Here is a 40484-nt window from a genome sequence, read left to right as displayed (position 1 = left end):
GCAACCAGACGCGCGGGACGACTACCATCGACAAGAATCCCTACCGCTACTGACGGCGACCCGAATCGGCGGCGCGCCGGGTACGCGCCGCCGAGCGCATCTGCGGACGACAAGCGTGTTACGCAGATGCATAAAAACCACGCTACAGCGTGATTTTTCGCCTCCCGTCGTCAAAACGCACGAGCCTCAATTAATACGCTTGACGAGAAACGTAATATCCATAGCTTGTATCACATCGCCGGTCAGAGCGAAGAAACGGGGAGAGAGAATCTTGTAACAGCAGGCCGGTCCACCGGTCTGGATGGGGGGTTTTCGATGGAACAACTGCCAGTCCGCAACACGGTTCTCTCGAACGATGCGGCTGCCTTCGCGCCTGATGCCTTCGTGACTGACGGGGGCGTGAAGCAGAAGATCTTCAACCTCGTGCCCCCGGCGTTTGTCGCCGTGATCGTCGCGTTCTGGGCCTTCGCGCCCAAGGCGCTGACCGACAATGGCTGGACGATCATGGTCACCTCCGCGCTGACCACTGTCGTCGTGCTGGGCCTCGAGTTCGTGCACGAGCGGCACGCCGGATGGCGCATGAACTGGCGCGAGTTCTTCACCGACCTGTTCTACGTCGTGCTGAGCGCCACCGTCATCTCCTGGACCGCGACCGCGCTGGCCGAGGAGCCGCTGCAGGCAGTCAAGACATCGCTCGGCATCACCACGCAGTGGGCGATGCACATGCCCTGGCTGCTGCAAGTGGCGCTGGTGGTCTTCGTCATGGAGTTCGGCCAGTACTGGATGCATCGCCTGATGCACAATTCGACGCCGTTCTGGCTGACCCACGCGCCGCACCACCACATCACCCAGCTCAACGCCGCCAAAGGCGCGGTCGGCAACCCGATCGAGCTGTTCCTGATCAGCCTGAGCGTGCTGGCGCTGTTCGACCTCTCGCCGACCGCGCTGTTCTGCGGCTTCAACATCCTGAACGTCGTGTCGACGTTCGCGCATGCCAACGTGCGCTCCGATCCGCCGCTGTTCTATTCTTTCTTCTTCACCACGATCCGCCATCACAGCCTGCATCACTCGACCGATTACGAGAGCACGCGCTGCAACTACGGCAATTCGCTGATCCTGCTCGATCGCATCTTCGGCACCTACAAGGAAGGTGAAGCCAGCGTCGTCGGGCAGGACGATCTGAGGCGCCTGTCCATCCGGGAGCAGTTCCTGTTCCCGTTCCAGCCCCTGATCGAACGGATCAGGGCAGGCCGCGGCGAAACCGCACAGCCTGCCAACTGAAAACGGCCAACCGAGCCGCAGTAATAATTCAACGCATCACGGGAGCGAACACCTCGGCGGCATTCACGGCCGAGGGCAGTGCAAGCGCGTCGGCACGACATCCGCAAAGCGATGGCCGGCGTACGAATGAGGGTCCTCACATACACACCCACCGGGCGCGACCAAGGAGCGGGCCGGGACCGGGGCACGTCAACCGAAACTGGGGAAGCACATGACTTATCGCGCGAAATTGAGAGCAGGGCTTCTGTCCGCAACCATGATTACGAGCACCGTGCTCGCGATGCCCGCCGTGGCGCAGGAAGCGCCTGCCGCTTCCGATGAAGGCGACGCCATCATCGTCACCGGCACCCGCCGCGCCACCACGATCATGGACACGCCGATCAACATTTCGGCCATCGGCGCGGACCAGATCGCCCGCCAGCGCATCAACGACGTGCGCGGCCTGGCGGACTTCACCCCCGGCCTGACCATCTCCGACACCGGCCCGCGCGGCACCGGCACGATCGTCATGCGCGGCCTCAACGCTTCGGACACTCAGACCGACGGCGCCAGCTACGACAACGCCATGGGCATCTACCTCGGCGAAGTTCCGCTCTACTATGACTTCAAGCTGCTCGACATCCAGCGCGTCGAGAACCTGCTCGGTCCGCAAGGCACGCTCTATGGCCTCGGCACGATGGCGGGCGCGATCCGCTACATCCCCAACCGTCCGAACACGGAGGAATGGGAAGGTGAGGCGCACGGCCGCACTTACGTCAAGTCGCACGCCTCCAAGCTCGGCTACCAGGTCGACGGGATGATCAATATCCCGATCGTGAAGGACCACATCGCCTTCCGTTCGTCGACCGGATACTATTACGACCCCGGCTTCATCGACTATCCGTTCCTGCTGAACGAGCCGGGCGTATCCGATCCGCAGCCGAACGGCACCGCTCGCCCGACCGGCGCGGCTTATGACGCGAACCTGCACAAGGGCAAGGATCTCAACTTCGAGAAGACCTTCACCACCCGCAACCAGCTGCTCTTCCAGACCGACGACGACTTCAAGGTCATCTTCACTTACGCCTTCCAGCGCACGAAGACCGAGGGCTCGCAGGCCAACAACGCAGGCGTCCTGGGTTCGGGCAAGTACGAGAGCGCCGCGCGCTACGCTGAGCCGATGAACCGCCGCGCGCACCTCCTGAGCATGGAGATCAACGCCAACGTCTTCGACATCGCCGACCTCGTCTGGACGAGCGCCTACACCAACGTGAAGTCGAAATCGCGCGCCGACAACACCGACCTGCTGCTCGACCTCGACTACGACTACGAACTGTTCCCTGCGTTCTCCAGCTGGAACGAGAGCTACAGCCGCCGCCAGCAGGTCAACCAGGAAGTGCGCCTCGTCTCCACGCACGGCGGCCCGTTCAACTGGGTTCTCGGCGGGTTCTACAACGAGCAGAAATTGCAGCGCGATTACGCCGAGCACGTCCCCGGCCACCCCTGGGTAAATCTGGCGAAGAATCCGGACGAACTGGAATACGTCTCCTACACCCGGTCGACGGTCAAAGAGCAGGCGATCTTCGGCGAAGGCACCTTCCACGTCACGCCGGAATGGCAGGTTACCGGCGGCGCACGCTACTTCAAATACAGCTCGGAGATTTCGGGCGCGCAGACCCTCCCTCTGCTGCGAAATCAACCGCTCAGCCCTTACGACAAGACTCCCTCGGGCGGAAAGGCCGGTCAGGACGGCTGGGTGTGGAAGTTCAACTCTTCCTACAACTTTACGCGCGATCTGATGGTCTATGCCACCTACAGCAAGGGCTATCGCATCGGCGGACCGAACACGGTCGCGCCTTGCGACAACCCGCTGCCGCCGGGCCAGAACATCTGCGCCCTGCCTGACGAACTGCAGTACGGGCCGGACTCGACCAAGACCATCGAGGTCGGTTTCCGCGCCCAGTTGTTCGACCGCAAGGTGACGTTCAACATCGACGCCTACAGCACCAAGTGGACCGGCCTGCAGGTTGCCTCGGCAACCGTTAACGGCGCCACCGGCATCATCGTCAACGGCGGCCGCGCCTTGTCGAAGGGCATCGAAACCTCGTTCCAGATCAAGCCCGTCCCGGCACTGACGATCCAGGGCAATTATGCCTACAACGATGCCCATCTGACCGAAGACATCCCCGGTGTCCTCACCATCCGCGAGGTGCCGAACGACTACAGCTTCCGCTTCGTCCAGCTCGATGCGCTGTCCGGCGACCGTCTGCCGAACTCGGCCAAGAACTCGGGCAGCCTGGGCGCCACTTACACGGTGCCGATGGGCAACGGCGAACTGTCGGCCAACTGGACGGCGACCTATCGCGGCAGCATCGTCAGCCGTCTCGGCTGGGACCGTGCCTATGGCGACAAGCTCAGCGGCTACGTCCTGCACCGCGCCTCGTTGTCCTATGACACCGACAAGTTCGGGGTCAGCGTGTTCGCAAACAACATCTTCGACAAGTACGCCGTGGTCTCGGTCGGCAACGACCGTTCGCGCATCGGCGTCAACGACGGGGTGGCGGTTCGCTACTATAGCCAGACCGTACTGACGCCGCGCGTCGTCGGCGTGGAAGCCCACATCAAGTACTGAGCATTCGGAGAGGCGCTTTCCCACAAAAGGAGAGCGCCTCTCCGACCAGATTCCCCCGGTTTCTTTGTTGCGCCGCAGCGCAATTTTTCTGTAGGCGGACGGGCGATCCGGCGCTAGTCCACCGGGCATGACAGAACCGGCGCGGGGCTCTCCGACGCCGCGAAAGGACAGCCTGATGAAGACTCGCATTCTTGCCGCGCTGCTGCTGTGCGCCGCGCCCTTCGCCATCGCCGCCACCGATCCGGCCCCCGCAGGCATCGACGAAGCCGCGATGGATACATCGGTGAAGCCGGGCGACGAGTTCTACCTCTTCTCGAACGGCGCCTGGCTGGCCAAGGCCGAAATCCCCGCCGACCGCAGCCGCATCGGCTCCCACACCGTCGCCGCCGACGAGACCGAGCGCCAGCAGACCGCACTCATCCAGAAGATCCTCGGCGCCAGGCAGAAGCCCGGCACCGACGAGGCGAAGATCGGCGACTACTGGCGCGCCTACCTCGACACCGCCGCGATCGACAAGCTGGGTATCGCCCCGCTCAAGGCCGACCTGACGCGCTACGCGGCGATCAAGGACAAGGCCGCGCTGGTCAAGGTGCTGGGCGACCAGACCGAGGCCGACCTCGACCTGTTCAACAACAACAACGACATGTCGACCGAGAACCTGTTCGGCCTGTTCATCACCAAGGCGCTCAAGAGCGACGAGGTCGTGCCCTACCTGTTCCAGGGCGGCATCGCCCTGCCCGACCGCGAATACTACGTCTCGGCCGAACCGCGCATGGTCAAGATCAGGGCCGACTACCTCAAGTATATCGCCGACCTTCTGCGCCTGTCCGGCCTCGACCAGCCCGAGGCGCGCGCCGCGCGCATCCTCGCGCTCGAAACCAAGATCGCGCAGGCCCACCCGAGCAAGGCGGAAACCGCCGACTTCACGCAAGGCGGCACCCTGTGGACCCGCGCCGAGTTCGCCGCGAAGGCCCCCGGTATGGACTGGGACGCCTACTTCACCGCCGCGCACATGCCCTCGCAGCAGACCTTCGACGTCTACAGCCCCGGCGCGATCACCGGCCTCGCCGCCCTCGTCGCTTCCGAGCCGCTGGCCGCGTGGAAGGACTGGCTGGCCTTCCACCGCATCAATGCGCAGACAGACGTGCTGCCCAAGAAGTTCGACGCGCTGCACTTTGCGTTCTTCGACACCAACCTTTTGGGCACCCCGGAGCAGAAGACGCGCGAAAAGCGGGCGCTGGCTTCGATCAACAGCGACCTCGGCATGCCCTTTGGCAAGCTCTACGTGCGCGAATACTTCCCGCCGGCCGCCAAGGCGCAGGTGGAGGACATGTCCGCCCGCATCAAGCACGCCTTCGCCCGCCGCATCGACGCGCTCGACTGGATGAGCCCGGCGACGCGTACCGAGGCCAAGGCCAAGCTGGAAGGCATGGTCGTCGCGGTCGGCTATCCCGACGTGTGGCCCGACACCTCCATGATCATCATCAAGCCGGGGCAGGCCTACGCCAACCGCATGTCGGCGATCCACGGCTACACGCTCCAGCAGATTTCCAAGCTGGGCAAGCCGCAGGACCGGGGCGAGTGGTGGATGACGCCGCAGCTCGTCAACGCGGTGAACCTGCCCGTGCAGAACGCGCTGAACTTCCCCGCCGCGATCCTGCAGAAGCCGTTCTTCGATCCGGCCGCCGACCTTGCTTCCAACTACGGCGCAATCGGCGCGGTGATCGGCCACGAGATCAGCCACAGCTTCGACGCCAGCGGCGCGGCGGTGGACGGCAACGGTATCCTGCGCGACTGGTGGACCAAGGAAGACCTCGCCCACTTCGAGGCGCAGACGCAGGCTCTGGTTGTTCAGTACGACGCCTACCAGCCGTTCCCCGACCTGCACCTCAACGGCAAGCTGGAACTGGGTGAGAACGGCGCCGACGTCGCCGGCCTCGCCGCCGCTTACGATGCCTACCGCGAGGCGCTGGGCGGCAAGGAACTGCCGGTGATAGACGGCTACACCGGCGACCAGCGCTTCTTCATCGCCTTCGCCCAGAGCTGGGGCGACAAGACCCGCGAAGGCGCGCTGCGCCGTCAGGTCATCGGCAACCCTCACGCCCCGGGCCAGTACCGCGCGCTGACCGTGCGCAACATCGATGCCTGGTACAAGGCGTTCGACATCAAGCCGGGCGACAAGCTGTACCTGCCGCCCGAAAAGCGCGTGAAGCTGTGGTGATGTGAAAAGGGCGGGAGTGGAAACAAACACCCCGCCCGCTTTATCCGTCATCCCCGCGAAGGCGGGGACCCATCTGATGCTGGTGCAACTTGCGATGTCGTCAGATGGGCTCCCGCCTTCGCGGGGATGACAAGGAAAAGGTTCAGAGCCAGCGGTTCCTACACCCCGCGCGGCGCGTGCTGGCGGTGGATGTTGCGGAACGAGCGGCTCTTGAACAGCCACTTGCCGTCGATCTTGACGCAGGTGTCCTCGTAGACGCCGCGATCGCGCATGGTGATCCCGTCCTGGTCGTAGACCTCGGAGGTGTAGCTGCGCATCACCGCGCTATCGCCGCTGACCTCGACCGAGCCGGGCCATGCCTCGAACATGATGCCGGGATAAGCCTTCATCGCCTCTATCCACATCGCGACGATCGCCGGACGGCCCTTGGTGGTGCCGAGTTCCGGATAGTCCGGCAGCGACCATTCCGCATCCTCGGCCCAGGTCGCGCCCCAGGCTTCGGAGTTGCAGCGCGTCACCGCGTCGGCATAAGTCTCAAGCAGTTCACGGATGGCGAGGCGGTCCTCGAACGGGCCGGTAAAGGGCATTTCAGCATTCTCCCAAATCGTTTCAGGCAGATGCTAGCCCCTGCTCCGGCGCGCGAAACTATGCCTTGTGCGAGTAATTACGCCCCCACCGGTCGTTCGTTCGGCCCCGGCGCCTCGTCCGGCACGGCCACCTCGATCATGCCGCCCTCGATCCGCAGCGGGAACACGCGAAGGTCCGCGTAGGCGCCGCCGATGCAACGCCCGGTCGCGGCCTCGAAGCGCGCGCCGTGCAGCGGGCACATGATCGCCCCACGCCGCACGCGGCCGGGCGAGAGCAGCGCCGCCTGATGGGTGCAGCGGTCGTTCACGGCGCGAAAGCCGTCCTCGACCTTGACGATCAGCACGCTCCAGCCGCCCAGCATGATCGCGGCCTTGCCTTCCTCGGGAAAGTCGGCCTCGGCGATGACGGAGTGGAAGGTTTCGCTCATGGTAGCCATCGTATCCAGAACTCAGATGCAAACCAGCGTCTTGCCGATGGTACGGCCTGACATGAGGTCGATGAAGGCGGCGGGCAGGTTCTCGAACCCGTTGCGCAGATTGGCGAGCGGACGCAGCTTTCCTTCGGCCACCCACTGGTCCAGCTCCGCCTGCGCCTCGGCCAGCACCTGCGGATAATCGTACGTGATGAAGCCCTGCATCTTGATGCGGTTCACCACCAGCTGCCAGAGCGTCTTGACGCCGTAAGGGTGATCGGCGTCGTTGTACTGGCCGATCATGCCGCACACCGCGACGCGCCCGTGGAGGCGCATCAGCGGCAGGATTGCTTCAAGCATCTCGCCGCCGACGTTGTCGAAATAGACGTCGATCCCCTCGGGCGCGACTTTCGCGATTTCGGCGGCGATGTCGGGCGTGGCGCGATAGTCGATCGCGGCATCGAAGCCGAGTTCGCGGATGACTTCGGCCTTCTCCGGAGAACCGACGATGCCTATCACCCGGCATCCCTTGGCCTTGGCGATCTGACCCACCGTCGAACCCGTCGCCCCGGCGGCGGCGCTGACCAGCACGGTCTCGCCCGCCTTGGCCTCACCCACCGCGAAAAGGCCCACCCACGCGGTCAGGCCGACCGGGCCGAGCGCGCCCATGTAGTGGTGGAGATCCGTGCCCGCCTGCTGGTGCACCGTCTCCAGCCCCCAGCTCTCGCCCGAGAGGATATAGTGATCCTGCCACGTGGCGAAGGCGCGCACGAACGTGCCCACCGGGTAATCCGCATTGTTGGATTGCACGACTTCGCCAAGCGACATGCCGTTGATCGGCGCGCCGAGCGCGACGGGCTCGATGTAGCTGGGCCGGTCATCCAGGAAGCCGCGGATCGCCGGGTCCACCGACCCGACCCGCATGGCCACCAGGAACTCACCGTCACCCGGCTCGGGCATCTCCACCTCTGCGAGCGTGAAGTCCTCGGGCACCGGCATCCCGTCGGGGCGCCGCGCCAGCAATATCTGTCTTACCTTTCCCATCCCCCTTGCTTACCCGCGCCGGGCCTAAGCGAAAGGCTGGTCTAAACGCTAGGTTCGTGTCTCGCGACCGAGAGGCAAACTCGCGCGCAAACAGATATGGAGCAGGATTCATGAGCATGTCCCCCGAAGCAATCGCCGAACTTGTCGATGCCCTCTACGCTGCGGCAGGCGCCGGCGACTGGGAGACGGCCAACGCAATGCTCACCGACGATTTCGTGGCCTATGAAGCTGACGCGCTGCCGATGGCCGGCGCCTATCGCGGGAAGAACGGTCTCAAGGACCTGTTCGCGAAGGCGATGGGCATGGCGGATGTCGTCGGGCTCGACCGCAGCGACCTGCTGACCGGCAAGGACAGCGCGATCGCGGTGCTGACGATGCGCTTTGCCGATCCCTCGCTCAAGCCCGCCGAACTGTGCGAGATGTTCCGCTTCCGCGACGGCAAGTGCTGCGAGATCAAGCCCTATTACTATGACCCCGCCGCTTTCCACGCCGCAGCGGCAGCCAAGGCGGAAACCGCCTGACGTCTGGTCAAGAGCGGTCAGCATGAGCCTGCCCCCGTATGAAGTGGTCGCCGATGGCTACGACTTCATCGAGGCGCCGCGCGTCTCGGCGGATGGAACGGTCTGGTTTGCGGATCTCACCGCTACGGGCGTGTACCGCAAGCGGCCGGGACACGCGGCTGAACTGATGCTGCCCGGCCGTCTGTGGGTAGGCGGGATCGTGTTCGACGACGGCGGAGACGTGCTGTGCAGCGGGCGCGGCGGCATCGTCGCGCTCGACCCGGCGACCGGCACCACGCGCGATGTCCTCACGCGGATCGAGGGCGCGCCCCTCGTCGCGGTCAACGACATGGAGGGCGATGGACGCGGCGGCCTTTTCGCGGGCACCATCGATTTCGAGGCGATCTTCGAGACCGGAAAGCCGCCTTCCCCCGGCCTGTTCTTCCACTTGTCCGGCGACGGCGAAGTCACAGTGCTGCGCCGCGACGGCGTCGCATCCAACGGCATCGCGGCAAGCCCTTGTGGGACGTGGCTCTATCACATGGAAACCACGGGCGGCATCTGGCGCTACCCGCTGCTACCGAGCGGACTGCCCGGACCTGGCGCGTTGCTCGTCGAACTGGAGGATGGCGACGGGCTGACGGTGGATGCCGCCGGAAACCTCTGGGCGGCCTGCTGGAGCACCGGACGCCTGCTGCGGTTCACCCCCGAGGGGACACTAACCGCAGAAATGCGGCTGCCTTATCCGCACGTCGTCAGCGTCGCTTTCGGGAGCACGGAGCCGGATTGGCTCTACGTCAGCACCGGCGGCAATGCCGACGCGCCACGCTCCGGCGCGGTTTTGCGCATCAAGGTGGAAGGCCCCGGCCTGCCCGGACCGACGACGCGGCTGCGCATGCTTTGCAGGGAACCCTGACCGGCCAGGTGCGCCATCACGCATTTTCCCGCCAGTCCGGCAACCGTGTCGCCCGCGCCGCATAAGCAAGCACGGGGGCATGCATGCGCGCCAGCCAATAGGCCGCACGGCGAAAGGCAGGGGACTCCAGCCCGTTCTGGAGCACTGTGGCACGGATGATCTGGCGGCCGGTCTGGCCCGCCAGCAACCTGTGATAGGTCCCCGCGTCATGGCCCGCTAGCACGCAGCGCGCCGCAAGGAAGCCGCTGCGCAAGGCGATCGCCATGCCGTCGCCGGTCAGCGAAGGGGTCATCGCCCAGCGGTCGCCCAGCAGCATGGCCGTGCTCGTGGCATGCCCTCGGGGCGGCGGGCCATAGCTTAGGTTGGCGATGGCAAGCGGCCGCTCGAACAGCGGCTGCGCGTCGGCGAGAACCCGTTGGAGGAACCCGGTGCCCCCCAGCCATGCTCGCACGCCCTGCCAGTCGCCGCCAAGCCGCGCGAAGGCATCGGCGCGCAGGACCAGGCACAAATTGGCCCGGCCGTCCTCGATCAGTTGAAGGCCCGCATAGCCGCCCTCCAGCAGCACCAGCACGATCGCTCCCGCCAGATGCCGCATCGCGGCCGGAGAGAGGCGATAGTGCATCTTGAAACCCACATGCCCGTTCGCGATGCGCGCGGCAGGTCTTTCGCCCCGGATCGGCAGCTTGCCGGTGGCGACCAGAACATGGCGCCCATGATGCTCACCGACGCTGGTGCGGGCCGTGTGTCCATCCAGCCCCGTCACGCGCACCCCGCGTTCGATGCGCGCCCCGCTCGCCGCGGCCCGGCCGATCAGCGCTTCGTCGAGGGCATGGCGACTGAGGCCCAGCGCAGCGAACGGCAGCGCGGTCTCTACCGCGCGGTCGCCCCACACAAGGCGCATGCGCTGGATCGGCACCGCGCCCAGGTCCAGCGGCTCGACTCCAAGCTGCCGCAGATGGGCCACGGCCTCGACCGACAGGAATTCGCCGCAGACCTTGTGGTGCGGCCCGGTCTCGCGCTCGAGCAAGAGCACTTCGCCTCCCCCGCGCGCGATCAGGCAGGCGGCGGCGCTGCCCGCCAGCCCGCCGCCGAGGATCAGGGCATCGGTCACCTTAGTCCTCGATCGTGAAGCGGAAGCTCTCCGCCGCCATTCCCGGACCGAAGGCCAGCGCCAGACCCGGCCCCTGCGCGCCGCTGGACAGCATCTGCGCCAGAATGAACATCAGCGTCGCGGACGACATGTTGCCCCGATCACGCAGCACCGATCGCGAAGGCGCGAGCGCTTCGGCGCCGAGGCCGAACCCCTGCTCCACCGCGTCGAGAACGGTGCGCCCGCCCGCATGGACCGCCCACAGCGCGAAGTCGTCCGGCGATCCGCCGCGCAAAAGGCCGTGCTCGTCCCCGCGCTTCGCCTCGGAAGCGAGCGCGGCCGCGATGCGGGCGGGCACTTCCCCGCCCAGATGCATATCGAACCCCTGATCGCGAATGTTCCAGGTGATGGCTGCGGCCGTGTCCGGGATGGTGACTGCCCGGAAGTCCCGTAAAGCGATGCCGCCTCCTTCCGCCGTCACCAGCGCCGCAGCGGCGCCATCGCCGAACAACAGCATCGCGAGCAGGCTCGGCAGGTCGTCGCTGCGCTGGAAATGAATGCTGCACAGTTCCAGCGTCACCACCAGGACGCGCGCGGCAGGCTCGGACCGGACGATGTGATGCGCCAGCCGCAGCGAATTCACCGCCGCGTAGCAGCCCATGAAGCCGACCACGGTGCGCTCCACGCCCGGATCGAGCCCCGCCCCCGCGACGATGGCCTGGTCGAGGCCGGGCGCCATGAACCCGGTGCACGAAGCGACGATCAGATGGGTGATCCCCTCCCGCGCGATATCGAGGCCGAGCGCCGCGATAGCATCGAGCGCAAGGCGCGGCGCATCGCGCTCGTAACGCTCCATGCGACTGCCGGTCGATGGCCATGGGCCGCTGCCATAGAAGCCTTCCGTGTCCGTGACGGTGCCGTCCTCCAGCGTCACCGGCTCGAGGAAGGAAAAGCGGCGCTCGATGCCCGAGCGTGCGGCCATGCGTTCGAACACGTGGCGCGTGCGCTCGTCAGCGATGCCGGAGATGACGAAGCGCAGGAAGGCGTCGTGCACCTCGAACGGCGGATTGGCGGTGCCGATGCGATTGATGCGGGCGATCGTTGTGGTCATGCGCGGCGGCCCACCAACACGGCGTTGAGCCCGCCAAAGGCGAAGCTGCTCGATACCAGAACCTCCGGCGCGAACGCCTGCGCTGCAAGGACGAGCGGTAGGTCGCAGTCGGGATCGGGACCGAGGTGATTGAGCACGGGAGGGGCGATTCCTTCGTTAAGCGCGACAAGGCCGAGCAGGAACTCGATGGCTCCGGTGGCGCCGATCATGTGGCCGTGGGCAGATTTCGTCGCGATGACCCGGTGATGCGCCAGCGCCGGGCCGTAGACCCGGTGCATCGCGGCCGCTTCGGCGGGGTCGTTCAGCGCGGTGCCGGTGCCGTGCGCGGAAACGAGCGCCGCAGTGTCGAATCCGATACCGGCGTCTTCATGCGCGGCGCGGATGGCGGCGGCGATGCCCTCCACGTCCGGCGCGGTCATGTGGGAGGCGTCGCTCGATGCGCCGTAGCCCGCAAGGTCGCCATAGATCCGGGCGCCGCGCTCCAGCGCGTGGCGTTCGCTCTCCAGCACCAGCACCGCGGCGCCCTCGCCCAGCACCATGCCGCGCCGATCGCGCGAGAAGGGGCGGCACGTATCGGGCGCCAGCACGCCGAGGGACTGCCAGCCCGTAAGGGAACCGCGCGTCAGACACGCCTCTGCGCCGCCGGCGATGACGACGTCCGCGCGCCCGGCACTGATCATGTGCATCGCCTCGCCAAGCGCCTGCGCCGAGGAGGCGCAGGCGCCGGAGAACGTCAGCACCGGCCCATGCACGCCGAGCAGCATGGACAGTTGCGCGGCGGGCGCCGCTACCATGGAACTGGGTATCGTCTGTGGATGGACCTTGCGCTGCCCCGCCCCGAACAGCCGCTCGTAGGCGGTCTCGATCGTGGCGTTCCCGCCGCTGCCGCAGCCGAGCAGGATGGCGCTTCGCCGCGCCAGCGACGGGTGTTCGAGCAGGCCCGCATCGGCCACCGCCTCAAGTCCCGCCTCGAGCGCGAAGGCGGAAAGCCGGTCGAGCTTCCCCAGCCGCCGCAACCGTTCCGGATCGACGGTGCCGAGCAGGGAGGGTGCGCCGGTCTCGTCATCCGCCCATGCCGCGATGCCGTCGGGCGCGGGCGGCTGGAGTGGGCGGATCGCACCGTCGCCTTTCCGCACGCGCTCCCAGTTTGCAGCAACGCCGCGCCCGAGCCCGCTCACGCAGCCCAGCCCGGTTACCAGCACGCGGGTTCTCATTGCGCGGCCGTCATTGAGGCAGGGGAACACCGATGCGGTCGAACAACTGCCGCAAGGTCATCTCCCGTGTGAGTTCCTCTGGCTGAAGTTCGATCCCGTAACGGTCCTCGAGTTCGAAGAGCATGGAAACCAGATCGATGGAGGAAATGTCGAGCGTGCCCAGCGTCTCGTCAGGCTGAAGCCGTTCGATCGGAAGTCCTGTTTCCTGCGCGATCAGGGCCAGAATATCGTCGCAGGTCATCCACGTTTCTCCTTGATGCAGGTTCAGTCGCGGCGTGAAGGTTTGGCTGGCTCTGGAATGCCGGCCCCACGCGATATCTTCGTGAGACTGCGCGCTTTTTCCAGCCCCGGCAAGTCTCGAAAGACAACAGCGATATCGCTTCAATCCGGCCTCGAAAGGTGAGATACTCGACCGGCTTTCCGGAGATGGGAACATGATCGCCTTTCGCATGACCGATGTTCGTCTGGTCGCCGTCGCCATCCTGATGCTGGCGCCGCTGGAAGCGGCATCGCAAGGTGGTCCGCCCGCAGCAGACTGGAGCCATGCCGAAACGCTGGCCGTCGAGCTTTCCAGCTTCAAGTTCGCGCCTTCCACCATCACGATGAAGCAGGGCCGGACCTACGACCTGCACCTGACGAACGTGTCGTCGGGCGGCCATGATTTCGCGGCCCGGGGATTCTTCGCGGCCGCGCAGGTCATGGACGGCGACCGGGCCAGGATCACCGGCGGCAAGGTATCGCTCGATGCCGGCCAGAGCATCGACGTCCATCTCGTCGCGCCCGCCGCCGGCAGCTACAAGGTGCGCTGCACCCACCTCATGCACAGCACGTTCGGCATGACCGGCGAGATCGTGGTTCAGTGAACGACCTGTCCACCCGGTCACGCCGGGAAGAGCAAATGGATGCATCGGACCTCGACCCGCTCATATATGCCGAGGTGCTGCGCGATCTGGCGCGGGTCAACCGCTGGACCTTCACCGCCCGCTCGACGACCGCGTTCCTGAACCGCGCCCTCGGCGAGGCCCGCTCGTTCAGCCTGCTCGACGTCGGTTTCGGCCATGGCGACCTCCTGCGCACGGTGGCGAAATGGGCGGCCGGGCGGGGGATTACCGCGACGCTCGTGGGCGTGGACCTCAATCCCGCCAGCGAAGGTCTCGCCCGCGCAGCGACACCGGCGGGGCTGAGCGTGGAGTACCGCACCGGCGACTATGCCGACCAGCCCGAGAGCTTCGATTTCATCGTCAGCAGCCAGGTCGCCCATCACATGAGCGACGATCAGCTTGGCCGCTTCCTGCGCCACATGGAAATCAGGGCGCGCAGGGGATGGCTGATCTGCGATCTCCATCGCCACCGCTTCGCTTATCACGGCTTCCCGCTGCTGGCCCGCATCATGGGCGTTCACCGCATCGTGCGCGAGGACGGGCAGCTTTCCATCGCCCGCTCGATGCGGCCCGGCGAATGGCCCGCCAGGCTTGCCGACGCGGGTCTGGACCCGCAGCAGGTGCGCATCGTCCGGCGTGCGCCCTTCCGCATCGCGATCGAGCGCACCTTTCAGCCCGGTGTCGGACGGCTGCCGGAAGGCGAGACACAATGATCACGCGCGCTCGCACGGCGCCCTGTGCATTCCGATAAATCGGGAGAGAAAACTATGCTCTCGATACCAATACAATCAATCCCAAGTCCTGCAAATCGGCCATTGTTTACAATAACGCAGTAATACTAATGCCGCGCCCATCTGGACGCCGGTTGCCGCATATGATGTATTTTCCTGCACAGGAGGCCCAACCTCACATTCCCGGCCTCACATTCTGGAAATCGTATGCCGACGCTTTCGATTTGCATTCCCACTTACAATCGCTCTGCCTGCCTGGCGGAACTGCTCGACAGCATCCTCGCAGAGAACAGCGCGGACGTGGAAGTGGTGGTCGGCGACGATGCCTCTCCCGACGATACCGAGGCGGTGGCTGCGACATATGCCGACCGCCTCGCCCGCTTCACGTACTTCCGCCACCCCGTCAACGTCGGGGTGGACGGCAACATCGCCGCCGTGGCCGCCCGCGCGACGGGAGACTACGTCTGGCTGATGGGTGACGACGACCGGATCGAGCGAGGCGGCATCCGCCGCGTGCTCTCCGCGCTGTCGGCATGGCCGGATGCCATCGCCCTCACCGTCGGCGTGGTCGACTACGACGTGACGATGCGCCGTATGACGGGCATCAGGAAGATGCCGCGGACCCAGTGCTTCACTGGGGTCGGACCGGCATTCAGCCATCTGGCGGAACTGCTCGGCTTCATCTCGGCGACGCTGATCAGGCGCACCCATTGGGCGGCGGCCGCCGCCGATCTGCGTGCCCGGGCGATGACGAACCTCTATTCGCAAGTCTACATCGCGGGCCTTGCGGTCGGCGCGAGAGGCCGCTGGGGCGTGGTCGAGGAGCCCTGCGTGGGCTTCCGGTCGGGCAACGACCAGCTCAAGCGCCGGGTCGGATGGCTGGAACGGCTGAAAGTCGATGTGCGCGCCTATGACGAGATCGCGCAGCTCCTGTTCCCTGACGATGCCCGCGTCCGCCGCGCCATGGCCCGGCGAATCTTCGACACACATGTCATTGCTCGCATCGTCAATGCCAAGACCGAAGGCACGACAGCGCGCGACGCTCTGCTGGCGGGGCTCTACCTGCTGCGCCGATACTTCGCGCTGCCGCGCTTCTGGGCTTTCGCGGTGCCGCTGCTGGTCACCCCGGGCGCAGCGGTCAGGGCGATCCGCCGCGCATACCAGGGCACGATCCGCGAATCCGGCAGCGGCCGTGCCCGCCAGTTCGCGCTCAACCCGGCAGTACGGCCGTAACGGACAAAACAGGGAGATACCGTCATCGGCCTTTTCAAGCCCATCGCGCTCAGTGCGCCCGTGGTCGACGATCCCGATGTGCCGGGGGATTTCGGTCCCTTGCGCATGATCGACGCCGCCGCGCCGGACGCGCTTTCCCATCGGCTGACGGCGTTCGCGCCCAAAGGGCGCCGGCGCCTGCTGGCCTATGAACCGCGCCTGCCCACGACCGATGCGGTGGCGCCCTATCTGCGCCAGATCGACCAGGCCCGCATGTATTCCAACCAGGGACCGCTGGTCAGGTCGTTGCAGACGCGCCTGCAATCGTCCTTCGGGCTGGTCGACGGCAGCGTCGTCACCGCCAGTTCCGGCACTGCGGCGCTCGTCGCCGCGATCATGGCGCATGCAGGGACCGCGACCGCGGAGCGCCCTTACGCCGTATGCCCGGCCTATACGTTCGTGGCGACGGCGGCGGGGGCGAGCCAGTGCGGCTACCAGCCCTATCTTGCCGACGTCTGCGAAGAGAGCTGGACGCTCGACCCGGACCGGCTGGCCGATCACCCTCTGCTCGAACGGTTCGGCGTGGTGATCCCGGTCAGCGCCTATGGCCGCGCGATCGACGTGGCGCGCTGGGCGCAGTTCCAGCGCGATACCGGCGTGAAGGTGGTCATCGACGCCGCCGCCGCTATCGAGGCCGTCGCCGACGGCGCGATGACATGCGACGCAAGAGTACCGCTCGCGCTCAGTTTCCATGCCACCAAGGCTTTCGGCTGCGGCGAAGGAGGCTGCGTCCTGTGGCCCGATCCGGCTTTGGCCGCCAAGGCATCGCAGGCGACCAACTTCGGCTTCATGGGATCGCGCAACAGTCAGAGCGCCAGCCTGAACGGCAAGATGAGCGAGTATCACGCTGCCGTAGCCCTCGCCGAACTCGACGGCTGGTCGGCCAAGCGCGCCGATTTCGGGCGCGCCGCAAGGGCCTATCAGGCAGCGTTCGCACAGGCCGGGCTGCCCGCCGAAGACCTGCTGACGACGCCGCATGTCGCATCGAACTACGTGATCCACCGCTGCACCGATGCGGCAACGGCCGAAGCCCTGCAATCGGCAACGGACCTAGCGGGCGTCGAGACGCGGTTCTGGTACGGTCGCGGCCTGCACCTGCACGACCACCTCGCCGATGCCCCCCGCGACGCATTGCCGGTCACCGAAAGCCTTTCCGGCTCACTGCTCGGACTGCCCATGGGTTCCGGGCTGGCATCGGCGGAAATCGCCCGCGTGGTGGCGGTGATCAAGACGGAACGGCTCCGCACGGCAGCCGTGGAGGATGTCCCGTTCCCGGACTGCGCTTCGGTGCCCGCTACGGCCTGAACCCGGTCAGACTGAGACGGCGACGGAGCCTTGAAACTCCGCCGCCGCCACCGTGGCCCCACCCCCCAAGGCCCGGTCCGCAAGACAATTCGCGCCCAGTGCCGCGACGCAGATCAAGGCCGCCTGATCCTGCCAGCATCGACGCTGCGCCATCATATGTCCGGCTGCGATCGCGCGGTCTCGCCACGCGGAATCCGGCAGCACGCTGCGCACCGCACGCAGCATGGAATCGACCGACAGCGGGTCGCAATAGGTCATCCCCCGCCCGCAGCGCTCCCACATCGAGGGGATGTTGGAGACCACCACCGGACAGCCGAAATGCGCGGCCTCGACTGGCGGCAGCGGGCACGCTTCGTAAAGCGAAGGGAACAGCAGGAAACGCGCGTCACGGTAGATCCGCGCAAGACTGGCGGCATCGTTCACCTGGCCCACGAAGTGGATCTGGCCCGCGACATCGGCAGGCACTTCGCATCGCGGCCGGCGCAGCACCCTGCCCGACGAGCCGACGAAGACGAAATGCAGCCCGTCCTCACGCGCAAGGCGAATGGCGGCCTCCAGCGTGCGCGCGAAATTCTTCCGGTGCGACAGCGAGCCGACGTAGAGCCCGTAGCCAGGCGGCGGCATTACTTTCCCCTGACCGGAGGATGGCACGACATCGGCGCTCCAGCCACCATTGGGCGCGACGCTTATCCTCGGCGCCGCAGCCGGAGCCAGCCGTGCCAGCCGCTCGCGCTCGGTTTCCGAAACCGTGACGATGGCGCGCGCGCCGCGCATCAGCAGCGGCAGCATCAACCGGTGACCCACACGGTACGTGAGTTTGTAGGCATGCGGATGGTCGAGAAACGAGACGTCATGGATCATCACCACGACGTCGGCCTCGCGCCCGATCAGCGCCAGCGCTGGCGCGCTGTTGCCCAGGCACAGCAGAGTACCGCTACGGGCATGGCGAGGCAGGTCGAGTTGTTCCCACAGCACCCCGGTGTGGCGACCGACCGTCTCGACCCTGATGTGATCCAGGGAAAGGGGCTGGACCCATGGTCCCGGCGGCACCAGCAGCGTTACGTCGGCGACGATACCCCCGCTGCCCAGCATCCGGTCCAGCGCGACCGTGATCTCGCGGGCCGCGCGCTGTACCCCGGTCGCCTGCTGGACGAGGAAGCGGCCATTGATGAACAGGCGGCGCGACGGTGCCGCGCCGCGCGATCGCGGAGCATGGGAAACGCCGATGCCTGGATTTGCGTCGATCAATGCCTGGCTCGCCACTACATGCCCCCATGTTGCCGCCTTGTGTCTGGCCAGACAAAATCGCGCATCCGGGCGACTGCTCCAATTGCACCATTGGGATTACCCCCAATTTGCGCAGCCGAAGCTGCTCGCAATTTCTCGAGTGAGAATGCCGAGATTAATTTGTGATTTGTCCAAATGCCAAACCCGCTATCCGATCGGATTAATCAATCATGTCCATTTGCGAGGCCGACAGAACTATGGAAACTTTCCTAAGCAATTCATTTCATCGACTTGCGGTACTTCGACAAGGATGCACACATCGTGGACAGGTCCGGACCGAAGATCGTCCCTCACTTCGTAAATAGCGTAGCCGCGCCGGACACGGGCACGCCTGCATGACCAGGCTGCAAACGCAGGTCCGCGCGGAAGATATCGCCGGTCATCACTTCGATACGGTCGTCATCGGTTCCGGCTTCGGCTCCGGCTTCTTTCTCCACGAAGCGCTGCGCCACGCGCGCACGGGTAGGGTTCTGGTGCTGGAATGGGGCGAAATCCGCAGCCATGCGGACCAGTGGGAAGACGGCAGGCAAAGCCGTATCGCGCCCGGGTCGACCTTCGCCAATACCGGCGATCATCCGTGGAACTTCACGATCGGCTTCGGCGGCGGCACCAACTGCTGGTTCGCGCAAACGCCCCGCTTCCACCCGAGCGACTTTCGGCTGCACTCGCTGTACGGGACGGCACGCGACTGGCCGTTCGACTACGCGCAGCTCGAACCGTTCTACTGCGAGGCGGAGGAGATCATGGCCATCTCCGGCGACGAGGCGATGGGCCGGGTCCTGCCCCGCTCGCGGCCCTTCCCCCAGCCGCCGCATCATCCCTCGACGCCGGACGCCCGGCTGAAACGTGCCCGGCCCGATCTCCACTTCGTCATGCCGACCGCCCGCGCCCGCGTGGCGACGGCGACCCGGCCGTCCTGCTGCGCCAACCATCGCTGCTCGCTGTGTCCGGTCGATGCGAAGTTCACCGCCAACAACGGGCTGATGGACACCTTCGAGCACGCCTCCGTCACAGTCTGCCCGGGCGCCGAGGTCACCCATCTAGACGCTTCCGGCGGGGTGGTGCGCTCGGCGCAGTTCCGCTCCGGGGGACGGGAGTTCACGGTGCACGGCGACCTTTTCGTGCTGGGCGCCAACGCCATCCACTCGCCCGCCATCCTGCTGCGATCCGGAATCGAGCAGGGGCCGGTCGGCAAGGGCCTGCATGAAGCCTACGGCATCGAGGTAGAAGCCATGCTCGACGGGATCGACAACTTCGATGGCAGCACGATCACCACAGGCCTGGACTATGGCGCCTACGACGGCCCGTTCCGCAAGACGTCCGGCGCAGCGCTGCTCTATTTCGAGAATCGCTGGAAATTCGGCTTCAGGACGGAGCCGGGCCGCTGGCGTCAGAGCTTGCCGATCGTCATCGTCGCCGAGGAACTGCCGGACGAAAGATGCGCGGTCGAGATCGATACTGACGGACGGGCCAAGGTCGTCGGCGGCGAACCTGGAGCCTATGCAGTGGCGGGCGCCGAGCGGGCCTTCGAACAACTCCCCGATATCCTGTCCGGCATTCCGGTGGAGCGCATAGAGCGCCGCTCCGTCCGGCCGACTGAAAGCCATCTGCAAGGCAGCTTGCGCATGGGCACCGACCCGGGCGATTCCGTGGTCGATGGCGGACAGGTCCATCACACGCTGCGCAATCTCGTCGTCGTGGGATCGAGCGTATTTCCGACCTGTTCGGCCAGCAACCCCAGCCTGACGGTCGCCGCCATGTCGATCCGCGCCGCGCGGCAGGTGCTGGCATGACCGAAATCACGCGCCGCACCGCGCTGGCAGGCATAGGCATTGCGGGCGTCGGCATCACCGGCGGGGTCGCGGGGCTCGTCGCCCGCGGCGGTAGCGGCGCTGCGCTGCGCGCCGTCCTCCACCGCCTGGCCGGCCCCTTCACCATGAGCGACGCCGACTTCGCCCTTTTCGCGAAGGATTTCGGCGCCCGCCACGGGTATCTGGGCTACATGGAAGCCGGGGCGCTGCACCTGCTGGAAGTCTTCGGCGGCGCCAGGTGGTTCGCGCTGCGGCAACCCGGGATCGCGGAGCGCTTCGATGCTTTCGACCGCAAGCTGCTGACGGAGTTCGTCCTCGCCACCAGGCACGACGGGTCCGACGATCCCGGCCATCTGGAGTACCACGGGCTCTTCGCGGACAACCCCTGCAGCAACCCTTTCGCGCAGTTGGGGTAAACCGTCTCCCTCCAAAGGGTTAGTGCGATGCCTCGGGCGGCGCGAAATGATGACGACTTCATAGAATTGGCTTCGGACAATTGATGACCCGATACAACGCAGTGGGCGCAGCTACGCGGCGCGTCCCTTGGTTTTCCGATTCACAAGACGGATTTTCGAAGGGGTCGATATGCACGATACTTCAAAAACCGAGCGCGACACCGTCAGGGACTGCCTTGATCGCCTCGCGCGTACCAGCGCCGACATCGACTACCGCGACTTCGCGCCCGTGTCGCACCAACTCGCCGCCACTTACGCGCGACTGGCGGAGCGTGGGCTGCCTGCCAGCACCGTCGCGGTCGCCATGCTGGGCGCTACGGTGAACTTCTACGAGTGCTTCGGACTGTCCGCCGAACTGCCCGAGCAGCTACGCGCGCTGGCCGATCTGGTAGAATACGGCAGGCCGTTGTCCTGACCATCCGCACACCGTGCCCCGCCCTACCCCTTCGGTAGCCCCCCATTCGCACCTCTTCGCCAGAGCGCTGCGATTTCATACTCTTGGCCTTGTTGCAGTGCAGTCGCGGTCGTCCGATCCGCGCCGCGGGATGCAGTCTGTCCGCAACCGGAAACAGGATCGTCCATGGAAGCCGCCGAACGATTGATGCTCGACGATCCGCGCGACGCTCAACACCTCTCGAATCCGCCAGACACCCCCGATCAGCCGGAGGAAACCATCGACCATTCCGCCGATGAAACCCCTGCGGCCGCCCGCGTCGCCATACTGAACGTCAAGTACAGCCCGAACCTGGGCGACGGGATCATCGCGGAATGCCTGGAAGGCGAATTGCGCCGCGCCCGGCCGCGCATGGAGCCGGTTTCGATCGACCTCGCCGGGCGCACCCGCTTCAGCGCCGCTCATGGGCGCCGCCGTACGACTGCACTATCGATCATCGAGCGCCTCCCGGCCGGTCTGCGTGCCCTGCTCGTTCCCGCTCTGCTGCTGGTGCTGGTACGCTATCGCCTTGCGCCGCGCTGGAAGACGGCGCTGGCCGCCTGCGACGGCGTGATCATCGGCGGCGGTGCGCTGTTCCAGGATGTCGACCAGAACTTTCCGGTAAAGATCGCCGAAGCCCTCAAGCTGACCAATGCCCGCCGACTGCCGGTGGCGATCGCAAGCGTCGGCGTCTCTGCGGAATGGTCCACCGCCGGACGCACACGGCTGGCCGAGCAACTGCGGGCGGCGCGCCTGCTGCACATATCGGTTCGCGACGACCTCTCCGCCGAAACCTGGCGCGCAACCATGGGCACGCAAGGCATCGGACCGGCCACGATCGCACCGGACCCCGGCCTTCTCAGCGCCCGGCATTACGGTACACCGAGAATATCCGGTCCGCCGCGCGTCGGGCTCTGCGTGACAGCCCCTATCGCCCTGCGCCTTCATCACGAGGGTGCCCACGACGACGGGCAGTTGGAAGCATGGATGCGCGCCGTGGCGCGCCAGTTGACGGCGCTTCGGCGCGACGTCGTCCTGTTCACCAACGGCAGTCCGGAGGACCGCCTGTTCCGCGACCGCCTGAAGGCCCGGATCGGCCGCGAGCCGGGCATCGACTTCGCCCCCGACTTCGCCGAGCCGCGTGAACTTGCCCATGCCCTGTCCGGTTTCGACTGCGTGCTCGCCCATCGCCTCCATGCCTGCATCGTCGCCTATTCCTACCGGGTACCGACGATAGGTTTTGCCTGGGACAGCAAGCTGCGCAGCTTCTTCGAACTGACCGAACGCGGCGCCTTCGTCATCGACCCGCGTGAGACGAGCCCGATGCACGTCGCCGACCTTGCGGTGACGGCCATCGAGCAGGGCGTCGACGAGAAAGTCCATACCGACCTGCTGCAAGGCGCGACCGATGCCATTCATGCGCTGACCGGCCAGCTTGCGGTGGCCGGATGATCGACCGCATCGTCATCATCAACGACCTTGCCCACGCCAAGGGCGGCGCTTCGCAGCTTGCGCTGGAGGCAGCGGTGCAGTTCGCGCGGCGCGGACAGAACGTGACACTGCTGTGCGGGTCCGCAGGCAATCCCGAACTGGAGGCCGATGGCATCGAGGTCGTTGCCCTTGGCCACGGGCGGCTGCTGGAGGGCAGCCGCGCCAAGGCGATGGTGCACGGCCTCTACAATCGCCCGGCAGCGGCGATGGTGGCGCAATGGATCGCCAGCCACGACACCCCGCGAACGGTCTATCATATCCACGGCTGGTCGCAGATCCTCTCGCCCGCGCTGTTCGCAGCGATGCGGCCAGTCCGCGAGCGCATGCTGGTCCACGCGCACGACTTCTTTCTCACCTGCCCCAATGGCGCGATGTTCCATTTCGGCCGGGACGCGCCCTGCCCCGCCACGCCGATGAGCGCGGCCTGCCTTACCTCCGCCTGCGACCGGCGCGGCAAGGTATCGAAGCTGTGGCGCAGCGCCCGGCAGGGCATCCAGAACGGCGTCATCGGTGACCAGCCGCCTCCCGTGCTGCTGATCCACGGCGGCATGGCCGGATTTTTCGCGCGCTCCGGTCTGACGGAGCGCGACATGGCGGTACTGCCCAATCCGGTCGTCCCGTGGACTCCCGAGCGCATACCCGCCGAGGAGAACCGGGGCGTCCTGTTCGTCGGCCGCATGGAAGCGACCAAGGGTATAGACCTGGCGGCCGAAGCCTGCCGCCGCGCCGGAGTGCGGCTGACCGCCATCGGCGACGGCGACATGCTTGCCGACTTGCGCCGCCGTTACCCGGAGATGGCCTGGCTCGGCCGCCGCAAGCCTTCGGAAATCGGCCAGTTCGCCCGCGATGCCCGAGTAGTCGTCATGCCCAGCCGCCATATCGAGCCGTTCGGCCTCGCCGCCGTGGAAGCTCTGTGGAGCGGCCTGCCCGTCATCGCCTCACGCGATGCGCTGATCGCGCCGGACATCGTAGCGGCGGGCGCCGGCCTTGCCGTCGATCCGCGGGACATGGGCGCCTTCGCCGCCGGTCTCGGTGCGATCTTCGCCGACGACGCGCGGGCACGCGAAATGAGCGAGAACGCGCACCGCGCCACCCGCGCCCTCGCGCTGTCCCCCAATCGCTGGATCGATGCCCTGCTCGATGGCTACGCCGGGCTCCTCGACGACGGCCGCTCCGGCCTTTTTGCGGCAGTGCGGCGCAGCGTGAGCGACGCCCCCGAAAGCCCCCCGACCGCCATCATCCTGCCATTCCGCGACCGCCGCGCGGCCGGGGGAGTATAGTCTCATGCGCATCCACGTCGTATTCGCCACCGTCGGCCGTGCCGCACTGCTCGCCCGCACGGTGGACCGCATTGCCGAGCAAAGCCGCCTGCCCGACGGCATCCTCGTCTCGGCCACCGGACCGGACGACGTGGCGGGCATCGATCGGGCACGCATGCCCGCCCGCGTGATCTTAGGAGACAAGGGCCTGTGCCGCCAGCGCAACGCGGCCCTGCGTTACCTGAGCGACAGGACCGACGTGATAGTGTTCCTCGACGACGATTTCGTCGTCCATAACGACTACCTCGCGGTGATCGAGGAGACGTTCGCCGACCAGGGCATCGTCGGGGCGACCGGGGACCTGCTGGCCGACGGCATCCACGGCGAGGAAATCCCCTTCGACGCCGCAGCGCTGAGGCTGGACGGCCACACCCTGCCCGCCTTCACTCCGCTCCGGCCGCGACAGGCGCTCTACGGCTGCAATATGGCCGTGCGCGCTTCGGCTATCGACAGGCTGTGGTTCGACGAGGCGCTGCCGCTTTACGGCTGGCAGGAGGACATCGACTTTACCCACCAGCTCGGCAAGCGCGGCAGGCTGGTGTCGGGCGATCGGCTGACCGGCATCCACCTCGGCACCCGCAGCGCCCGGTCGCCGGGCAAGCGGCTGGGCTATTCGCAAGTCGCCAACCTCGTCCACTTGTGGCGCAAGGGTACGATGCAGCCCAACCTCGGCCAGCGGCTGCTGGTACAGAACCTTGCCTCGAACGCGCTGCGCAGCTTCTATCCCGAACCGCACATCGACCGGCGCGGGCGCCTGCTGGGCAACCTCATCGCGCTTCGAGACCTCATGACCGGCCGCATCGATCCGCGCCGGGTCGAGACGATGTGACCATGCCGCGCCCCATCTACTTCAACGGCAAATTCTATTCCGGCGGGCTGAACGGCGTCCACCGCGTCGCCGACCGGCTGATCCGCGAGTGTGACCGCATGCTGGCGCTGATCCCCCTTGAACACCGGCCCCGCGCCTATCTGATGACGGCGACAAAAGCCGACTGGGTGCCGCCACTACAAGCCATAGAGCGACGCGACTACGCGCGAACCGACCAGTTCTGGGAACAGGTCATCCTGCCGCTGGCGAGCCGCGACGGGGTGCTGGTGAACCTCGCCAACCTCGCGCCGATCGCCCACCGCAACAAGATCACGATGATCCATGACGTGCAGTTCCTGTTCTCCGACTGCGGCTATCCGGCCCGCCAGCGGATCGGCTATCGCTGGCTGACGCCGCTGCTGGGGAGATCGAGCAAGGCGACGCTGACCGTCTCGGAATTCTCCCGCCGCCTGCTGCACCAGCATGCCATCGCCGATAAGGGGCGCACGCGCGTCATCGCCAACGGGGCCGACCACATCCTCGACGCGGCCGAGGACAACGGCCTGCGCGAACGCCTTGGCCTGATACCGGGGAGCTACGCCGTCCTGTTCGGCAGCCCCAAGGCTTACAAGAACAACGCGGTCGTCTTCGACGCCTTCTCCTCCGGCGCGGCCGCCCCGACCCGGCTGGTGGTCGTCGGCCCGCAGCGCGAGGCGCTCGCCGCGTCGGGGCTCCGTCCGCCCGAGGGCACGATCTTTGCCGGACGCCCTGATGACGGCGAACTCAAGAGTCTTCTCGGCGGCGCGGTGGCGATCCTGTTTCCCTCGCGCACCGAAGGCTTCGGACTCCCCCCGCTCGAAGCGATGCTGTGCGACTGCCCCGTGGTCGCCAGCCCGGCCGGCGCGATCCCCGAGGCTTGCGGAGACGCCGCGATCTACGCCGGCACCGACCGCCCGGACGAGTGGGCCGAGGCCATCGTGCGCCTGCGCAGCGATCCCGCCCTGCGCGCCTTCAAGATCGCGCAGGGTCGCCGCCGCGCCGCGCGCTTCACCTGGAAGGCGGCGGGCTCGGGCCTGATGGACGTCATCAAACAGGTTTCAGGAGGACAGCCGCGATGAAGCACGCAGGCCCGACCATCGACGTGGTGATCCCGACCTACAACCGCCGGGACCTGCTCCCCGAGGCCATCGCCAGCATAAAGGCGCAGACCCTGCCAGTCGCGCGGATCTTCATCGTCGACGACGGCTCAACCGACGGCACGATCGAATGGGTCCGCACGCTGGCGCAGGACGATCCGGCCATCGAACTGGTCGAGATGCAGCACGGCGGCGCCAATGTCGCGCGCAATGCCGGGATCGCACGGGCGCGCTCGGAATGGGTCGCCTTCCTCGATTCCGACGATGCGTGGGAGCCGGATAAGCTGGAGCGCCAGTTCGCACTGCTGGAAGAACGGCCCGATCTGGTCGGCCTGTTCTGCGGATTTCGCCTCGTCGGCATCAAGGTGGAGAAGATCCACCGGCCGCGCGACAACCCCTCGTTGCTCGACTTGCGCTGCGCCAATGGCCTCGGCAGCACGTCGGGCGCGGTGATCCGGCGATCGGCGCTGCAGGAGGCAACCGGGTTCAATCCGGAGCTGCCAAGCTGCCAGGACTGGGACTTGTGGTTCCGTTTGCGCCGTATCGGACCCATGGGGGTTGCGCGCCTGCCGCTGGTGCGGTTCAACTGTGGCCCGCACGAGCGGATCACGACCAACATGAACAAGGTGCTCTCCGGCCACCGCGCCATCTTCGCCAACCTCCTCGCCGACGTCGAGCGTGCGGGCGAACGGGCGCGCATCCACTCACAGCACAAGCTGGTGGAAGCCGACATCAAGCGCCGCTTCGGCAGCAACGGCGCGGCGCTGTGGCTGATCCTGCGCTCGTTTTTTCAGGCCCCCAGCAAGCGCGCTCTGGCGGTCGGCTGGCGCACCACGCGCGGCATCTGGGACGACCTGCGCCAGCCACGCCCGGCCAGCGCCGCATGAGCAAGGTCGGTGTAGCGCGCGGCGCCGCAGCCCTCGGGGCAACGCGAATAGCCACCAACCTCGCCAATCTCGGCGCGCTGGTCGTGCTGGCGCGGTTGCTCACGCCGCAGGACTTCGGCCTCGTCGCCATCTGCACGACGGTGCTGGGCGTACTGGTCGCGCTGACCGAGCTTTCGGTCGGATCGGCCCTCATCCAGCGCGACGAGGTGACGCCCGCGCACATCGACAGCGCCTGGACCATGTCGTTGCTGCGCGCGGCCCTCATTGCCGGCGGCTTCGCGCTGGCGTCCGAACCGCTGGCCCGGCTCTACGGCGACGACAGGCTGGCGCCGCTCTTCGTGCTGTCGGGCATCACCGGCGCACTGGCGGGGCTCACCAATCCGCTCGTTTCGCTGCGGATGCGGGCGATGAATTTCCGGCCGATGATCATGCTGCAGATCGTGCAGAAGCTGTCGGCGCTGGCGATCTCCGTTGGGCTGGCGCTGTGGCTGCGCAACTACTGGGCTATCGTGGTGGGATCGGCGATCGGCGGCGCGCTGGGTACGGTGCTGAGCTACCTCGTCGTGCCTTACCGGCCGCGCTTCACCCTCTCGCGTTCACGTGACCTGCTGGGCTTCTCCAGCTGGCTGTTCCTCGGCCAGGTGATGAACGTGGTGAACTGGCGCTTCGATCAGCTGGTGATCGGCCTGTTCCTGCCGACCGCGCAGCTGGGCGCCTATTCGATGGCCGACAACGTCTCCGCCATCCCGAGCCGCGAGGCGACGACGCCGCTGGTCCAGACCCTGTTTCCCAGCTTCGCCCGCATGCAGGGCGACCGGGCCCGGCTGCGCACCGCCTACCAGACCGCGCAAGGCGCGATCGGCATCGTCGCCTTGCCGATCGCGGTCGGCTTCATGTTGCTCGCCGACCCGATGGTGCGCGTGGCGCTCGGGCAGAAATGGCTGATAACGGTGCCGCTGATCCAGGTGATCGGCTTCAGCTACGCGCTGCAGACGCTGGTGACCGGATCGCGCCCCCTGGCCATGGCCGAAGGGGCCACCCGCACGCTCTTCGTGCGCGACGTCTGGGGACTGGCGCTGCGCGTCCCTTGCGTGACGGTCGGGCTTATGGGCTGGGGCCTGATGGGGCTGGTCTGGGGACGGCTGCTGAGTTCGGTGCTGGGCCTGTTCATCACGTCCGCGCTCGTCACGAAGCTGACCGGACTCCCCATTCTCGATCAGATGAAGGCGCATCGGCGTACCATCCTGGCCGTGGTCGTGATGGCGGCGGCGGTACTGGCGGCCGATCACGAACTGCTGCAAGTCGGTGCGATGCCCATCGCACGCATCGCCGTGCTCGCACCCCTGGGCGCGCTGACCTACCTCGGCATGCTCCACCTGCTGTGGATCGGCAGCGGGCGAAGCGCGGGCGCGGAGGCCGAACTGCTCGGCCTCGCACGCACCGCGATCGCCCGCTTCAGGAAAGGGCGAAGGGCCCCGGCGATAACCGGGGCCTGATCCTCACGCGCCTACCGCGGAACGGATCGCCGCCACCGCCGGGCGCGGTGTCAGGTCGGTGTTGAACAGGCCGAAATTGGTGATCTCGCTCGTGCCCTTCCAGCAGAACAGCTCGTAGATGCTGATCGTGTGGACGTAGGACTGCGCCATCGCGGTCTTGACGTCGGACGCCAGCAACGTCGCCTGCTGGGCGATCGTGACCGGCGGCGAGGTATTGTTGCTGGCGCTTCCCCCCGTCGTGCGGCCCCACTCGGTGATGATGCCCTGGGTGGTCTTGCTCTCGACCACCTTCTGCTTGAACCCCGCCACGCGCCCGGCGACGTCGGACGGCGGCGTCGGGTAGATGTGGGAATTGGCCAAGTCGGTGTACGGCGCCTGCTGTGCCTGCATGAAGTCGTTGCTGGCGACCAGCGGGATCGAGCGCAGCACCGGGTCCACCTTGATGGCGGCATGGAAGTCCTTGATGAACGCCATCAGGGCCGGTGCATTACCGGTGCGGAAGCCCATGCGCTTGTCGGTCACGCCATTGTAGGTGACCGGATTGAGATCCGGCTCGTTGGGAAACTCGATGGCGAAGATCGAATTGGGAACGGTCGCCACGAACGCTTTCATGTCGGCGATGCTCTTGCGGATGTCCCGCACCGAAAGCGTGAAGCAGAACCGCACGCCCGCCCTTGCGAGGCCCACGTAAGTCGCCCAGCCTGCGGTTCCGCTGTAAGGCTCGCGGCAGCGCATCTTGCGCACGCCGCCCAGCTTGTCGAGCGCAGGCAATATGTTAGCCAGTTTGTAGGGCGATTGGGTGTCCTGCGGACGCCCCTGCACCATCAGCCGGCTGATGGAAGGGGTAGCGCCCCGTGCGATGGAAGGAAGGAGGGGAGCGGTCGCAAGCGCGCCGATCAGGTGACGTCGAGAGAGAGGGAAACCGTATTCGGACATTATTGTCGTTGCTCCAGAGGGCGAATCCGGATCGGCCGCATATCGGGCGATCATACCCTCCGGAAGGCGCAACGGGACGCGCGGCCCCGGGCTTGCGCCGGTCCGCACGGGAGCAGGAAATCTGACGGTTTCTTAACCTTAAAGCGGAGTATGGAGCAGTCTCTGGACGGCGACGCGGTCGGGCGGCAGGCATTGCCGCATATCCGGACGGGTCACGGCGGAGCAATCCCACAGCGCCAGGTCGCGGTGGCTCGCCGGGTCGCGGATGAAGACGAAGACCGGAAGGTCGCGCTGGAACGGCGACCGCAGGCGGTTGGCCTCCAGCATTGCGGGAGAGGGCCAGGCAACGACACGGCAATTGGCCTTGCCCGCGCAGCGGGAGAGCGCATCCATTGCCCACCGTCCCGGAGGTGTCGCCGGATCGATGGCGAGGAGTATCGCATCACCCTGAACACCGCCGGGGTTCCCTGCCATGACGGACGGATGTGCGGCGGTAAATGCGGGCTCCGTGACGGTAGGCAAGGACGCTGCGGTGGTTTCGACTTCTGCCTGTTCCGATCCCATGAGTGCCCCGAGCCGCTCGATCACGGGCTCCGGCGCATTCGGGCGGACAAGATGCCCTCCGGCGAACCGGTAGAACACATGCGCGCCGACCTGCGCGACTTTCGTGAGGCTCGGCGCCCAGTAGGGATAGACGTAGTCCGCATGGTAATGCGTAGCATCGCCCACCGCCGGGTCCACCGCTCCGGACAGCGCCGCCGCTGCGAGAACCCGCGCACGCCGCCAGGCTTCGGGCGCTGGCCGCCGCGTCATCGCGCCGTCGCAGGTGAAGGTGAACTGGCAGCCGGTCGATAGTTCGGACCCCTGAAACACCACGCCGCACACGCTCGCCGGGTAGACCCCGTGGCGCACGCGGTTGAGCACCACCTGCATCACCGCACGCTCCCCGGCGGCATCGTCGCCCGCCTCGTACCAGCCCGCCGCAGCGAGGCAGGTCAGCGCCCGCAGATGGTCTTGCTCGCCGCCCGCGAAGGCGAAGGGCTTCGCGAGGCCCGGACGCGCATCGAAACGCCGCGCATCATTGAGCAGGTGCGCTGCCTCGGGTGAACCGGCGGTATCGGCGGCCGGCGCGGCGGAACCGAACGGCGGCTTTACGACCGGATTGCGGAGCATCACCGGCCCGGATCGGGCCGCCACGGAGACCGGCGTGCGCACGGCGGCAGGCAGTGCATAGGAGCACAGGCCGACAGCTGCGACGATCGCCGTCATCGCGCGCATCACCCGGACCACCGGGAATCGTGCAGGGCCTGACGGCCGCGCCGATGTCGAGGCAGCGGGATACTGCACGGTGCCGTGATGCCGTCTCCCCGCCTGGACGGAAAGTGCCACGGCGGGCGAGCGGCGGCGCAGCGGGATTAGCCCTTTCGGGCATCAATCGAGGTTGAGCGCCGCCCGGCGCCCGAGTTCCTGCCGGACTTGCGCCCGGGCCGCGCCATCGAACGCCAACGCCGCCGCGACTTTGGCTCCGGCCTTGCCCGCCTCCTCACGGCCGATCAGGGGAATCGCGAAGTCGTCGGCCACGACACGGACCTTGGCCGTGCCGTCCTCGATCGCCAGCGCGGGCGCATCGGCAAGGATCGCGAAGATCAGCGAATGCAGCCGGTTCGTCACCACCAGAGCGGCGTCGCGATAGAGCTGCGTCAGGGTTTCCAGTTCGAAACTGTCGAAGACATGGGGCTCACGCCCCTGCCAACGGCTTGCGAGACGGGCAGCGGACGCCTTGTCCATCGATTCGCGCGGGTCGTGGCAGGCAATGGCGACCCGCGCGTCGGGCAATGCCGCCTGAGCTGCATCCAGCACCGCATCGAGCGCCGCGCCGTCAAGCGAGCGGCGCTCGCTGCCGTCGTCGCAAGGCGCCACCACGATCCAGCGCGCGACCGGCTCGCGTTTGGCTTCGACATAGGCGCCGGTCGGCAGGAACACCATGTCGGCAAGGATCGCCACCGCCTTGCCCGGCAGCAGATCGGCCAGATTACGCGCGGAAGCCGCATCGCGCACGTTCACCACGGCGCAGCGGCGCAACACCATGCGCCAGAGAAAACGCCGGGAGCGTGAACGGATCACACTCACCCCGAGCCCCCGCGTCACCACGCGCCCGCCGCCCGCGCGTGCGCTTACGGCGGCCAGTGCAAGGCCGAACATCGACGCGATCGACACGTTGTCCCGCACGATCTGGCCGCCGCCAATCACGAGATCGGTCCCGAAGGCCCGGCCCGCGAAGTGAAGCAGGCGCTTGCCCGGCGTGAGTTCGCCGCCTGCCTCCTCGACCTGCCTGACGATCGCTGCGGGGAGCCGCGCCCAGTACCGCACCGCCCCGCCCTCCCCTCGCGAAACCGCAAGGTTCTGCAGCACCAGCTTGAGGTCGCCGAGATTGTGCAGGTCACCCGGTACGAAGACCTGCCGCCGGTGCGAATGGCGGGGCGTCGCAGCCCCGTCGCTCCCTGCATCGATCACCGGCTGGTGCTTCACCGCTACCCTGCTCGCAGCACGCGCGAGACCATCCGGCCAACACGCGCGCGGAACCGGTGCGGAGCCAGCGTATGGCGGATCGCCTGCGGGTTCATCATCCCCGGCATCAGCATCTGCGGGTCCTGAAGGCTGAGCACGGGTTTGCCGGACAGCCGCGCAATGTCGCGGGCCTGCGGCAGTTCGCTCTCCACGAACAGGTCACAGGCGGCTTCGCGGTAAACCTCCGCCTTGAAGCTGCCGTGTGCCCGCAGGCGCCGCCGCGCGGCGGCGTCGGGGAGGTCGAGCATCCGGAGCTGGCCGTAACGTACGCCGTGACGGTCCAGCCAGTCCTCGGTCGGCGCACGGTACTTCTCCAGCCGGCTGGTCACCAGCATCGCGATCTCTCGGCGGGGTCGATGGAGCGGCACGGCGCTGGCAAGGAAGTTCAGGTAGCGGGCGCCGTCGTCGTTCTCGCGCTCGGTCGGGTCGACGCAGAGCACGCCGTCAATGTCGAAGCAGGAGCGCGAGACGATCGGATGATGCAGCACGTTCCACTCGAAAACGCGTGGTTCCGGGACAGTCTCGAACACGAAGTCGGCGCCGCCGGACTTGCCAGGCACGCCGTAGACCGCCGCAAACGTGATGCGGCAATCCAGGTGTGCCAGCTTCGCACGCGCCTCCTGTATGGAGGCGCCAGTGCGGCAGCTGTCGTCTATAACGAGGACGTGGGCGAACCAGGAAGCGGTCCCTTCCTCACGCCGGGTATGTCCGGAGGAGAGCAGCCTACCTTCCGCGAAACCATCGATGTCCGCCAACGGCAGGTTGCGTGCGAGGGCCACCATAGAAGCGGGCAGCATCCCGCTGCGGGGCACGCCAACCACCAGGTCGATGTCCTGCGGCAGCCGGGAAAGGCCACGCCAGACATCGCGGTAGAGGTCGTTGATCGAGCGGAAATGCATCAGGCGGAACCTCTGGAAGATCGTGCAGTTGCAACGGCTTGCGGCGGATACCCTGAGATTTTTCGACTGACCAGTATCGCCAGGTCGGGCTTCCTCACCACGTGCGGGATCATCCGCCTGAGGCCGAGCGCGGCGCCTGCGAAGATCGCGAAGCTGGTGCCTGGGTGGCTGTTGGGGGAGGACACCGCTGCCGGGATCAGGATGATCGGCGCCGTCACCGCGCAGGCCCGCATCACCGCGATCATCGCCTCGTGCCCGCTTGCGGCCACGGTGGCGCCGATCGGCCGCACCACGCTGATGAGATACCACACGAAAGTGCCGATCCCGATCACGCCCATCGTACCAAGGATCGCCATGAACAGGCTGGACGAGCGGAAACTGCCCGGCCCGATGCCGAGACCGCCCGAGGCGATGAAGGCGGTTACTCCCTGCATGGCCCAGAACAGGCGCTGCTGGCCGGACACGCTGGTCCCCTTGTCCACCGTCATATGCACGACCATCTGCCCGATTTTCGCTGCCATTCCAGGCACAACCGCGATTGCCACCGCCACCAGGAACACCAGCGCGACGAGCGCGGCAGCGGCCTGCCGGAGCCGCTGCGGCTGCGCTGCGGCCGGGAACAATGCGGCGCGCCCGGCGAAGAACGCGGCGTAGCAGGCGAGGCCGACGTAGGCGGTGCTGGAGGTGCTGAGGAACAGGACGCCGCCCAGCAGGAGCGCGGCCGTGCCGGTGTGGCGTGCCCAGACCGAGCGATACCAGCACTCGGCGTTGAACACGAACCAGCCGAGCGCGAAGGCGGCCCAGCCGGAGGCTTCGGGGAAAAGCCCGTCCACCCGGTTAAATCCTTGATAAGACTGATCAAGCTGGGCGTAGGCGCCGTTGCGGAACAGCGCGAAGACGTCCTGCACCCAGGTGCCCTTGGTCTGCGAGGCGATCAGGCCGGTCAGCGCGTGGACCCAGCCGATGACGACGCCGCCCTTGACCAGAGCCTCGATTCCGCCCGCCGTACGCACCGCCACATAGGCACTCAACGTGACCATAAGGGCACCCAAGAGGTACACACAGGCTGTGATGTTCTGCGAAGTCGGCTTCAACGGCACCGTATCGAACAGGCTACGCGCATCATCGAAGCGCATCGGCGCGACATCGATCTGCCCGGCGAAGATGCGCGGCGCGACCAGCGCGGCAACCATGCCGTAGAGCGTGAAGAGCACGAGCGGGAAGTTGTCCTTCACCCCGTCGCGCCACAGTTCGAAATAGCCGCCGCTCGGCATCAGCACGCGCAGATAGACGAAGACCAGCGCGAACTGGATCGGCGGTATCGAGCTGTTGCCCAGCGCCGGAACCGTCAGCGCCGCCGCCCCGCCGAACAGGCCCGAGGCCATCAGGAACAGCAGCATCGCGGGCATCGAGCGGAACAGCAGCACGAAGCCGATCACCAGCTGCACGAGGCCGACGAAAGTGAAGCTCATGACAGTTGCCCCACCGCCGTAAGGATCTTGCGATCGAAATGCTCGGGCGCGAAGCGGTTGGACTGCGCCACCGCGACGCTCGGGTCGAATTCGGGAAGCCAGCGCTCGAACCGCTCGATCCCGTCGACCAGCGAGTCCGCCGTCTGTCGTTCGAAGAACAGGCCGGTCTCGCCCGGCACCACGCTGTCGAGCACGCCGCCGCGCCCATAGGCCAGCACCGGGCGGCCCGAGGCCATGGCCTCCACCGGGACGATGCCGAAGTCCTCCTCCGCCGTGAACACCAGGCCTCGCGCCCGCGCATAAGCCTGCCGCAACTCGTTGAAACCCAGCCGCGAGACGAAGCGGATGTTCGGCCCGGCGACGCGCTTGAGCCTGGCGAGCATCCCGCCGTCACCCACCATGAGCAGCGGCAGTCCGGTGCGGTTGAACGCCTCCACCGCAAGGTCGGGGCGCTTGTAGGGCACCATCTGGCCGACCCACAGGTAGTGATCATCGACGTCGAGGCTGGGGGTGAAGATGCGCGTATCGACCGGCGGGTGGATGACCTCGGACTCGCGCCGCCAGAACTTGCGCACGCGCTCGCGGATGAAGCTGCTGTTGGCGACGATCGTGTCGACCCTTGCGCTGGACGACATGTCCCATTGCCGCATCCGGTGGTAGATAAGCGGCATCGCCGCGCGGGCGATCGGATTGGCGTCCTTGCGGTAGAGGTGGTAGTGATCCCACAGATACCGCATCGGCGAATGGCAGTAGCACAAGTGCTGCGCATGGGGGCTGGTGATCACCCCCTTGGCCGGCCCGCTCTCGCTGCTGATGACAAGGTCGTAGCCGGTCAGGTCGAGATGCTCCAATGCCATCGGCATCAGCGGCAGGTAATACTGGTACAACCGGCGCGAGAACGGCAAGCCGTTGATCCAGGTCGTCGTCACGTTGGCCTTGCGGATGCTCTCCGACATCCGGCTTTCATCGTAGACGTGGGTGAAGACGTCCGCGCCCGGGAACAGGCCGAGCAGCCGCTCCAGCACCCGCTCCCCGCCGCGCATCGACACCAGCCAGTAATGGACGATGGCGACGCGCGGTTCGCTGAACCGGGTGTGCCGTCCCGCCACCGGGGGTTCGGCCAGGTTCAGTGTCATGCGTAATAGGCCTTGTATTCGCGGTAGAAGTAGGCCGGATCGGAGTAGCCGAAGAGGCGCTTGCGGCGCATGTCCATCCGGTTGATCGTCACGCCCACGACGTTGACGCTCTCACGCGGCAGCATGCCCAGGGCCGAGCGCGCCGCCCCCTTCATCGTCTTGCGCCAGCGCACCACAAGCACTGTCGCGTCGGCCATTCCGGCCAGGGTGCGGCCCGCCGCGATCGGCAGCACCGGCGGCAGGTCGAGCACGACATAATCGAAGCAGGCGCGCAATTCCTGCAGCAACCGGGTGAAAGTCTCGCCCGTCAGCAGCGTGTCATGGGCAAGGTCGGAAGGCTTTACCGGCAGGACACAAAGCCCCGATTCCCCGGTCACCAGCGCATCGGCGAGCGAAACCTTGCCCTCCAGCACTTCGATCAGGCCGGGATGCTCGGGCGAGAGGCGCAGCAGCTTGCTGACGCCGCGCCCGCGCAAGTCGCAGTCGACAAGGATCGCGCCGCGTCCGCTCACCGCCAGCGTCTGCGCGAGGCAGGAGGCCACCGTCGTCTTGCCCTCCTTGGGCAGCGCCGAGGTCACCGCTATGATCTGCGCCGGGCCATAGACCGCCTGCTCGATCGAGGTGCGCAGCGAGCGGAACGATTCGGCGAAGGCGGAGCGCGGTTCCTGCGTGATCGCTGGCACCTCGCGCCGCGACTTGCGGCTGACCGAAGCGAGCAGCGGGATCGCGCCGAGGTAGCGACTGCCCAGTCCCTGCTCGACTTCGTCCGACGTCGTCACGCCGCGGAACAGCGCCTCGGCGACGTAAGCGGCGGCAAGCCCGGCGCCGAGGCCGATCACCAGCGCCAGCAGCATGTTCATGGGAATGTTGGGCGAGCTTGGCAGCAGCGGCACTTCGGCCAGCGACAGCACGCGGGCGTTCGGCCGCTGGGTGCCGTCCTGCGCGATCAGCTGGCGGTAGCTGTTGAGGTACGTCTCGTACATCGCCTGCGAGGACTGCGCGGTGCGCTCCAGTTCATCGAGGCCCACCATTGCCGCGTTGTTGCGCGCAAGGTTCCCGCGCGCCGCACCGAGGCTGGAGCTGAGCGAGGCGAGGCGCTGGTCCGCCACATCGCGCTGCGCCTGCAGGTTGGACATGATGCGGGTAATCTCGTTCCTGATGTCGCTGCGCACTTCGGCGAGTTCGCTCCGGCTGCGCACGAGCTGGGGATGATTGGGGCCGTAGCGCGCCTGCATGTTGGCGACCTCGCCGCCGATCTGCGATTCCCGCGCACGCAGCGAGCCGATCACGCCCGAGCCGAGCGCCTCGCCCACGTCGTCACCCGCCGATCCCGAGCGCAGCTGCGCCTGCGCCGTCGCGAGCCGCGCCTGGCTCTCGGCCGCCTCGGCGCGGGCCTTGGTGACTTCCTGGTTGTAGCTGGAAATCTCCTGCTCGGTCAGCGAGGCACCCGAGGTGCTCAAGAGGCCGTTGGCGATGCGGTAGCGCTGCAGCCGCTCGGTATCGGCGTGGGCCTGCTGGCGCAGTTGCTCGAGCCGGGGCGCGACCAGCTTGGCGGTTTCGGTGTTGCTCTCGTGCGCGGCCTTGACCTCGATCTGGGTGAACTGCTGCGCGTACATGTTGGCGACTTTCGCCGCGTCCTGCCCGTTCGGCGCCTTGAACGCGACCTTGAGCGCATAGCTCTCGCCGCTGCGCACGGCCGAGACGTTGTTCTGGTAAGTGGTGACGATCTCGGCCTGCTGGGCCGCGCTCTTGCCGTCGAGGACGCCGAGTGCGGAAGCGACACGCTGCGCAAGGTCGCGCGATTTCAGCGTCTCCACTTGCGTATCGACGTAAGAGCTGTTCGGCGAAGGCCCGGCCTGTCGCCCGGCGCTTGCCGCGGCCTCAGGTGTGTCGGTCGGTGCCAGCAGGCTGACGACCGCCTCGGCCGTGTACGTGATCGGCATCGAGAAAGTCACCGCCGCGCCGATCGCCAGCGCCGCTCCGGTGACCAGCGCGATCAGCCCCGATCGGCGCCGGAAGAACGCCATCGACCCGCCAAGGTCGACGCGCGCCGACGGCAGCATGAGCGATTGCCCGGGCGCCAGCGCAAGATCGCGCGGATCGGGACCGGCACTGATAATCTGGTGTGCACTGTTCATTGTCTGCTCCTGCCCTTCCGGCCGCTGGAGATGGTGGCGCCTCAGATCGCGATCCGGGCTCCCACTCGAACGGCTGCCCCGTCGTATTCCCTTGGATTGATGCCTGACCCGCGCTGCCGCCGCGCACTCACGCCGACGAAGGCGGCGATGCGGGTGGAGATCGTGCGGGTCACGGTAGCCTCGCCGAAGACGCGCGATTCGCGGCGGTCGAAGCCTTCGTATTCGTTGCGCAGGAACCCGGCCTCGATCCCCACCAGCGTCCGGCTGCCGAGCGCGATGGAGGCGTTGCCGACCAGCGTGGACTGCAGGACGGCGGAGCCCAGCATCAGCGGGCTGCGCTCCACCGTGCGCTCGCCCTTCAGTTCGAAGCGGGTGCGCGGGGTGGGGGTCCACTTGACGCTGACGTGGTAGTCCATCGCGCCGATGTCCGGGCGGGCCGGATCGCGGGTGTCCTGCTTGACGTAGCCCAGCGCCGCTTCCGCCGTCACCAGGTCCGTGATCCGGTAGCTGACGCCGCCGACCACGGAGAAGCCATTGGAATTGCGGCCGGTGCCGATGTCGTAGGCCAGCCGGTTGCCGGTCGCCCTGACGAACAGACCGAAGGTGTCGGAGCGGCGATAATCGACCCGGAAGGTCACGGCATCGCGCCGGACGTCGCGGAAGGACTGGTCGACCGGGAGCCCGTTCTGGCGCGCGTCGTTATAGTCCAGCTTGCGCGAACTGACGCCGATCTGCCACTCGATGATGCCGCCGCCGCGCGACAGGCGCAGGCCGCCGCCGTACTCGTTGTAGGATACCGGGCGGTCGGTGAAGAACTGGTCGCCGAAGGTGCCGCGCCGCTCGATCCTGCGCGCCGCGCCGAAGTCGCCATCCAGCACGAAGCGGTCCGCGAAGTCCAGTCGCCCGCCTGCGGAGAGCGACCACTGGTTGCTGTTCTCGGCGCTGGTGTCGAGGTAGCGGCGGCCCTCGGCGGCAGCGTCGAAGTGGACGGCGTGGCGGGAAAAGTCGCTCTGCAGGCTGACGCTGGGGCGCACCACGGCGACACCGTCGTCTATCTTGCTGCGCTGGTTATAGATGTTGGTGTCGTAGCGCAGGTCGAAGTTGACCCGGGGCAGCACCTTCATCGTGCCGATGCGGATGCCCTCGGCATCGGTCTGCTCGACCACCGATTCGGGCACTTCCACCGGATAGTCCTGTGCCCGCGCGGTGCCCGACAGGAACGCGGGCACGAACGATCCGGTGAGCCAGAGCGCGGCGGCGCGCTGGAAGCGTTTTCGCCCCAGACCGGTTGGCGCAAATGCCAACCGCATCAGCAGGACCCTCGCCCGGAAGCGACGGCGGGAATGGTGGCCGCCAGTATCCGCGCATCGTAGGCAAGCGTTCGCGCGCGGGTGTAGCGAATGTCGGCGGCGATGCGGCGGCGATAGGTCACGCTGCTGCGCCCCGAGACCTGCCACAACCCGGTCAGACCCGGCCGCACGGCAAGGTAGTGATGGATGTAGCGCCCGTAACGCGGCATCTCGTCCACCACGATCGGGCGGGGTCCGACGATGCTCATCTCCCCGCGCAGAACGTTGAACAGCTGCGGCAGCTCGTCGAGGCTGGTGACGCGGATGATCCGGCCGACGCGGGTGACGCGCGGGTCGTTCGGCAGCTTGCGATCGCGCTCCCACTGCGCGCGCAGATGCGGGTTCTCGCGCAGGATACCGTCGAGACTGCGCTCGGCGTCGAGCTGCATGGAGCGGAACTTGAAGCACGGGAAGCCGCGCCCGTTGCGGCCCACCCGGCGCTGGGCGAAGATCACCGGCCCCGGCTGGTCGACCCAGATCGCAATGGCGACGATGATGAACAGCGGCAGGAAGGCGATGATCGCCAGCGAGGCGATGGCGATGTCGAACGGCCGCGCCAGCACGTGATCGGGCTGCGCCAGCAAGTCCCAGCAGTCCCAACGCGAGCGGGCGCCCGGCACTATGGGCGCCAGCTGTGTCGCTTCCTCCCGTTCGGTGCTACTCGGCGAATACGCATCCGAGAAGGATTCGTGTATCCGAGCCTGAGTCCCGGCCGAATTCCCATCCATGGAAGATACCTCTCTGCGTCGCGATAACCGAAGGACCGGATCTCTTTTCGTTTCCGTACAAAGAGAACTGATCACGATTGTCAGAGTGACGGCATCGATGCCCGGCAGGCAAACGGTCATAAGACGTAAACCCACCTACCCCTTTCGGACTATCGGCCCGGAACTTACTGATTTTTCTTCACAACCTAAGAGGTATGGAACCGCGACGGTACTTGGATAGGATTGCCTCTCACCCCGACTTTGAGCCGGGGATCTCGCAAGGAGGGTGAAATGATCCAGGAACTTTTCAGGCCTCGCACACGCCGCTGCACGCGTATTTCCGCGGCTTTGCTGGCGACGGTGCTGACCGCCGGATGCGCGACTCAGAACTATCCGCTTGTCGACGTGTCCGAGGCGAACGCACGGGCCAGCCAGGGCATGCGCCTGGACGCCGGCGACAAAGTGCGCGTGACCGTGTTCGACGAGCCGACACTGACCGGCGAGTACGAGATCGGCACCGCAGGCGCGGTGACGATGCCGCTCATCGCCGACGTCGCGGCCGCCGGCAGCACGCCTGACCAGATGGCAGGGGCCATCACCGCCAAGCTGACCCAGGGCGGCTACGTGCTGAACCCGCATGTCGCGGTGGACGTCATGTCGTACCGGCCGTTCTACATCCTCGGCGAAGTCGGCAAGCCGGGCGAGTATACCTACGCCGGGCAGATGTCCTTGCTGCAAGCGATCGCCAAGGCGGGCGGTTTCACGCCCCGCGCAAACAAGGCCACCGTCGTCGTCCTGCGCAAGAGCTGGGGCGGAGGCCGCAAGGTCGTCGTCGGCGATCCGGCCCTGATCATCATGCCCGGCGACACCATCACCGTGAATGAATCGATGCTCTAAGAGGCTCTTTGCGAAAATGCCCGGAAGGGCATTTCGTAAGCGGCACCGGCCCGCTCCCCCTCCCGACCGCCCATCGGCAGTA

At 66.8% G+C, this 40484-nt stretch carries 36 protein-coding genes; 19 read left to right on the top strand and 17 right to left on the bottom strand.

The window, feature by feature from the left end:
* Window positions 1–315: 315 nt before the first annotated feature.
* From ACYPYD_RS09945 to ACYPYD_RS09935, 3 genes are all read left to right on the top strand, one after another.
* On the top strand, window positions 316–1281 hold the full coding sequence (locus ACYPYD_RS09945; RefSeq protein WP_459662959.1) for a sterol desaturase family protein: 966 nt from the start codon (window positions 316–318) through the stop codon (window positions 1279–1281).
* Window positions 1282–1537: 256 nt separating this feature from the next.
* Window positions 1538–3892, top strand: coding sequence for a TonB-dependent receptor (locus ACYPYD_RS09940; RefSeq protein ID WP_459662957.1), 2355 nt, complete (start codon window positions 1538–1540; stop codon window positions 3890–3892).
* Between the two features lie 175 nt (window positions 3893–4067).
* The gene (locus tag ACYPYD_RS09935) at window positions 4068–6113 is read left to right on the top strand and encodes a M13 family metallopeptidase (protein WP_459662956.1); all 2046 of its coding nucleotides are present in this window, start codon (window positions 4068–4070) and stop codon (window positions 6111–6113) included.
* A gap of 158 nt (window positions 6114–6271) precedes the next feature.
* Here the strand turns inward: ACYPYD_RS09935 and ACYPYD_RS09930 are convergent, their stop codons facing one another.
* From ACYPYD_RS09930 to ACYPYD_RS09920, 3 genes are all read right to left on the bottom strand, one after another.
* The gene (locus ACYPYD_RS09930; protein WP_459662954.1) at window positions 6272–6700 is read right to left on the bottom strand and encodes a nuclear transport factor 2 family protein; all 429 of its coding nucleotides are present in this window, start codon (window positions 6698–6700) and stop codon (window positions 6272–6274) included.
* 77 nt (window positions 6701–6777) lie between these two features.
* A complete protein-coding gene (locus tag ACYPYD_RS09925) occupies window positions 6778–7128 on the bottom strand; it encodes a Rieske (2Fe-2S) protein (RefSeq protein ID WP_008830733.1) in 351 nt (116 codons plus the stop codon).
* A gap of 21 nt (window positions 7129–7149) precedes the next feature.
* The gene (locus ACYPYD_RS09920) at window positions 7150–8157 is read right to left on the bottom strand and encodes an NADP-dependent oxidoreductase (RefSeq protein ID WP_459662953.1); all 1008 of its coding nucleotides are present in this window, start codon (window positions 8155–8157) and stop codon (window positions 7150–7152) included.
* A 110-nt stretch (window positions 8158–8267) separates the two neighbouring features.
* Between ACYPYD_RS09920 and ACYPYD_RS09915 the strand changes: the two genes are divergently transcribed.
* Window positions 8268–8678, top strand: a complete 411-nt coding sequence (locus ACYPYD_RS09915) for a nuclear transport factor 2 family protein (protein ID WP_231958278.1) — start codon at window positions 8268–8270, stop codon at window positions 8676–8678.
* A 22-nt stretch (window positions 8679–8700) separates the two neighbouring features.
* Complete coding sequence (locus tag ACYPYD_RS09910; RefSeq protein WP_459662951.1) at window positions 8701–9573, top strand: SMP-30/gluconolactonase/LRE family protein; 873 nt, start codon at window positions 8701–8703, stop codon at window positions 9571–9573.
* Window positions 9574–9589: 16 nt separating this feature from the next.
* Here ACYPYD_RS09910 and ACYPYD_RS09905 read toward each other — a convergent pair whose 3' ends face one another.
* Genes ACYPYD_RS09905 through ACYPYD_RS09890 form a run of 4 tightly spaced genes read right to left on the bottom strand, consistent with a single transcriptional unit; the run spans window position 9590 to window position 13229 of the window.
* Window positions 9590–10684 (bottom strand): NAD(P)/FAD-dependent oxidoreductase, encoded by a 1095-nt coding sequence (locus ACYPYD_RS09905; protein ID WP_459662949.1) that lies wholly within the window; start codon window positions 10682–10684, stop codon window positions 9590–9592.
* 1 nt (window position 10685) lies between these two features.
* Window positions 10686–11774, bottom strand: a complete 1089-nt coding sequence (locus ACYPYD_RS09900; protein ID WP_459662948.1) for a type III polyketide synthase — start codon at window positions 11772–11774, stop codon at window positions 10686–10688.
* The gene (locus ACYPYD_RS09895) at window positions 11771–12988 is read right to left on the bottom strand and encodes a beta-ketoacyl-[acyl-carrier-protein] synthase family protein (RefSeq protein WP_459662947.1); all 1218 of its coding nucleotides are present in this window, start codon (window positions 12986–12988) and stop codon (window positions 11771–11773) included. The genes ACYPYD_RS09900 and ACYPYD_RS09895 overlap by 4 nt, the downstream gene beginning before the upstream one ends.
* A gap of 10 nt (window positions 12989–12998) precedes the next feature.
* Entirely contained in the window at window positions 12999–13229 is a 231-nt protein-coding gene (locus ACYPYD_RS09890; protein WP_008831589.1) for an acyl carrier protein, read from the bottom strand.
* 208 nt (window positions 13230–13437) lie between these two features.
* On the opposite strand from ACYPYD_RS09890, the gene ACYPYD_RS09885 reads away from it, so the two are divergent.
* From ACYPYD_RS09885 to ACYPYD_RS09870, 4 genes are all read left to right on the top strand, one after another.
* Window positions 13438–13851 carry a cupredoxin domain-containing protein gene (locus ACYPYD_RS09885; protein WP_459662946.1) on the top strand — a complete coding sequence of 138 codons (414 nt, stop codon included), beginning with the start codon at window positions 13438–13440 and terminating at the stop codon, window positions 13849–13851.
* 35 nt (window positions 13852–13886) lie between these two features.
* Window positions 13887–14582: a methyltransferase domain-containing protein gene (locus tag ACYPYD_RS09880; RefSeq protein ID WP_459662945.1), complete on the top strand. Its 696-nt coding sequence runs from the start codon at window positions 13887–13889 to the stop codon at window positions 14580–14582.
* 225 nt (window positions 14583–14807) lie between these two features.
* Window positions 14808–15833, top strand: coding sequence for a glycosyltransferase family 2 protein (locus ACYPYD_RS09875; protein WP_459662944.1), 1026 nt, complete (start codon window positions 14808–14810; stop codon window positions 15831–15833).
* Window positions 15834–15893: 60 nt separating this feature from the next.
* Window positions 15894–17177, top strand: a complete 1284-nt coding sequence (locus tag ACYPYD_RS09870) for a DegT/DnrJ/EryC1/StrS family aminotransferase (RefSeq protein ID WP_051586774.1) — start codon at window positions 15894–15896, stop codon at window positions 17175–17177.
* 6 nt (window positions 17178–17183) lie between these two features.
* Here ACYPYD_RS09870 and ACYPYD_RS09865 read toward each other — a convergent pair whose 3' ends face one another.
* Window positions 17184–18425, bottom strand: coding sequence for a glycosyltransferase family 4 protein (locus tag ACYPYD_RS09865; protein ID WP_459662943.1), 1242 nt, complete (start codon window positions 18423–18425; stop codon window positions 17184–17186).
* A gap of 374 nt (window positions 18426–18799) precedes the next feature.
* Between ACYPYD_RS09865 and ACYPYD_RS09860 the strand changes: the two genes are divergently transcribed.
* The 9 genes from ACYPYD_RS09860 to ACYPYD_RS09820 all read left to right on the top strand — a co-directional run bounded on the left by ACYPYD_RS09860 (window position 18800) and on the right by ACYPYD_RS09820 (window position 28300).
* Window positions 18800–20257: a GMC oxidoreductase gene (locus ACYPYD_RS09860; protein WP_459662942.1), complete on the top strand. Its 1458-nt coding sequence runs from the start codon at window positions 18800–18802 to the stop codon at window positions 20255–20257.
* Window positions 20254–20691 carry a hypothetical protein gene (locus ACYPYD_RS09855; RefSeq protein WP_008828445.1) on the top strand — a complete coding sequence of 146 codons (438 nt, stop codon included), beginning with the start codon at window positions 20254–20256 and terminating at the stop codon, window positions 20689–20691. The genes ACYPYD_RS09860 and ACYPYD_RS09855 overlap by 4 nt, the downstream gene beginning before the upstream one ends.
* 169 nt (window positions 20692–20860) lie before the next feature.
* Window positions 20861–21145 (top strand): hypothetical protein, encoded by a 285-nt coding sequence (locus ACYPYD_RS09850; RefSeq protein ID WP_008828446.1) that lies wholly within the window; start codon window positions 20861–20863, stop codon window positions 21143–21145.
* 165 nt (window positions 21146–21310) lie between these two features.
* Window positions 21311–22615 carry a polysaccharide pyruvyl transferase family protein gene (locus ACYPYD_RS09845; RefSeq protein WP_008828447.1) on the top strand — a complete coding sequence of 435 codons (1305 nt, stop codon included), beginning with the start codon at window positions 21311–21313 and terminating at the stop codon, window positions 22613–22615.
* A complete protein-coding gene (locus ACYPYD_RS09840; protein ID WP_459662941.1) occupies window positions 22612–23934 on the top strand; it encodes a glycosyltransferase family 4 protein in 1323 nt (440 codons plus the stop codon). The genes ACYPYD_RS09845 and ACYPYD_RS09840 overlap by 4 nt, the downstream gene beginning before the upstream one ends.
* Window positions 23935–23938: 4 nt before the next feature.
* A complete protein-coding gene (locus tag ACYPYD_RS09835) occupies window positions 23939–24802 on the top strand; it encodes a glycosyltransferase family 2 protein (RefSeq protein ID WP_008828449.1) in 864 nt (287 codons plus the stop codon).
* Window positions 24803–24804: 2 nt separating this feature from the next.
* Entirely contained in the window at window positions 24805–25899 is a 1095-nt protein-coding gene (locus ACYPYD_RS09830) for a glycosyltransferase family 4 protein (protein WP_008828450.1), read from the top strand.
* A complete protein-coding gene (locus tag ACYPYD_RS09825; RefSeq protein WP_008828451.1) occupies window positions 25896–26804 on the top strand; it encodes a glycosyltransferase family 2 protein in 909 nt (302 codons plus the stop codon). Before ACYPYD_RS09830 ends, ACYPYD_RS09825 begins: the two co-directional genes overlap by 4 nt.
* Complete coding sequence (locus tag ACYPYD_RS09820) at window positions 26801–28300, top strand: lipopolysaccharide biosynthesis protein (RefSeq protein ID WP_036525119.1); 1500 nt, start codon at window positions 26801–26803, stop codon at window positions 28298–28300. The genes ACYPYD_RS09825 and ACYPYD_RS09820 overlap by 4 nt, the downstream gene beginning before the upstream one ends.
* A 3-nt stretch (window positions 28301–28303) precedes the next feature.
* Here the strand turns inward: ACYPYD_RS09820 and ACYPYD_RS09815 are convergent, their stop codons facing one another.
* The 9 genes from ACYPYD_RS09815 to ACYPYD_RS09775 all read right to left on the bottom strand — a co-directional run bounded on the left by ACYPYD_RS09815 (window position 28304) and on the right by ACYPYD_RS09775 (window position 39382).
* Window positions 28304–29125: a calcium-binding protein gene (locus ACYPYD_RS09815; protein WP_327195059.1), complete on the bottom strand. Its 822-nt coding sequence runs from the start codon at window positions 29123–29125 to the stop codon at window positions 28304–28306.
* 249 nt (window positions 29126–29374) lie between these two features.
* Window positions 29375–30625, bottom strand: coding sequence for a cell wall hydrolase (locus tag ACYPYD_RS09810; RefSeq protein ID WP_459662940.1), 1251 nt, complete (start codon window positions 30623–30625; stop codon window positions 29375–29377).
* Between the two features lie 42 nt (window positions 30626–30667).
* A complete protein-coding gene (locus ACYPYD_RS09805; RefSeq protein ID WP_459662939.1) occupies window positions 30668–31765 on the bottom strand; it encodes a polysaccharide pyruvyl transferase family protein in 1098 nt (365 codons plus the stop codon).
* A 2-nt stretch (window positions 31766–31767) separates the two neighbouring features.
* Window positions 31768–32703, bottom strand: a complete 936-nt coding sequence (locus ACYPYD_RS09800; RefSeq protein ID WP_459662938.1) for a phosphoribosyltransferase — start codon at window positions 32701–32703, stop codon at window positions 31768–31770.
* Window positions 32703–34175 carry a glycoside hydrolase gene (locus tag ACYPYD_RS09795; protein WP_459662937.1) on the bottom strand — a complete coding sequence of 491 codons (1473 nt, stop codon included), beginning with the start codon at window positions 34173–34175 and terminating at the stop codon, window positions 32703–32705. The genes ACYPYD_RS09800 and ACYPYD_RS09795 overlap by 1 nt, the downstream gene beginning before the upstream one ends.
* Entirely contained in the window at window positions 34172–35311 is a 1140-nt protein-coding gene (locus ACYPYD_RS09790) for a glycosyltransferase (protein ID WP_008828458.1), read from the bottom strand. The genes ACYPYD_RS09795 and ACYPYD_RS09790 overlap by 4 nt, the downstream gene beginning before the upstream one ends.
* A complete protein-coding gene (locus ACYPYD_RS09785) occupies window positions 35308–37449 on the bottom strand; it encodes a GumC family protein (protein WP_036525132.1) in 2142 nt (713 codons plus the stop codon). The genes ACYPYD_RS09790 and ACYPYD_RS09785 overlap by 4 nt, the downstream gene beginning before the upstream one ends.
* Window positions 37450–37490: 41 nt before the next feature.
* A complete protein-coding gene (locus ACYPYD_RS09780) occupies window positions 37491–38759 on the bottom strand; it encodes an outer membrane beta-barrel protein (RefSeq protein WP_459662936.1) in 1269 nt (422 codons plus the stop codon).
* Entirely contained in the window at window positions 38759–39382 is a 624-nt protein-coding gene (locus ACYPYD_RS09775) for a sugar transferase (protein WP_248006291.1), read from the bottom strand. The genes ACYPYD_RS09780 and ACYPYD_RS09775 overlap by 1 nt, the downstream gene beginning before the upstream one ends.
* A gap of 414 nt (window positions 39383–39796) precedes the next feature.
* Here ACYPYD_RS09775 and ACYPYD_RS09770 point away from each other — a divergent pair, with 414 nt between their 5' ends.
* Complete coding sequence (locus tag ACYPYD_RS09770) at window positions 39797–40402, top strand: polysaccharide biosynthesis/export family protein (protein ID WP_459662935.1); 606 nt, start codon at window positions 39797–39799, stop codon at window positions 40400–40402.
* The last annotated feature ends 82 nt before the right edge of the window (window positions 40403–40484 follow it).

This window comes from Novosphingobium sp. 11B, assembly GCF_054589055.1.
The sequence above is the reverse complement of the archived record's forward strand: the minus strand, read 5'-3'. Positions and strand labels throughout refer to the sequence as shown.

Excerpts from the sequence above, each read along its gene's own strand:
- ACYPYD_RS09910 (WP_459662951.1), top strand. The coding sequence starts at position 8,701 with ATGAGCCTGCCCCCGTATGAAGTGGTCGCCGATGGCTACGACTTCATC.
- ACYPYD_RS09900 (WP_459662948.1), bottom strand. The coding sequence starts at position 11,774 with ATGACCACAACGATCGCCCGCATCAATCGCATCGGCACCGCCAATCCG.
- ACYPYD_RS09915 (WP_231958278.1), top strand. The coding sequence starts at position 8,268 with ATGAGCATGTCCCCCGAAGCAATCGCCGAACTTGTCGATGCCCTCTAC.
- ACYPYD_RS09920 (WP_459662953.1), bottom strand. The coding sequence starts at position 8,157 with ATGGGAAAGGTAAGACAGATATTGCTGGCGCGGCGCCCCGACGGGATG.
- ACYPYD_RS09835 (WP_008828449.1), top strand. The coding sequence starts at position 23,939 with ATGCGCATCCACGTCGTATTCGCCACCGTCGGCCGTGCCGCACTGCTC.
- ACYPYD_RS09800 (WP_459662938.1), bottom strand. The coding sequence starts at position 32,703 with ATGCATTTCCGCTCGATCAACGACCTCTACCGCGATGTCTGGCGTGGC.
- ACYPYD_RS09795 (WP_459662937.1), bottom strand. The coding sequence starts at position 34,175 with ATGAGCTTCACTTTCGTCGGCCTCGTGCAGCTGGTGATCGGCTTCGTG.
- ACYPYD_RS09935 (WP_459662956.1), top strand. The coding sequence starts at position 4,068 with ATGAAGACTCGCATTCTTGCCGCGCTGCTGCTGTGCGCCGCGCCCTTC.
- ACYPYD_RS09815 (WP_327195059.1), bottom strand. The coding sequence starts at position 29,125 with ATGGTGCAGGGGCGTCCGCAGGACACCCAATCGCCCTACAAACTGGCT.
- ACYPYD_RS09845 (WP_008828447.1), top strand. The coding sequence starts at position 21,311 with ATGGAAGCCGCCGAACGATTGATGCTCGACGATCCGCGCGACGCTCAA.
- ACYPYD_RS09825 (WP_008828451.1), top strand. The coding sequence starts at position 25,896 with ATGAAGCACGCAGGCCCGACCATCGACGTGGTGATCCCGACCTACAAC.
- ACYPYD_RS09945 (WP_459662959.1), top strand. The coding sequence starts at position 316 with ATGGAACAACTGCCAGTCCGCAACACGGTTCTCTCGAACGATGCGGCT.
- ACYPYD_RS09860 (WP_459662942.1), top strand. The coding sequence starts at position 18,800 with ATGACCAGGCTGCAAACGCAGGTCCGCGCGGAAGATATCGCCGGTCAT.
- ACYPYD_RS09890 (WP_008831589.1), bottom strand. The coding sequence starts at position 13,229 with ATGACCTGCGACGATATTCTGGCCCTGATCGCGCAGGAAACAGGACTT.
- ACYPYD_RS09875 (WP_459662944.1), top strand. The coding sequence starts at position 14,808 with ATGCCGACGCTTTCGATTTGCATTCCCACTTACAATCGCTCTGCCTGC.
- ACYPYD_RS09930 (WP_459662954.1), bottom strand. The coding sequence starts at position 6,700 with ATGCCCTTTACCGGCCCGTTCGAGGACCGCCTCGCCATCCGTGAACTG.
- ACYPYD_RS09785 (WP_036525132.1), bottom strand. The coding sequence starts at position 37,449 with ATGAACAGTGCACACCAGATTATCAGTGCCGGTCCCGATCCGCGCGAT.
- ACYPYD_RS09855 (WP_008828445.1), top strand. The coding sequence starts at position 20,254 with ATGACCGAAATCACGCGCCGCACCGCGCTGGCAGGCATAGGCATTGCG.
- ACYPYD_RS09840 (WP_459662941.1), top strand. The coding sequence starts at position 22,612 with ATGATCGACCGCATCGTCATCATCAACGACCTTGCCCACGCCAAGGGC.
- ACYPYD_RS09940 (WP_459662957.1), top strand. The coding sequence starts at position 1,538 with ATGATTACGAGCACCGTGCTCGCGATGCCCGCCGTGGCGCAGGAAGCG.
- ACYPYD_RS09850 (WP_008828446.1), top strand. The coding sequence starts at position 20,861 with ATGCACGATACTTCAAAAACCGAGCGCGACACCGTCAGGGACTGCCTT.
- ACYPYD_RS09770 (WP_459662935.1), top strand. The coding sequence starts at position 39,797 with ATGATCCAGGAACTTTTCAGGCCTCGCACACGCCGCTGCACGCGTATT.
- ACYPYD_RS09880 (WP_459662945.1), top strand. The coding sequence starts at position 13,887 with ATGGATGCATCGGACCTCGACCCGCTCATATATGCCGAGGTGCTGCGC.
- ACYPYD_RS09895 (WP_459662947.1), bottom strand. The coding sequence starts at position 12,988 with ATGAGAACCCGCGTGCTGGTAACCGGGCTGGGCTGCGTGAGCGGGCTC.
- ACYPYD_RS09790 (WP_008828458.1), bottom strand. The coding sequence starts at position 35,311 with ATGACACTGAACCTGGCCGAACCCCCGGTGGCGGGACGGCACACCCGG.
- ACYPYD_RS09780 (WP_459662936.1), bottom strand. The coding sequence starts at position 38,759 with ATGCGGTTGGCATTTGCGCCAACCGGTCTGGGGCGAAAACGCTTCCAG.
- ACYPYD_RS09820 (WP_036525119.1), top strand. The coding sequence starts at position 26,801 with ATGAGCAAGGTCGGTGTAGCGCGCGGCGCCGCAGCCCTCGGGGCAACG.
- ACYPYD_RS09830 (WP_008828450.1), top strand. The coding sequence starts at position 24,805 with ATGCCGCGCCCCATCTACTTCAACGGCAAATTCTATTCCGGCGGGCTG.
- ACYPYD_RS09925 (WP_008830733.1), bottom strand. The coding sequence starts at position 7,128 with ATGAGCGAAACCTTCCACTCCGTCATCGCCGAGGCCGACTTTCCCGAG.
- ACYPYD_RS09885 (WP_459662946.1), top strand. The coding sequence starts at position 13,438 with ATGACCGATGTTCGTCTGGTCGCCGTCGCCATCCTGATGCTGGCGCCG.